General features: G+C 39.5%; 54 protein-coding genes and 2 pseudogenes (2 of these 56 running past the window's edge). 29 read left to right on the top strand and 27 right to left on the bottom strand.

The genetic code is table 11. The annotated features are described in order from the left end of the window. The 20 genes and pseudogenes from yabQ to rpmH form a co-directional block, all read right to left on the bottom strand. Positions 1-37, bottom strand: a pseudogene (yabQ, locus tag ACMQ5W_RS07880) (spore cortex biosynthesis protein YabQ) (its annotated part extends 221 nt beyond the left edge of the window); the annotation flags it as partial. Continuing rightward, positions 34-288 (bottom strand): YabP/YqfC family sporulation protein, encoded by a 255-nt coding sequence (locus ACMQ5W_RS07875; RefSeq protein WP_148490419.1) that lies wholly within the window; start codon positions 286-288, stop codon positions 34-36. The pseudogene yabQ and the gene ACMQ5W_RS07875, both read right to left, overlap by 4 nt. Positions 289-513: 225 nt before the next feature. Then, complete coding sequence (locus ACMQ5W_RS07870; protein ID WP_148490420.1) at positions 514-2,094, bottom strand: M23 family metallopeptidase; 1,581 nt, start codon at positions 2,092-2,094, stop codon at positions 514-516. Next, positions 2,061-3,341 carry a DnaD domain protein gene (locus ACMQ5W_RS07865; RefSeq protein WP_419024691.1) on the bottom strand — a complete coding sequence of 427 codons (1,281 nt, stop codon included), beginning with the start codon at positions 3,339-3,341 and terminating at the stop codon, positions 2,061-2,063. Before ACMQ5W_RS07865 ends, ACMQ5W_RS07870 begins: the two co-directional genes overlap by 34 nt. Before the next feature lie 10 nt (positions 3,342-3,351). Next, positions 3,352-3,543, bottom strand: coding sequence for a DUF1858 domain-containing protein (locus tag ACMQ5W_RS07860; RefSeq protein WP_148490422.1), 192 nt, complete (start codon positions 3,541-3,543; stop codon positions 3,352-3,354). A 14-nt stretch (positions 3,544-3,557) separates the two neighbouring features. Then, positions 3,558-4,874, bottom strand: coding sequence for a replicative DNA helicase (dnaB, locus tag ACMQ5W_RS07855; RefSeq protein ID WP_148490423.1), 1,317 nt, complete (start codon positions 4,872-4,874; stop codon positions 3,558-3,560). Between the two features lie 16 nt (positions 4,875-4,890). After that, positions 4,891-5,334, bottom strand: a complete 444-nt coding sequence (gene rplI / locus ACMQ5W_RS07850) for a 50S ribosomal protein L9 (RefSeq protein ID WP_419024690.1) — start codon at positions 5,332-5,334, stop codon at positions 4,891-4,893. Between the two features lie 15 nt (positions 5,335-5,349). After that, complete coding sequence (locus ACMQ5W_RS07845; RefSeq protein WP_419024689.1) at positions 5,350-7,101, bottom strand: DHH family phosphoesterase; 1,752 nt, start codon at positions 7,099-7,101, stop codon at positions 5,350-5,352. A 130-nt stretch (positions 7,102-7,231) separates the two neighbouring features. Continuing rightward, positions 7,232-7,759, bottom strand: a complete 528-nt coding sequence (locus ACMQ5W_RS07840) for a SprT-like domain-containing protein (RefSeq protein WP_419024688.1) — start codon at positions 7,757-7,759, stop codon at positions 7,232-7,234. A gap of 103 nt (positions 7,760-7,862) precedes the next feature. Further along, positions 7,863-8,762 carry a ParB/RepB/Spo0J family partition protein gene (locus ACMQ5W_RS07835; RefSeq protein WP_148490427.1) on the bottom strand — a complete coding sequence of 300 codons (900 nt, stop codon included), beginning with the start codon at positions 8,760-8,762 and terminating at the stop codon, positions 7,863-7,865. Next, entirely contained in the window at positions 8,762-9,535 is a 774-nt protein-coding gene (locus ACMQ5W_RS07830) for a ParA family protein (protein WP_148490428.1), read from the bottom strand. The genes ACMQ5W_RS07835 and ACMQ5W_RS07830 overlap by 1 nt, the downstream gene beginning before the upstream one ends. Positions 9,536-9,624: 89 nt before the next feature. Next, complete coding sequence (locus ACMQ5W_RS07825) at positions 9,625-10,419, bottom strand: ParB/RepB/Spo0J family partition protein (protein ID WP_148490429.1); 795 nt, start codon at positions 10,417-10,419, stop codon at positions 9,625-9,627. A 91-nt stretch (positions 10,420-10,510) separates the two neighbouring features. Then, positions 10,511-11,215: a 16S rRNA (guanine(527)-N(7))-methyltransferase RsmG gene (gene rsmG, locus ACMQ5W_RS07820; RefSeq protein WP_419024687.1), complete on the bottom strand. Its 705-nt coding sequence runs from the start codon at positions 11,213-11,215 to the stop codon at positions 10,511-10,513. Between the two features lies 1 nt (position 11,216). After that, entirely contained in the window at positions 11,217-13,094 is a 1,878-nt protein-coding gene (gene mnmG / locus ACMQ5W_RS07815; RefSeq protein ID WP_419024686.1) for a tRNA uridine-5-carboxymethylaminomethyl(34) synthesis enzyme MnmG, read from the bottom strand. A gap of 13 nt (positions 13,095-13,107) precedes the next feature. Further along, complete coding sequence (gene mnmE / locus ACMQ5W_RS07810; protein ID WP_419024765.1) at positions 13,108-14,484, bottom strand: tRNA uridine-5-carboxymethylaminomethyl(34) synthesis GTPase MnmE; 1,377 nt, start codon at positions 14,482-14,484, stop codon at positions 13,108-13,110. A gap of 51 nt (positions 14,485-14,535) precedes the next feature. Further along, positions 14,536-15,321, bottom strand: a complete 786-nt coding sequence (gene jag / locus ACMQ5W_RS07805; RefSeq protein WP_419024685.1) for an RNA-binding cell elongation regulator Jag/EloR — start codon at positions 15,319-15,321, stop codon at positions 14,536-14,538. A 24-nt stretch (positions 15,322-15,345) separates the two neighbouring features. After that, positions 15,346-16,041: a YidC/Oxa1 family membrane protein insertase gene (locus ACMQ5W_RS07800; protein ID WP_148490434.1), complete on the bottom strand. Its 696-nt coding sequence runs from the start codon at positions 16,039-16,041 to the stop codon at positions 15,346-15,348. Positions 16,042-16,054: 13 nt separating this feature from the next. After that, the gene (gene yidD, locus ACMQ5W_RS07795; protein WP_148490435.1) at positions 16,055-16,285 is read right to left on the bottom strand and encodes a membrane protein insertion efficiency factor YidD; all 231 of its coding nucleotides are present in this window, start codon (positions 16,283-16,285) and stop codon (positions 16,055-16,057) included. Further along, positions 16,285-16,623 (bottom strand): ribonuclease P protein component, encoded by a 339-nt coding sequence (gene rnpA, locus ACMQ5W_RS07790; protein WP_148490436.1) that lies wholly within the window; start codon positions 16,621-16,623, stop codon positions 16,285-16,287. Before rnpA ends, yidD begins: the two co-directional genes overlap by 1 nt. A gap of 6 nt (positions 16,624-16,629) precedes the next feature. Beyond that, on the bottom strand, positions 16,630-16,764 hold the full coding sequence (rpmH, locus tag ACMQ5W_RS07785) for a 50S ribosomal protein L34 (RefSeq protein ID WP_067533743.1): 135 nt from the start codon (positions 16,762-16,764) through the stop codon (positions 16,630-16,632). 282 nt (positions 16,765-17,046) lie between these two features. On the opposite strand from rpmH, the gene dnaA reads away from it, so the two are divergent. The 8 genes from dnaA (at position 17,047) to ACMQ5W_RS07745 (ending at position 27,148) form a co-directional block, all read left to right on the top strand. Next, positions 17,047-18,399 carry a chromosomal replication initiator protein DnaA gene (gene dnaA, locus ACMQ5W_RS07780; protein WP_419024684.1) on the top strand — a complete coding sequence of 451 codons (1,353 nt, stop codon included), beginning with the start codon at positions 17,047-17,049 and terminating at the stop codon, positions 18,397-18,399. Between the two features lie 143 nt (positions 18,400-18,542). Beyond that, complete coding sequence (gene dnaN, locus ACMQ5W_RS07775; RefSeq protein WP_419024683.1) at positions 18,543-19,655, top strand: DNA polymerase III subunit beta; 1,113 nt, start codon at positions 18,543-18,545, stop codon at positions 19,653-19,655. Position 19,656: 1 nt separating this feature from the next. Continuing rightward, on the top strand, positions 19,657-20,763 hold the full coding sequence (gene recF, locus ACMQ5W_RS07770; protein WP_148490439.1) for a DNA replication/repair protein RecF: 1,107 nt from the start codon (positions 19,657-19,659) through the stop codon (positions 20,761-20,763). 184 nt (positions 20,764-20,947) lie between these two features. Beyond that, positions 20,948-22,879, top strand: a complete 1,932-nt coding sequence (gyrB, locus tag ACMQ5W_RS07765; protein ID WP_148490440.1) for a DNA topoisomerase (ATP-hydrolyzing) subunit B — start codon at positions 20,948-20,950, stop codon at positions 22,877-22,879. A 17-nt stretch (positions 22,880-22,896) separates the two neighbouring features. Then, positions 22,897-25,407: a DNA gyrase subunit A gene (gene gyrA / locus ACMQ5W_RS07760; protein ID WP_419024682.1), complete on the top strand. Its 2,511-nt coding sequence runs from the start codon at positions 22,897-22,899 to the stop codon at positions 25,405-25,407. 168 nt (positions 25,408-25,575) lie between these two features. Further along, the gene (locus ACMQ5W_RS07755) at positions 25,576-25,974 is read left to right on the top strand and encodes an ATP-binding protein (RefSeq protein WP_148490442.1); all 399 of its coding nucleotides are present in this window, start codon (positions 25,576-25,578) and stop codon (positions 25,972-25,974) included. Beyond that, positions 25,971-26,705 carry a SigB/SigF/SigG family RNA polymerase sigma factor gene (locus ACMQ5W_RS07750; protein ID WP_148490443.1) on the top strand — a complete coding sequence of 245 codons (735 nt, stop codon included), beginning with the start codon at positions 25,971-25,973 and terminating at the stop codon, positions 26,703-26,705. The genes ACMQ5W_RS07755 and ACMQ5W_RS07750 overlap by 4 nt, the downstream gene beginning before the upstream one ends. After that, positions 26,705-27,148, top strand: coding sequence for a C-GCAxxG-C-C family protein (locus ACMQ5W_RS07745; RefSeq protein ID WP_419024681.1), 444 nt, complete (start codon positions 26,705-26,707; stop codon positions 27,146-27,148). Before ACMQ5W_RS07750 ends, ACMQ5W_RS07745 begins: the two co-directional genes overlap by 1 nt. Here the strand turns inward: ACMQ5W_RS07745 and ACMQ5W_RS07740 are convergent. Together ACMQ5W_RS07740 and ACMQ5W_RS07735 are read right to left on the bottom strand one after the other, a co-directional pair. Further along, on the bottom strand, positions 27,138-28,490 hold the full coding sequence (locus ACMQ5W_RS07740) for a sensor histidine kinase (RefSeq protein ID WP_419024680.1): 1,353 nt from the start codon (positions 28,488-28,490) through the stop codon (positions 27,138-27,140). The two genes, ACMQ5W_RS07745 and ACMQ5W_RS07740, sit on opposite strands and share 11 nt — an antisense overlap. 3 nt (positions 28,491-28,493) lie before the next feature. Next, positions 28,494-29,174 carry a response regulator transcription factor gene (locus ACMQ5W_RS07735; RefSeq protein WP_419024679.1) on the bottom strand — a complete coding sequence of 227 codons (681 nt, stop codon included), beginning with the start codon at positions 29,172-29,174 and terminating at the stop codon, positions 28,494-28,496. A 178-nt stretch (positions 29,175-29,352) separates the two neighbouring features. Between ACMQ5W_RS07735 and ACMQ5W_RS07730 the strand changes: the two genes are divergently transcribed. The 16 genes and pseudogenes from ACMQ5W_RS07730 (at position 29,353) to ACMQ5W_RS07655 (ending at position 50,600) form a co-directional block, all read left to right on the top strand. Then, a complete protein-coding gene (locus ACMQ5W_RS07730; RefSeq protein ID WP_419024678.1) occupies positions 29,353-31,380 on the top strand; it encodes an alpha/beta hydrolase family protein in 2,028 nt (675 codons plus the stop codon). Continuing rightward, positions 31,377-32,669 (top strand): MFS transporter, encoded by a 1,293-nt coding sequence (locus ACMQ5W_RS07725; protein ID WP_148490447.1) that lies wholly within the window; start codon positions 31,377-31,379, stop codon positions 32,667-32,669. Before ACMQ5W_RS07730 ends, ACMQ5W_RS07725 begins: the two co-directional genes overlap by 4 nt. A gap of 94 nt (positions 32,670-32,763) precedes the next feature. Beyond that, on the top strand, positions 32,764-34,245 hold the full coding sequence (locus ACMQ5W_RS07720; RefSeq protein ID WP_419024677.1) for a PLP-dependent aminotransferase family protein: 1,482 nt from the start codon (positions 32,764-32,766) through the stop codon (positions 34,243-34,245). Continuing rightward, positions 34,238-35,527 carry an amidohydrolase gene (locus ACMQ5W_RS07715; protein WP_419024676.1) on the top strand — a complete coding sequence of 430 codons (1,290 nt, stop codon included), beginning with the start codon at positions 34,238-34,240 and terminating at the stop codon, positions 35,525-35,527. The genes ACMQ5W_RS07720 and ACMQ5W_RS07715 overlap by 8 nt, the downstream gene beginning before the upstream one ends. A gap of 132 nt (positions 35,528-35,659) precedes the next feature. Continuing rightward, positions 35,660-36,358: pseudogene (locus ACMQ5W_RS07710) on the top strand (PepSY domain-containing protein); the annotation flags it as partial. A 195-nt stretch (positions 36,359-36,553) separates the two neighbouring features. Next, positions 36,554-36,802: a PepSY domain-containing protein gene (locus ACMQ5W_RS07705; RefSeq protein ID WP_419024764.1), complete on the top strand. Its 249-nt coding sequence runs from the start codon at positions 36,554-36,556 to the stop codon at positions 36,800-36,802. Positions 36,803-37,043: 241 nt separating this feature from the next. Further along, positions 37,044-38,411 carry a sigma-54-dependent transcriptional regulator gene (locus ACMQ5W_RS07700; protein WP_419024675.1) on the top strand — a complete coding sequence of 456 codons (1,368 nt, stop codon included), beginning with the start codon at positions 37,044-37,046 and terminating at the stop codon, positions 38,409-38,411. A 141-nt stretch (positions 38,412-38,552) separates the two neighbouring features. After that, complete coding sequence (locus tag ACMQ5W_RS07695; protein WP_419024674.1) at positions 38,553-39,737, top strand: M20 metallopeptidase family protein; 1,185 nt, start codon at positions 38,553-38,555, stop codon at positions 39,735-39,737. 79 nt (positions 39,738-39,816) lie between these two features. Continuing rightward, positions 39,817-41,976, top strand: a complete 2,160-nt coding sequence (locus tag ACMQ5W_RS07690; protein ID WP_419024673.1) for an ATP-dependent helicase — start codon at positions 39,817-39,819, stop codon at positions 41,974-41,976. A gap of 14 nt (positions 41,977-41,990) precedes the next feature. Next, the gene (locus ACMQ5W_RS07685; RefSeq protein ID WP_419024672.1) at positions 41,991-42,632 is read left to right on the top strand and encodes a hypothetical protein; all 642 of its coding nucleotides are present in this window, start codon (positions 41,991-41,993) and stop codon (positions 42,630-42,632) included. A 67-nt stretch (positions 42,633-42,699) separates the two neighbouring features. Beyond that, positions 42,700-43,374, top strand: coding sequence for a response regulator transcription factor (locus ACMQ5W_RS07680; protein WP_419024671.1), 675 nt, complete (start codon positions 42,700-42,702; stop codon positions 43,372-43,374). After that, positions 43,362-44,648, top strand: a complete 1,287-nt coding sequence (locus ACMQ5W_RS07675) for an ATP-binding protein (RefSeq protein WP_419024670.1) — start codon at positions 43,362-43,364, stop codon at positions 44,646-44,648. Before ACMQ5W_RS07680 ends, ACMQ5W_RS07675 begins: the two co-directional genes overlap by 13 nt. A 76-nt stretch (positions 44,649-44,724) precedes the next feature. After that, on the top strand, positions 44,725-46,098 hold the full coding sequence (locus ACMQ5W_RS07670; protein WP_419024669.1) for a hypothetical protein: 1,374 nt from the start codon (positions 44,725-44,727) through the stop codon (positions 46,096-46,098). Positions 46,099-46,109: 11 nt separating this feature from the next. Beyond that, entirely contained in the window at positions 46,110-46,838 is a 729-nt protein-coding gene (locus ACMQ5W_RS07665; RefSeq protein WP_419024668.1) for an ABC transporter ATP-binding protein, read from the top strand. After that, the gene (locus tag ACMQ5W_RS07660) at positions 46,831-49,218 is read left to right on the top strand and encodes a hypothetical protein (protein ID WP_419024667.1); all 2,388 of its coding nucleotides are present in this window, start codon (positions 46,831-46,833) and stop codon (positions 49,216-49,218) included. Before ACMQ5W_RS07665 ends, ACMQ5W_RS07660 begins: the two co-directional genes overlap by 8 nt. 113 nt (positions 49,219-49,331) lie before the next feature. Continuing rightward, the gene (locus ACMQ5W_RS07655; protein ID WP_419024666.1) at positions 49,332-50,600 is read left to right on the top strand and encodes a S41 family peptidase; all 1,269 of its coding nucleotides are present in this window, start codon (positions 49,332-49,334) and stop codon (positions 50,598-50,600) included. Positions 50,601-50,635: 35 nt separating this feature from the next. Here ACMQ5W_RS07655 and ACMQ5W_RS07650 read toward each other — a convergent pair whose 3' ends face one another. From ACMQ5W_RS07650 to ACMQ5W_RS07640, 3 genes are read right to left on the bottom strand one after another with little or no spacing between them, the layout of a single operon-like run. Beyond that, on the bottom strand, positions 50,636-51,028 hold the full coding sequence (locus ACMQ5W_RS07650) for an FMN-binding protein (protein WP_148490461.1): 393 nt from the start codon (positions 51,026-51,028) through the stop codon (positions 50,636-50,638). Between the two features lie 12 nt (positions 51,029-51,040). After that, the gene (locus tag ACMQ5W_RS07645) at positions 51,041-51,550 is read right to left on the bottom strand and encodes a flavodoxin domain-containing protein (RefSeq protein ID WP_148490462.1); all 510 of its coding nucleotides are present in this window, start codon (positions 51,548-51,550) and stop codon (positions 51,041-51,043) included. Continuing rightward, positions 51,543-52,112 (bottom strand): TetR/AcrR family transcriptional regulator, encoded by a 570-nt coding sequence (locus ACMQ5W_RS07640; protein ID WP_419024665.1) that lies wholly within the window; start codon positions 52,110-52,112, stop codon positions 51,543-51,545. The genes ACMQ5W_RS07645 and ACMQ5W_RS07640 overlap by 8 nt, the downstream gene beginning before the upstream one ends. Positions 52,113-52,400: 288 nt before the next feature. Between ACMQ5W_RS07640 and ACMQ5W_RS07635 the strand changes: the two genes are divergently transcribed. After that, entirely contained in the window at positions 52,401-52,901 is a 501-nt protein-coding gene (locus ACMQ5W_RS07635; protein ID WP_419024664.1) for a hypothetical protein, read from the top strand. Positions 52,902-53,043: 142 nt separating this feature from the next. After that, complete coding sequence (locus ACMQ5W_RS07630) at positions 53,044-53,997, top strand: Rpn family recombination-promoting nuclease/putative transposase (protein WP_419024663.1); 954 nt, start codon at positions 53,044-53,046, stop codon at positions 53,995-53,997. 121 nt (positions 53,998-54,118) lie between these two features. On the opposite strand, the gene ACMQ5W_RS07625 is transcribed toward ACMQ5W_RS07630, so the two are convergent. Together ACMQ5W_RS07625 and ACMQ5W_RS07620 are read right to left on the bottom strand one after the other, a co-directional pair. Continuing rightward, complete coding sequence (locus ACMQ5W_RS07625; protein WP_419024662.1) at positions 54,119-55,405, bottom strand: sensor histidine kinase; 1,287 nt, start codon at positions 55,403-55,405, stop codon at positions 54,119-54,121. After that, the gene (locus ACMQ5W_RS07620; RefSeq protein ID WP_419024661.1) at positions 55,402-56,127 is read right to left on the bottom strand and encodes a LytR/AlgR family response regulator transcription factor; all 726 of its coding nucleotides are present in this window, start codon (positions 56,125-56,127) and stop codon (positions 55,402-55,404) included. Before ACMQ5W_RS07620 ends, ACMQ5W_RS07625 begins: the two co-directional genes overlap by 4 nt. A gap of 165 nt (positions 56,128-56,292) precedes the next feature. Between ACMQ5W_RS07620 and ACMQ5W_RS07615 the strand changes: the two genes are divergently transcribed. From ACMQ5W_RS07615 to ACMQ5W_RS07605, 3 genes are all read left to right on the top strand, one after another. Next, positions 56,293-56,439 carry a cyclic lactone autoinducer peptide gene (locus tag ACMQ5W_RS07615; RefSeq protein WP_419024660.1) on the top strand — a complete coding sequence of 49 codons (147 nt, stop codon included), beginning with the start codon at positions 56,293-56,295 and terminating at the stop codon, positions 56,437-56,439. Between the two features lies 1 nt (position 56,440). After that, positions 56,441-57,013, top strand: coding sequence for an accessory gene regulator B family protein (locus tag ACMQ5W_RS07610; RefSeq protein WP_419024659.1), 573 nt, complete (start codon positions 56,441-56,443; stop codon positions 57,011-57,013). Positions 57,014-57,082: 69 nt separating this feature from the next. Continuing rightward, positions 57,083-57,671, top strand: the 5' portion of a protein-coding gene (locus tag ACMQ5W_RS07605; protein WP_419024658.1) for a hypothetical protein. The gene runs 335 nt beyond the window's last position; 589 of the gene's 924 nt are visible here — the first part of the coding sequence; it begins with the start codon at positions 57,083-57,085; its stop codon lies beyond the right edge, outside the window.

Below are 57,671 nucleotides of genomic sequence, written 5' to 3'. Positions count from 1 at the left end.
AGAGCTGGAAAAGCTCTCTCTGTATCAGAGCTGTCATTTTCTAAACCTGTCGATCAGCTTCGTCTTAGCTTTTTTCTTCGTATATGTCAGCGCCTCAATTTCTCCCTCGGCAACTAATTTTCCCTCCTCCAGATCCAAAACTTCGATATGAAGATTCTTTCCTGAGATGACCAAACCCTCGTCTGTCAAATTTGCCAGGATCGTCTCTTCATCGAAGCCTTCAACGGAAGTGACTTCTGTAATGGTAATTTTCTTTTTATTTTCCATTTGGATATAATGATTTTCCATAACGTACCTCCCATATAAACATTTCTGCTTATGAAAGTATATGCTGGTAAATCTAAATTCTTCCTACAAAGAAGCATGTAGACAGGCTAAAAATAGCCTGTCTTACAAATCGCTTTCGATTTTTATGCTGAATGTTATACGATGCGTTCCATGCCAGCCATAGGCTGGGGAACGCCAGCATAAATTCTGTCACACAGATCGATTAACATCTCGCTGGACAGAATGTCATACATAATCAAACGGATTTCTCGGTGAACCGTTGATTCTCACTTCAAAATGACAATGGGAACCAAAACTGTTTCCGGTATTTCCTACTTCACCAATTTTCTGTCCCTGGTATACCTTCTGCCCTACACTGACATTGACAGCACTGCAGTGTCCATATCTCGTAATCATCCCGCTGCCGTGGTCAATATCGATGCACAGCCCATATCCGCTGTACCAGCCGGCCCGAACTACCGTTCCGCCGTCTGCTGCTCTGATGGTCGTTCCTGTCGCACACGCCAAGTCCACACCTTCGTGCATTCTTCCCCATCTCCAGCCAAATGGCGAGGTCATGGTATAACCGGACACTGGAATAATCAGATGTCCTGTCGGCGCTGTCTTTGGTACTGCTTTTGTTCCTTTGATGACGATCTTCTTCACTGCTTTTTTGATCGTCTTAGATTCCAAAACGTCCTTGTCGACGACTTCTCCGTTAACCTTGGTGATTCTCGCCGTTACAACTCGTTTTCCATTAGAACCCTTTTGCGTTACTTTAGAATCCCCTTTATACATAGAACTGGATTTTTTATAGACAGTCTTATACTTCACTTTCTCAGCATACGTAGATTTTTCTACCGTCACTACCGTCAACGCCGATGTCGCCTTATTGATGATGATCTTATCACCTGGCACTAGGCTGTTCTCCTTCAAATCAGGATTATTTTCCTTCAGGGCATCAAAATCCGTATCAAATTTCTCAAATATCTCCCAGTAGGTATCTCCAGGTTTCACTTCATAAGCAATCTCCTTCGATCCACCCTTCATAATTGTCTTTGCCGCCTTATTCACACTGCTGATATAGGCTAGCTTTGTATTCACCTTTTTGATTTCTACTTTTTCTTTAAAACCGACTTTTTCATATTCCGTATTTTCTTCGTTGTCTTCCACATATTTTTGCTGCACTTCTTTCAGCGTCTGTTGTGCAGCTTTCTTGCTTTCACAGGTTACAAAATGCTGTCCGTCGATATAGATGCCATAAGCCTCTGCCTCCATATCTGACATGTAGGTCAGCCTTTGCAATACGGTGTCTACCTCGTCAACATCCTTATCCAAGATGACGACATTCTTAAAGGTGATATCATTATCTTTGTCAATCTGTATCTTTGAGCCATACTCCTTTGTCAATTCATCACTGACCAGATCTAAAATCTTTATGACATCTTCTTGATTTTTGACGTATCCCAATGCCTTACCGTTATATGAATATTCAAACCCTGTGGCGTGATTAAAAAGCGCCACTACGGCTACGGCTACCAGAATGGCACCTGCAAAATGTCCCAGGATACTTTTCTTTTTCCCTGCCAGTTTTTTACGATTTTTATGAATGTTGCTGGCGATCATATATTGAACGATCAAAGCCAGCCTGTCCACCCTCGTCTGTAAATTATCGTGTATTGTAATGATGGCTGCTGCGCCGCTGACAATATGCTGCCACAATGTTTTCATTCCCTGATCAAAGCTTATCTGCATTCGGTCATGCCAGCTGATCAGGCCTGCCGCCGCATCGACTATTTTGTTTCTAAACTTTTTTTCTTTACCCATATTTCCGCCTCTTCTGTACGCTGCTTAATGCATGAACATCTCTCGCCTAAATCTGTGATGCCGGTATCATTGCATTTTTCACAGGCGTACTTTATATCGGTGTAGTCCATCTCAAAATTATTTTCTGTCAGGATGACTGCCCGCTCTGCAGCCAATTCATCCATCACAGAGTTGATTCGTTTACTTTCATTCTCCGATGAACCCATGATCAACGCTTTAGAAAGCTGAGAACTCATTTTTTTGATTTCTTCATCAATTTCCCTGATTCTTGGAATCTTTTCATAGATTTCCTGTTTCTTCTCTTCTGCTTCTCTTTCAGCTTTTTCCCGCAAATAATCGTAATATTGATTTAAGACGCCCTGTGTCACCACGACCTTCTTATTGACGTCGATTCCTTTGCTGTCTGCTTCATTTCTCCAGTTTTCTAAAACTTTGTTTACATAGTTAAAATTTGGACTCGATATGCCTGCTGTTTTATTACATGCCTCAAGCACCCGCTCCATCGTATATCCCATCTGGTCAAACCAGGTGTCCATCATCTCTCTCTCTGCTTCCGTGGCATTGCGTGTAAATCCCAATGCTTTCAGCACTCTTCTATATTTGTAATACTTTTCATCCAGTTCCTGCAAGCGCTCATTCACCTGATCAACGGTGGCTAATCCTTCGCTGGCCCACTCCTTCACCACTTTCTCTATGTATTTCAAGCTTGTCTTATTTTTATCTGTGCAATATTTTATAGCAAAGAGAACGACCTCCGGCGTTGCATTATAGTCCCCCAGCCATTCAAGAATCTGACTGATTTCTGTCGAACTGAGGCCTCTGCCGAAAATCTGTTCAATCTCGTTGAACATGATCTTTACCGCTTTGTTGCCAAAGACGTTGTCTCTTTCTTCTTTTTTCGTCTCGCCCTTGGCTGGACCTGTATTCTTTCCATACAACAACTCCTTGAGGTTGGTAAATTCCACGACAAAATCCACGTTACCTTCACTATCCAGATAACGCTTCTTAATTGCTCCCATTTTTTCCCAATAATCCCAAGCTTCAAGAATTTTTTTCTCTGTCAGACCCAGCTGTTTCGCCATAGTCTCATTGTTCATGTCCAGCCCATGCTCTGCGTACATGCTGGCATAGAGGAATACCTTTACAAAATCACCTGGCGCCGCCGGCATATATTCGTTGATAAAAATATTCTCTACCTTTGAATCCAACAGATAAAAGTCCTTCATCTTCTCTTTGATAAAATTCATAGATGTTTCCTTATACTTCTTTATTCAAGTCTTCCAGCAGCGCGTCAATATCAATATCATGACCGTCTGCTGCTTCTCTCAGTGTCTCCTGTACTGCACCGGGGCAACCGGAACAGGGCAGTCCATGATTTTCAAATATGATTTCCAGTCTGTCATCCAAATCCAAAATCTCACATACCTTCATCTCTTCTGTAATTTTCATTATAACCACCCTTCTTATGCTTTATCACTGAACTTGGTGTATCTGGCAACCCAAGTTAAGTCAAAAGTCTCTGTCGAACCACTTCTATGTTTCGCCAAATTGACTTCACATACGCCCGGCTTTTCTGAATCTTCAGGGTTATAGTAATCATCTCGATACAAGAACATAACCATATCGGCATCCTGCTCTATAGAACCGGATTCTCGAAGGTCAGATAGAACCGGCCTGTGATTAGGCCTTTGCTCTGGTGCTCTGGAAAGCTGAGACAGAACGATGACCGGGCAATCCATCTCTCTAGCCAACAGTTTTAAATATCTGGACAGTGTACTGATTTCTTGCTGTCTGCTGTCTGACTTACCATCTGCTTTCATCAGCTGAAGATAGTCGATAATGACTAAATCTAAGCCCTTTTCTGCTTTCAGGCGACGACATTTGTTTTTCATCTCCAAGATGCTGACACCTGGTGTATCATCTATATGTATGTTTGTCTTTGAAAGAGAGTCCAGTGCCATATTGATTCTCTCCCAATCATTTCTTTCAATATTACCCGTTTTTAATTTCTGCATTTCCACTCTTGACTCCATGGCGAGAAGCCGCTGTCCGAGTTGTGCTTTTGCCATTTCCAAGCTGAAAATTAAAACAGTGGCCCCTGATTTGATGGCCGCATTTTGGGCTATATTCAATACAAAAGCAGTCTTACCCATGGCTGGTCTGGCTGCAACAATAATTAAATCCGATTTTTGGAATCCCGATGTCAACTCGTCAAGCCGTTTAAATCCTGTCGCCAGTCCAATGACTTGTCCCTGCGTCTGGATTGCTTTATCTATCATAGCTACGTTCTCAAGCAATACTTCTTTGATGGGCGCATAATCACTGCCCTGCCTCTGCTGAGCAATCTCAAAGATGCCCTTTTCTGCATAGTCAAGGATTTCTGATGGGGCTAATTCTTCTTCGTAGCTTTTCTCTCTGATATCTTCTGCTGTTTTAATCAACTGCCGCATAGAAGCTTTTTCTGAAACGATTTTTGCATATTCAGCCGCATTGGCAGTCGACGGCGCCTCCGAGGACAGTGTGGCAACATAGGCTCTGCCTCCGACCATCTCCAGAGATTTTCTTTTTTTCAGTTCTTCACAGACTGTAACGATGTCAACGGATACATTGTTCCGAAAGAGGTCCATCATAACAGTAAAAACTTCTTTATGTGCAGCATCATAAAAGTCGTCTGGTCTCACTACATCAATAACGTCTGCCAATGCATCCTTACTGAGCATGGCCGCACCTAAAACTGACTTTTCTGCTTCCGTATTATGTGGTGGAATCTTTTCAACCATCTTTGACTCCTCTAGCCTAATCCGTGATTTCCACACTCAGCTTCCCTACAACTTCAGGGTAAAGCTTTACATCTACAGTGAACTTGCCGATGTTTTTAATCGGACTGCCGATTTGAATTTTTTTCTTATCGAGAGTAATGCCGGTCTGCTCTTTAGCAGCCTCGGCGATGTCTTTTGAGGTGATGGAACCGAATAGTTTGCCGCCTTCACCTGACTTCGTTTTAATGACTACTTTTACATTTTCTAATTCGGCCGCCAATTTCTCTGCAGCTGCTTTATCGTCGGCTTTTTTCTGTGCCTGTAATTCTTTCTGCTTTTCTAAATTTCTGATATTGCCGTCGGTAGCTTCTGTAGCATAACCCTTTGGCAGCAACATATTACGCGCATATCCATCGCTGACTTTTACGACTTCTCCTGCTTTTCCAGTACCTTTTACATCTCTATTTAAAATTACAATCATTCTATTACCTCCTAATTAGTTCCGCACTAACTCTAACACTTTTTCTATCACTTCTTCAGGACTGCAGTCTACTTGCGCCCCAGCTGTCGTCAGATGTCCGCCGCCGCCCAGTTTTTCCATGATGACTTGTACATTAATTTCACCAAGAGATCGGGCGCTGATTACAGTTTTGCCCTTTTCCGTTCGCCCTGCAACAAAAGATGCCTTGACATCTTTGATGTTCAAAAGTTCATCGGCAACCTGTGAATTAATCACCTGAGCATCTTCGTTCCATCCTTCACAAACTGATGTTGCGATTCCGTTACCACAAAATTCTGCAGCAGCGATACACTTCGCTCTTACTTTGAAGGTTTCCATATCTGTCTGGAAGAATCGTTTCACTTCTGTAGTGTCCGCTCCTGCCCTGCGCAGCCAAGCTGCTGCCTCAAAAGTTCTCACGCCAGTCTTTACAGCGAATCGATTCGTATCTATAGTAATGCCGCCAAGCAATGCCTCTGCTTCCAGTTTGATCAGAGTCTTCTTTGGTGCGGCGTATTGTAAAATTTCACTTACCAATTCTGAAGCGGAGGACGCATAAGACTCGATGTAGGACAACACGGGGTTCGCTACACAGTCCTCTGCCCTTCTATGGTGATCGATAACCACAATCCTATCAGTCAACTGCAGTAAGTTGGCATTTTCAGCATAGCTTGGTCTGTGTGTATCAACCATAATGACCAAGGTGTCCTTGTCGGTAAGGCTTTCTGCTTTTTTATGATTAATGAAATTATAGTTTTCGCTTTCCTTTGCCTGTTTATATATAGCTTGCAAGGAATCGTTAATATCATTTAGTACAATATACGCATCTCGTCCATACATAACGCACATGCGATAAATTCCAAGAGAAGCTCCAAAACAATCCATATCAGGATGGGCATGGCCCATAATGATGACACGATTTGATTGATCAATCAACTGCTTCAGCGCATGGGCGACAACTCTTGATTTGCCTTTATTGCCCTTTTCTACAGTCTGCATCTTTCCGCCGTAGTATTCAATCTTGCTCATCCTTTTAATGACGGCTTGATCTCCTCCACGGCCTAAAGCCAGGTCCAAAGCAGCTGTAGCGTACTCTTCTGTTGTTACGAGATTTTTTCCGCCGATGCCGATTCCAATACTGAGACTCATCGGAAAATCTGCTTCTGTCTCAATCTGTCTTACATCATCTAAAATAGAAAATTTACTCTCTACCATTCCGTCTACATAAGCGTTTTGAAAGTACATGATATATTGGGTATCTTTCATCTTGTTGATGGACGCGTTGATCTTTGCAGCCCATTTTCGGATTGTCTTATCTACCTCAGCAGATATCGTCATACTCTTTTCAGGCGATGTACTGGCAATCAATTCGTCATAATTGTCGATATTGATTTTGCCTACACAGGTCTTCTCATCGTTGTATCGATCTTTTAGATTTTCGTAGTTGGTCACATCGTAGAAAAAGACAAGCAGATTTGCCGCCTCATGCTCCCCCACTTTGTTAATCAACAGCCTGAATTGTTTTCCATTTCTCTCTAGCATGTAATATTTGCCGCTGTCGAACTCCTCATATAAATCTGATACTTTGATTCCTGTAAGAGCAAAAAAATCCGCATCTTCTATTCCATCATAAATGAACACCTCACTGATGTGGTCATTGGCTCTGACAACTTTGCCATTTTTATTGACAATACACATCGGAAGTGGGATATATGATGATATTAACTTTCCAAATAATGTTTCTGACATAATCTATTCCTCTTAATTAAACAGCTATTCATAGCAATCATATATAATATACCACGAAAGCTGCAGACTTAAGTGTAGTTTTTGTGATAATACAGTGCAGTCTATTACTATAGTATACCATATTTTCGTCCTAATTCCAAAAGCTTTTCGCTTTCACTGTGAGCTGTCCCCCACATTTGCTGCATCTATAGTTTTCCGGCTGCATTACGACTTTGCTTTTCTTCATTCTATAACCAGTATTCCCGCATTGATTACATCTTATTTCATACCGGTATTGCTTGACTCCTTTTTCTGCTGAATCGGGGATGTCCGCAGTTGTTTTAATGCAGTAGCCATAAATATCATTTACTTTAGCCGCTAGCGCCTTCCATTTCTGTCCATGATTTAAACAGCCTTTGCAGGTATGCAGCAGTTCGTGATGAATAATTTCTTTAATCTGTCGGTCGTTTTTTTCTTTCAACATTGTGGAGATTTCGATCTCATATTTTACTTTACCTCTATAGACCGATTTTTTACAGCAGCCTAACCGTCGCTTTGCCCTGCTGTTTTCTTTTATCCCTGCAATTGCTTCAGATGGATAAATGTCAATTTTATTTAACTCTGCAATTGCATCTTTCATCAGTCGCTGTAATCTTATTTCGTATGTGCTCATTATCATTTCATTTTCTTTTAATAAAATTCCGAAAACATTATTTCGTGAGACAAGGAATGCCTCTTGTCAGAGGCATTCGCAAATTTCTATGTTTCATGTGAAACAACATCTATAGTTCCACTGATTTCAATAGTTCGATCAAACGGTTCAGTTCATCGACACTATAGTATTCCAGTTGAATGGTACCTTTTTTACCTTTTTGGTTAATAGAGACTTTCGTTCCATATAGATTTTTCAATTCACTCTCTACATGTAAGGTGTCCGGACTTTTTATTTTCTTTGCGGCTTTCTTTTTAGGCTTGCCTGCAGCCGCGGCTAACTCCTCTACTTTTCTTACAGAAAGACCTTCTTCAATAATTTTCCTACAGAGGTCTGCCTGCAGTTTTTTATCTTCAATATTTATTAAAGCTCTTGCATGACCTGTAGTCATCTTTCCTTCCGTAACGAAATTTTGAATTTCCTTAGGTAATTTTAAGAGACGGAGCGCATTCGTGATATATGGTCTGCTTTTACTGACGCTTTTCGATACTTCTTCTTGTGTCAACCCATAGGTCTTAATCATCTGATTGAGTCCTTCGGCCTCCTCGATGGGATTCAGATCTTCTCTCTGCATATTTTCAATAATTGCAATAAGCATGTTTTCTTCATCTGTAAAATCCCGAATCAGGCAGGGAACTTCTTTTAATTCAGCTTTTCTTGCTGCCCTCCATCTTCTCTCCCCCGCTACGATTTCATAGCCGCTCTTATTTTTTCTAACGACTAACGGCTGTATGATGCCATGTTCAAGAATGGAGGCAGACAACTCCGTTATCTTTTCTTCGTCAAAAACTTTTCTGGGCTGATTTTCATTTGGTTTAATATTATTGATATCAATATATACGACAGAATTTTCTTCTATCTGTTTTTCTTCAATCACTTCTTTTTCAGGTTCTACCACTGGAGCCTGATCTGCAAACAAAGCATCTAGACCTCTACCCAATCCCCTGTTCTTTGCTTTTGCAGCTGCCATTATTTATATTCCTCCCATTCAAGAAATTCCTCGGCAAAATCTCTGTAGGCTTCCGCACCCTTTGATTTAGGGTCGTATTCTGTGATAGCCATACCAAAACTAGGCGCTTCAGCCAGTCTGATATTTCTAGGAATAACGGTGGAATACACCTTTGATCCGAAGTATTTTTTTACCTCTTGTACAACTTGCACCGACAAATTGGTTCTGCCGTCGAACATGCTCAATATGACGCCTTCTATTTCTAATTCCTTATTCAAATTTTTCTTTACCAGTTCAATTGTGCTGACAAGCTGGCTTACCCCTTCCAATGCGTAAAACTCGCACTGAATTGGAATCAGTACACTCTCTACAGCGGTCAGAGAGTTGATTGTCAGAAGTCCTAAAGATGGAGGACAATCGATAAAGATGTAATCGTAATCATCTTTTACCTTCTGAATGGATTTTCTCAGTCTGGCCTCTCTGCCTTCTATTTCTACCATTTCAATTTCAGCACCTGCCAGATCGACACTCGCCGGTATAATATCTAAATTTTCTATGCCTGTATGCATTACTGCTTTTTTTGTATCAAAATTATCCTCAATCAGCAAGTCATACACCGTAAAAGGAAGGTCTTTTTTTGAAATTCCTATTCCACTGGTCGTATTCCCTTGGGGATCGATATCAAGCATTAATATCTTTTTATTCTTCATCGCCAGGCTGGCACCTAAATTGATGTTTGTTGTCGTTTTTCCTACTCCGCCTTTTTGATTGAATATTGCTATTGCCTTTCCCAATGTCTTTCCTCCTGCTAAATTTTTTGCTACAATCATTATATATTATTACGACACATTTTACCACAGTTTTGACAAAAATAAAGGATGTTTCACGTGAAACATCCTTTATTTTTTGGAATAACAATTTTTACTTCCATGTACTCGCCCTTATCTTCTTCATAAATTTTGGTATTTTCTTCCATTTCATGAATTTGAGCGAAAGCTTTTTTAATTGTGTTCATGTAAATCTTATAGCTTATGTAGTTGATTTTGTGGCTTCTTCTGACCTCTGCCTCTTCTCTGGATAAAAACTCTTCTACTAACTTCTCCGTCTGTTTGACGTTAAGATTATTTACGATGACTCTTTGCAGCACCTTTTCTCTGATATTTGCATCCTCAATTTTAAGCAATGCTCTCGCATGGCGTTCTGTCAACTTTGCCTCTATCAGTTTCTCTTGAATGTCCGGCGGTAATGTCAAAATTCGCAGCTTATTAGATATGGTCGATTGTCGTTTTCCAATTTTTGCAGCTAATTCCCCCTGGGTCAACCCGAATTCATCAATTAATCTCTTATAAGCATAGGCTTCTTCTATAAAGCTGAGATTTTCTCGTTGTACATTTTCGACCACTGAAATCAGTGCTGCGTCTTTATCGCCAAAATCTTTAATCAGCGCCGGGATTTTTGAAAGGCCAGCCAATTTTGCAGCTCTGAGCCTTCTCTCCCCTGCAATCAGAAAATAATAGCCGCTTTTATCTTTTTTGACAATAATCGGTTGTAAAACACCATATTCCGCAATAGAATTTTTCAAATCCATCAGTTCCTCTTCTGCAAAAAACTTTCGCGGTTGATCTGGATTTGCACACACTGAGTCTATCGGCAACTCAATACTTTTCCTCTGTAACATATCATCCCCCCTGCACCTTTTCTTATTTACAGAATAACACTTTTCCCGGGCAATTGAACACAAAAAAAACTACAAAAAAACCCATAAATATTCAATTTATGGGCTCTTTCGCTGGAGTTCCTGCTTTTCTGGGATATTTCGCAGGTGTCTCCTTTATTTTTTCTATTACGATGATATTGTGATCAAAATCTGCAAGATTTACGGCTTCAATTCTCTTGACTTTGCCGCCAAGGATTTTCAAAGCTTTTTTCGCTTCCTCTGCTTCTTTTTTCGCATCAGGACCTTTATAGGCGAGCAAGTAACCGCCGACTCTAACAAATGGAAGGCAATATTCAGCTAAAACTGCCATATTCGCTACTGCTCTGGAGATACAGACATCAAATTTTTCCCGATATTTCTTATTTTTTGCCAATTCCTCTGCCCTGCCATGAACTGTAGTCACATTCTCTATACCGATAGATTCCGTCAATTGATCGATTACTTTTAATCTCTTATTTAAAGAATCAGCCAAAACAAATTCCTTATCCGGACTGAGAATCGCCAAAGGCACCCCTGGAAAACCAGCTCCTGTTCCTACATCCACTACAGATTCAGCGTTGACATACTCTGAGAAATGATAACAAAGTACCGAATCGATAAAGTGCTTTGTAATAAACTCCTCTCGCTCTTTAATGGCAGTTAAATTTATTTTTTTATTCCAATTTAATATTCCCTCCATGTATTTTTCATACTGTTTTAAAATCTCTTCATCATTGGGAATATGCAGTTCTTCAAAGGCATTTTTTAATCTTTCCATTTTATTTCTTTCTTCTCATCTTTTCCAAATACACTAACAAAACATTAATATCTGCAGGAGATACACCAGATATTCTTGAAGCCTGTCCAACAGATCTGGGCTTCATCTGATTCAGTTTTTGCGCTGCTTCAATTCGCAACCCGTCAATAGATTCATAATCCAAATTATCATCCAGACGTTTACTTTCCAATTTTTTAAATCTTTCAATTTGATGAAGCTGCTTGGTAATATATCCTTCATACTTAATCTGTACTTCTAATTGATTTTTTTCATGAGAAGAGAGATTTGGTCTATCCTGATCAATGCAGATTAAATTATCATAAGTCACTTCCGGCCGCTTTAACAATTCTGCCAGGGATGCTTTATTCTGCAGAGGAGAACTATTCATATCCGCAAGAAATTGATTTGCGTCTTTTGGATTCACATAAGTAGACTCCATTCTCATTCTTTCTTTTTCAACAATTTCTTTTTTCTGTATATATCTTTGATATCGTTCTTCTGTTGCCAACCCCAACCTGTAAGATTTTTCCGTCAAACGCAAATCTGCGTTGTCTTGCCTGAGAACCAGTCTATATTCCGCTCTGCTGGTCATAATTCTGTAAGGTTCATTAGTACCTTTTGTGACCAGATCGTCGATGAGAACGCCAATATAAGCCTCACTTCTATCCAATACAAATGGATTTTTACCATTAATTAACAGTGACGCGTTAATTCCGGCCATTAACCCTTGTGCAGCCGCTTCTTCATATCCAGAACTTCCATTAAACTGTCCTGCGCAAAATAAATTATTAACATACTTATTTTCTAAACTAGGCTTTAAATCTAATGGATCTATGCAATCATATTCTATTGCATATGCAGGTCTTGTTATTATTATATTTTCCAATCCAGGTATAGTATGATAAAATTGTTCTTGTACATCTTCAGGTAAACTTGAAGACATACCTTGTATATACATTTCCTCTGTATCTAATCCTTCAGGTTCAATAAATGTCTGATGTCTTTCTTTATCTGCAAATCTATTTACTTTATCCTCTATTGATGGACAATACCTAGGTCCTATTCCTTCTATTTGTCCACCAAACAATGCAGATCTATGAAAGTTATTTCTAATAACAGTATGTGTATTTTCATTTGTATAAGTTAACCAACATGATATTTGTTCTTTTTCCAGATGGTCATTCAAAAAGGAAAACGGGACAATTTGTTCATCTCCTTTTTGTTCAGCCATCTTTGTATAATCAAAAGAAGAGGCCAGAGCTCTAGCCGGGGTTCCCGTCTTAAACCTTCGCAGTTTCAGGCCGTGTTCCTTTAATTTTTCAGCTAAATCCACGGAGGGCGCTAAGCCGTTAGGTCCACTGGAATAACAGCTGTCACCGATAAAGATTTTTCCTCTTAAAAAAGTACCTGTCGCAAGAATCACAGCCTTCGCTCTGTAATAAGTGTGCGTTTTTGTAATTACACCACATACGGTTCCATTTTCCACGATTAAATCGACCACTTCTGCCTGTTTCATGACTAAATTGGCCTGTTTTTCAATCGTCTTTTTCATCTCTGTGTGATACTTCTCTTTATCAGCCTGTGCTCGCAGTGAATGTACTGCCGGTCCCTTTGCAGTGTTGAGCATTCTGCTCTGAATAAAAGTCTTATCAATATTGACTCCCATTTCTCCGCCCAGTGCATCAATCTCTCTCACTAAGTGTCCTTTGCCAGTACCTCCAATTGATGGATTGCACGGCATCATTGCAATCGCTTCTAAATTAATCGAAAACAGTGCTGTCTGATTACCCATTCGCGCTGCTGCCAGTGCCGCCTCACAGCCGGCATGTCCAGCACCAACGACGATGATATCATATTCTCCCATTAAAATTTTTTCCATGATTGTACCAACCTTATTTTCCCAAACAAAACCTTGCAAAAACTTCGTTTATAATATCATCTTGCACGGTTTCTCCGATGATTTCTCCTAAATTCTCATAACTGCTATTCACATCAATTTCAATAAATTCTAATGCTTCCTTTTTCTTTGTCATCTCAATCGCATCACAGATAGCACGTTCCGCTGTTTCTAAAATATTTTTATGTCTTACATTGGTAACCATAATGCGATCACTTTGAGAAACCTTGCCACCATAAACCATCTCTACAATTTTTTCTTCAAGCAAATCAATTCCCTGCTGCCTTTCCATAGAAGTCTCTATCAATGAAGCTTCTGGCAGCATTTTTTCTATCTCTTTTCTCGAAACCACTGGCTCTAAATCAACTTTATTTAAAACGACAATTGCTTTTTTTTGATCAATAAATTCAACAATCTCTCGATCTTCCTGCCCCAGCTCTCTGCTGGAATCAATGATAAAAATAACAAGATCCGCTTGATTAAAGGATTCTTTGGACTTTTCTATACCGATCTTCTCTATCATGTCATCGGTTTCCCTGATGCCTGCAGTATCAGTCAATCTCACTGGGATGCCTTTGATACTGAGATGTTCCTCAATCGTATCTCTCGTGGTACCGGGTATCTCTGTTACAATAGCTCTCGCTTCGTTGAGCAGGCTGTTCATCAAAGAAGATTTTCCTACATTTGGTTTTCCTATAATTGCAACATTTAACCCCTCCTGAATAATACGCCCCGTATCTGCACTTGTGAGGAGTTTTCTTATGTCATCATTGACAGAAATCAAGTCCTTTTCTAGGGTATCATAAGTGATTTCTTCAATATCTTCATCGGGATAATCTATATTTACAGTGATATTTACCAGAATATCAACCAATTTCTTTCTAATTTCTTTAATTTTCTTGGAAAAATTGCCTTCCAGCTGATTCATGGCGACGTCAAAGGTTTTATCAGTCTTCGCCTTGATGACATCGATTACAGCTTCGGCCTGAGACAGATCAAGCCGTCCATTTAGAAAAGCCCTCTTTGTAAATTCTCCAGGCTCAGCCATTCTAGCGCCATATTTAAGCACTAATTCCAAGGTTCTGCGCAGTGGAACCATACCTCCATGACAATTGATTTCAACCACGTCTTCAACCGTATAAGTTTTTGGTTCCTTCATATAGACAGAAAGAACTTCATCTATGACTTGTCCGGAGGATGGATCAACAATTGTTCCATATGACATCTTTCTATTTTCAATACTAGATGGATTTGCTGGCACAAAAATCTTCGTCAAAACATTTTGCGCATTTTCTCCACTAATTCTGATGATTCCAATTCCACCTTCTCCTGGAGGTGTTGCAATTGCTGCAATTGTATCTTCCATAATAATTCTCCTGCTAACAAGAATGAAAATAAGCCCGCAAATTTTGCGGGCCACGTTTTACTTCAGCTCAATAATTACCCTTCTGTACGGATCCTGACCCTCGCTTCTAGTCGTTACGCGCGGGTTGTTCTGAAGAGTTGCATGAATTACCTTACGTTCATAAGGATTCATCGGTTCAAGCCTTACGCTTCTCTTTGTCTTTACCACCTTATCGGCAAGTCTATTTGCCAATTTTTCAAGGGTTTTTTCTCTTTTTGATCTATAATTTTCAGCATCTACAACGACTCTAATGTAGTTTTCCTGATCTTTATTTACTACGAGACTCGTCAAATACTGAATCGCATCCAAAGTTTGTCCTCTTTTACCTATAATAGTACCGGAATCTTTACCCTGGATGTTTACAAACACATTATCATGATCAGCCTTAGCAGAGATATCAATATCAAGACCCATCTGCTCTGTCACTTCTTTTAGAAATGCAAGCGCCGCATGATCTTCAACTGCAGGCATTTCTACAGTTTCTTTTGCTACTGTTACAGCTGGCGCTGCAGGCTTTTTAGGCTCAGGTTTCTTTTCCGGTTTCTCAGACTTTTCTTTTTTCTGTGTCTTTACAGGTTCAGTCTTTGCCTTAGGTGCTTCTTTTACTTCTTCTACTTTTACTTTTTCAACCGGTTTTTTCTTTTCAACTCTGACTAGCGCTAATTTTGATCCAATTCCGAAAAAACCTCTCGATGGTTCCTCGAGAACTGTAACATCAACTTCATCTATCGTTAACTTCAGTTCATCCAATGCCAGATTCACAGCGGTATCTACATCGGTTCCCCATTTTTCAGAAACATCCATATTAATTTTTTCCTCCAATAGCTCTTACTTTTTCTTCTTTTTTGCTGGCTTATTCTTCTCTTTCAGAGCTTTTCTGATTTGATTAAAACGCAAATTAAAGAAAATCTGCATGAACTGGCCTATGAACCAATAGATTGCCAAACCGGATGGATATGTTCTTGCAAGCCATACAATCATGATCGGGAGGAAATATTGCATCATCTTCATCATGAAGTTTCCAGACTGTGCATTCGGATTTGTCTGTTGACTCAACCAGCTAGAGAAGAACGTTGCAACTCCTGCCAAAATAGGTAAAACCCATAAGTCCGGCTGACTCAAATCTTGAATCCATAAAAACCCTTCGTGAATTGCAAAGTACATCGTTTCGGAAGAAACATATGTCATCGGATTTCTTAGTAATCCAAACAAACCCATGATAACGATCATCTGCACAATCATCGGCAGACATCCTCCCATCGGGTTATATCCTTCTTCCTTATACAGTTCAGCCATCTTTTCGTTAAGCTTTTCTTTATCGTTTGCGTATTTCCTTTGAAGTTCCTGCATTCTCGGCTGCATATCAGACATACCGGCTGTAGACATGATTGACTTTTTGTAAACTGGATACAACGCAAATTTTACAATTACAGTCAAAATCACCAGCGTAATACCGTAGTTTCCTACTATGCTGTACAGCTGAGTCATCAGCCAACCCAAAGGTTTAGCTATTATTCCAAACATTAATTTTCCTCCGTCATTTCAAAGGATCATAACCGCCAGGGTTCCCTGGGTGACACTTCAAAATTCGTTTTATTCCTAAGTAACTACCTTTGAACACTCCATACTTTTGCAGAGCCTGAATAAAGTAAGTGGAGCAGGTAGGATAAAACCTACAGGTAGGTGGAAATAAGGGTGAAATACAGCGTTGATATACCTTAATCAGGAAAATCATTATATTCTTCAAGAATTTACTGATATATTTCATTATTTCTTAGTTACCCCGGTTCTTCTAAGAGCGGATTCCAAAGATCGTTTGACCTCTGCGCACTTAGCATTGGCAATAGTATTTCTGGCAATGAAAATAAAATCATAGCCTTGTGGAAGTTTCATCTCCGTAAGTCTGTAACTCTCTTTCATCAATCTTCTCGCTCTATTCCGTTTGACACTATTGCCGACTTTTTTGCTCGCTAAAAAAGCCATTCTGTTATAGGGAAGATTGTTTTTTCTGAAAAACAGAACAACGAACCTGTCACCTATGGATTTTCCCCTATTGTATATAGTGGTAAAATCTTTTTTTCGTCTTAGTACATTTTTTCTAAGCATCACAAATTAAGCAGATAATCTTTTTCTGCCTTTTGTTCTTCTTCTCTTAAGAACGTTTCTGCCATTCTTAGAGCTCATTCTTTTTCTAAAGCCGTGCTCTTTCATTCTCTGTCTTTTCTTTGGCTGATAAGTCTGTTTCATTATCTTTTACCTCCTCAATGTAAATTTGCTGCATAATCTAAATTTCAATCTATGCACACATGTCTTACCATTATACTTTTAATGACTTTGCTTGTCAACATTTTTGTCTTTTTTTGTTCTAAATTTAAGACAAAAAAACATTTATGAAAGATATGCACAAAGTTATCCACATTACATGGATAACTTTGAGGAAAATTTATTTTTCAGCCTTTTAAATTAATACTTGTATATGGATAACTTATTATGTACAATGTGATTATAACAAAAAGATGAAGGTGAAGTATGAAAAACATTCAAGAGATTTGGAATCAAGTTTTAAAAATAATTGAAGAAAATACGACCTCAATTAGTTATAATACCTGGTTTAAGCCGATTAAAGTTAATAGTATAGATAATAATGTGAAAATTGCCTACTTGGAATCTGAAGAAGACTTCATCATAAAAGTTTTAAAAGACAGATATCTACAGTTGATCGAGTCCAGCTTTAAAACTGTAACAGGAGAGGATTATCGCGTTGTCATCAAAAACAGTGAGGATTATGATCAGGTAAAAGAAGAACAATCTGAATCCAATCAACCGGTGTTAATGGACCCCAAACTTCGTAAGCAAAAAATATTTAATCCCAGATATACTTTTGACAATTTTGTCGTCGGAAACAGTAACAAATATGCGCATGCTGCATCCCTTGCTGTTGCCGAATCTCCTTCAGAAGCCTACAACCCTCTCTTTATTTACGGTGGTTCCGGTTTAGGAAAAACACACCTGATGAACGCAATTGGGATTTACTTATTAGAAAACAATGAAAATCTCAACGTATTATATGTATCATCTGAGATGTTCACCAATGAGTTTATTAAAGCACTGGGAGAGAATAAGACCAGAGAATTTAAAAATAAATACAGAAAAGTCGACGTTCTCTTGATAGACGATATTCAGTTCTTAGAAGGTAAAGACACCATGCAGGAAGAATTCTTCCACACCTTTAATTCACTTTATGATCTCAATAAACAGATTGTTATTTCAAGTGACAGAGCGCCTAATAAGCTAGTAAAACTGGAAGAGAGACTCAGATCCAGGTTTATGTGGAACCTGATTGCCGACCTGCAGCCCGCAGATTACGAAACAAGAGTAGCAATTTTAATGAAAAAAGCAGAAAATGCCAATATAGAAATCGACGACGACTTGTATGAGGTCATCTGCTTAATTGCTGAAAAAATTAAGGACAACATCAGAGAATTAGAAGGCGCTTTTAACAGAATCGTCAGCTTCTCCACTTTGATGGACGAGAAAATAGACAAGGTCTTTGCAAAACGAATTCTCAAAGACATCATTCAAAACAGTGGAACTTCAGCAACTCCTGAGAAAATAAAGACCATCGTCAGCCGGTATTTTAATATTAAAGTATCAGATATGGAAAGTTCCAAACGTACCAACAGTATTGCTTTTCCTAGACAAATTGCCATGTTTCTCTGCAGAGACATGACAGATTATTCTCTTCCTAAGATAGGGAACCTCTTTGGCGGAAGGCATTATACGACGGTCATGCACGCTTGTGAAAAGATCCAAGCAGAGATACATAACAATGATTCAGTAAAAGAAGTAATAGAAAACCTAAAGAAGGAAATTTCTGAATAAAAATCAAAAGTTATCCACATAAAATCAACAGTAACTTTTAATGAAATAGCAAGGGGTTCAAAAGTTATCCACAGATTCAACAGCCCCTACTACTATTACTACTAAATTCTTATAAGAAAAAGATGGCATTTTGGAGGTTAAAAATGAAATTTGAATGCAACCAGCAACTATTAACGAAAGCCTTAAATATAGTTTCAAAAGCTGTTACATCGAGAACCACGATTCCTATTTTAAAAGGAATTCTTCTTGAAGTCTCAGAAGACGGAAAATTGAAGATGTCAGCATCTGATTTAGACATCACCATAGAGGAAACTGTAGAGATCGAGTCAGGTATCAGTGGATCTATTGTCGTACAATCAAAATTATTTGGCGATATTATAAGAAAGCTTCCAAACGCGACTATCTCTGTAGAATTGGTCGACACAAATGTGGTCATCAAATGTATGAATTCTGAATTCAGTATCATCGGTCTGTCAGCTGATGAATTTCCTAGCATCAAAAATATAGAAGAAAACCAAGAGTATATTACCTTTGATAAGACCATTTTAAAAGAAATGATCAGAAAGACTTCTTTTGCTGCCAGCGTGGATGAATCAAAGGGTGTCATTACAGGTATTTTGATTGAACTTCTAAATGATGCGATCAACATGGTCGCTATCGATGGATATAGAATGGCTATCACTCGAGAAGCGATGGTAAATCTCGAAGAGAAAAATGTCATCATATCTGCCAAAATTATGAACGAAATCAGTAAAATCTTGAGTGAAGCTTCTGAAGAAGAAAACGTAAATCTTCTATTAAATGATAAAAAAGCGATTTTCATCATTGGTAACGTCAAAGTCGTTTTGAGACTTTTGGACGGCGAATTTATCAAATATAAAGATGTACTTCCAAAAGATAACAAAATCAAGGTTAAGGTCAATAGAAATGATCTGATGGAAAGTATTGAAAGAGCATCCCTTCTTTCAAAAGAAGGAAAGAACAATCTGATTAAATTTGCTATCAAAGATACGATTGTAACAATTACTTCTAAATCAGAAGAAGGTAACGTCAGAGAAGAAGTGATCATCAATAAAGAAGGCGAAGATCTGGATATTGGTTTCAATGCAAAATATGTTTTAGATGTATTAAAATCTATAGACGATGAAGATATCTATATGTTCTTTAATACCAGCATCACGCCGTGCCTGGTAGAGCCGGTCAATGGTGACTCCTTTGAGTATCTGATACTGCCAGTTAGAATTACAAATAATTAATATGTATATCAAAGATATCGAACTGACAAATTTTCGAAATTATGACGATCTGAAAACAGACTTTAGCCAGAACGTCAATTTAATATTGGGTAATAATGCTCAGGGGAAGACGAATCTGCTAGAAGGCATCTATCTGACTTCCATAGGAAGGTCTTTCCGAACGAATAAAGATAGTGAGCTGGTTCATTTTCAGAAAAATGCAGCGAGAATCAAAGTTAATGCTGAGAAATCCTATTTTGATACTTCTGTAGAGATCATAATCAAAAAGGATGCAAAAAAATCAATCAAAAAGGACGGCGCTACGATTAAAAAGACCTCTGAGCTGCTTGAAAATATTTTAATTGTTATCTTCTCTCCGGAAGACTTAAAGATTGTGAAGGACGAACCAGAAAAAAGAAGAAAATTTATCGATCGAGAACTCTGTCAGATACAGCCTCTTTACTATGACAGTCTCAGCAATTACAAAAAAACGCTAGTGCAGAGGAACACCTATCTAAAAGAAGAATCCATCGACAGCAGTATTTTAGATCTTTGGGATGTACAGTTGGCCAGATATGGAGCGAGAATCATCAATATCAGAGAACAATTTGTGAAGAAAATCAGCGGTTACAGTGGAAAGATTCATACCAGTATTACCAACGGAAAAGAAAGTCTGTTTTTGGAATATAACCCTAATATAGATTTAAAAGACGATTTAGAAGAACAGGAAGGTTACTTCTACGATGAAATTAAAAAAGCATTTAAAAATGATCTGAAGCAGAGGACCACAACCAAAGGACCTCATAAAGATGACATTTCTTTTTATGTCAACGGAATCAATATGCGCAGCTTTGGCTCTCAGGGTCAGCAGCGTACCTGTGCCCTATCTCTCAAATTAGCAGAACTGAATCTGATTAAAGAAGAAACAGAAGAAGATGCAATTCTATTACTCGACGATGTTATGAGCGAGCTGGATATTGAGAGACAGAAGTACCTGATTAAAACCCTGAAAGAAAATCAGCTTTTTATCACGACGACGGATATTGATAAAAATTTGATGGACTCCTTTCCAGATGCAAAAAAAATCTACATTGAAGGCGGCAGAATAAAGGAACATAAAACCTATTAAAAATTACGACATATATCGACGTTTTTTAATAGGTTTTTTAGTGCTTATTTTTTGATTTTACGGATTTTAAAGCAGGTGAAAGGGAAAAAACACAAAATGTACGTATTTTCTTGTCAAATCGGATATTTTGTTGTATACTAATACAGTATGTAAAAATGAAAATAGATACGAAGGTGGGTGTAAAATGAGTACAGAAGAAAAAAATAATAATCAGTATGATGCCGCCCAAATACAAGTACTGGAAGGTCTGGAAGCAGTAAGAAAAAGACCTGGTATGTATATAGGAAGTACAGGTCCGAGAGGATTGCATCATTTAGTTTATGAAGTTGTAGATAACAGTGTCGACGAAGCGTTGGCTGGTTATTGTAAAAAAATAGATGTTACAATTCAAAAAGATAATTCCATCATGGTAGAAGACGACGGAAGAGGTATGCCAGTCGATAACCACCCGAAACTAGGTATACCAGCTGTCGAAGTTATTCATACCGTTCTCCATGCGGGAGGAAAATTCGGCGGAGGAGGATATAAGGTATCTGGAGGTCTGCACGGTGTAGGCGCATCTGTCGTAAATGCCCTCTCCACGAAGATGGAAGTAGAAATTAAAAGAAACGGCAAAATTTATAAGCAGGAGTATCAGCGTGGTAAGACTGTAATGCCTCTGACAGAAGTGGGAGAATCAAAAAAGACTGGTTCCAAGAGTATTTTCTGGCCTGATCCGGAAATATTCCAGGAGTCTGTGGAATTTGATTATGAAACCCTTCAGCATAGATTGAGAGAGATGGCATTTCTGAACAAAGGAATCAAAATTACTCTCACTGATGAAAGAGACGGGAAAAAGAAAAAAGACGTCTTCCATTTTGAAGGAGGATTGAAGGAATTTGTAAAGTTCCTAAATAACAATAAAGACCCTCTCCACGAAGAAGCGATTTATTTTGAAATCAACAAAAAAGATATGGAACTTGAAGTTGCCATGCAGTATACAGATCGGTATAATGAGTTGATCTTATCCTATGCCAACAATATCAGTACCACTGAAGGCGGTACCCATATGGCTGGTTTCAAGTCTGCACTCACCAGAGTATTTAATGATTATGCAAAAAAAAGCAAAATATTGAAAGAAAATGACGATTCTCTTGCAGGTGAAGATGTAAGGGAAGGTTTGACTGCCGTTATTTCTGTAAAATTGACAGAACCTCAGTTTGAAGGACAGACGAAGACAAAGCTGGGAAATACAGAAATGAGAGGTTTTGTTGAAACTTCAACAAGTGAAAATCTGATGGCTTTCTTAGAGGAACATCCTAATGAGGCCAGAGTGATCGTAGATAAATGTCTGAAAGCATCGAGGGCCAGAGAAGCTGCCAGAAAAGCAAGAGAACTGACGAGAAGAAAAAGCGCACTGGACAGCATCGCCCTGCCGGGCAAATTGGCTGACTGCTCCGAAAAAGATCCTGCCAAGTCAGAAATCTTCCTGGTAGAGGGTGACTCCGCTGGTGGAAGTGCAAAGAGTGGCAGAGACAGAATGAGACAGGCTATTTTGCCGCTGCGAGGAAAGATCCTTAACGTTGAAAAAGCTAGATTGGATAGAATTCTTAACTCGGATGAAATCAAAAATATGATTACTGCTTTCGGCTGCGGAATCGGCAATGAATTTGATGAGACGAAACTGAGATATCACAAGATTATCATCATGACCGATGCTGACGTCGATGGCGCCCACATCAGAACCTTGCTTTTGACCTTTTTCTTCAGGTACATGACACCGCTGATCGAGGGTGGTTATGTATACGCAGCCAAACCTCCTCTCTTCATGACAAAAAGAAACAAAGAAGTCTATTATACCTATAAGGAAGAAGAACAGGATAGGCTCTTGGAAAATCTGAAAAATGACGGCAAAGCTGGAAAAGTAGATATTCAGAGATATAAGGGTCTGGGCGAGATGGACGCAGAACAGCTCTGGGAGACTACTATGGATTATAATAACAGAACATTGATTCAGATTACATTAGATGATGCAGCAGCTGCAGATGAGATTTTTACCATCTTGATGGGAGATAAAGTTCCACCGAGAAAGAAATTCATCGAAGATCATGCAGAAGATGCTGAAATCGACATTTAAGGAAGGAGGGCGAGAAATTGAGTACATTATTAGAAGATACGAAATTAGAACAACACGAGATATCTAAGGAAATGCAGAAGTCTTATATCGACTATTCCATGAGCGTTATCGTCGGACGTGCCCTTCCTGATGTCAGAGACGGCATGAAGCCGGTTCATAGGAGAATTCTATACGGCATGCACCAACTAGGCGTGACACCGGAAAAACCACATAAAAAATCCGCGCGTATTGTCGGTGAAGTCATGGGTAAATATCACCCTCACGGAGATAGTTCCATTTACGATGCCATGGTCAGAATGGCACAGGATTTTTCAACTAGATATATGCTGGTAGACGGACACGGCAACTTCGGTTCCGTCGATGGAGACGGCGCGGCAGCTATGCGTTATACGGAAGCGAAGATGACGCCGTTTTCACTGCAGATGATCCGAGATATCGAAAAAGATACGATAGATTTTAAAGATAATTTTGACGGAGAAGAAAAAGAACCGGTGGTTCTGCCGAGCAGATACCCAAACCTCTTGGTAAACGGATCCAATGGTATCGCCGTCGGAATGGCGACGTCTATTCCGCCTCACAATTTAGGTGAGGTTATTGATGCGACAGTCAAGTTAATTGACGATGAAGAAGCCACTGTCGAAGACCTGATGAAAATAGTCAAAGGTCCAGACTTCCCGACTGGCGCAACGATTTTAGGCAAAAACGGAATCAGAGAGGCTTATAGAACGGGAATCGGCAAAGTCAAAGTCAGATCCTGTTGTGAGATTGAAGAAACCGACAGAGGCAGATCGCAGATCATCGTTACTGAGATTCCTTATCAGGTGAACAAAGCCAGACTCATCGAAAAGATGGCGGAGTTGGTAAAAGATAAAAGAGTGGAAGGTATTTCAGCGATTCGTGATGAATCCAGCCGTAAAGGAATGCGTATCGTCATCGAGCTTAAGAGAGATGCCAACCCGCAGATTACTCTGAATCGATTGTACAAGCATACCCAGCTGCAGGACAGTTACAGCATGATCATGATTGCGCTGGTTAACGACAAGCCAAAGGTACTCAATCTATACGAAATTCTGGACGAATATCTGAAGTTCCAGAAAGAAGTCGTTACCAGAAGAACCCAGTTCGACTTGAAAAAAGCCGAAGCGAGAGCGCATATCTTAGAAGGTCTGCTGATTGCCCTCGATAATATCGATGAAATCATCAAGATTATCAGAAGTGCATATAATGACGCAAAAGAAAAGCTGATGGAACGATTTGGCCTTTCAGAAATTCAGGCTCAGGCAATCCTCGATATGAGACTTGCCAGACTGCAGGGATTGGAACGAGAGAAAATCGACAAGGAATATGCCGAATTGATGGAAAAGATTGCTTACTACAATTCCCTTCTTGCTGATGAAAAGCTTTTGATGGGCGTCATCAAAGATGAACTTCTCGAAATCAGAGAAAAATATGCTGACAGCAGGAGAACCAAATTAGTGGCAGATGTAGATGAATTTGACGATGAGGATCTTGTTGAAGAAGAAAAAGTAGCGATTACTTTGACGCATCTGGGATACATCAAAAGAGTACCAGCTGATACCTATAAAGCACAGAAGCGTGGCGGTAAAGGAATTACAGGTATCACTACAAGAGAAAATGATTTTGTAAAAGATCTGATCATGACATCTACTCACGATCATCTGATGTTCTTTACAAATACAGGTAAAGCTCATAAAATCAAGGCTTTTGAGGTTCCAGAGGCCACGAGGACTGCCAAAGGAACACCGGCAGTCAACTTCCTCAATCTGATGCAGAGAGAGAGAATTACAGCGATTATTCCAGTGCAGGAATTTTCTGATGATAGATATCTCATTGCCGTAACAAAAGACGGTATCATCAAGAAGACACCGCTTTCCCAATTTGATACGCAGAGAAAGACAGGTCTGATTGCAATCAATCTGAAAGAGGATGACCAGTTGATCGGAATTAAAGAAACTTCTGGCACCAACAATGTCATCATCGTAACGAAGCATGGAAAGTGTATCTGTTTCTCTGAAGAAGATGTGAGAAGCATGGGCAGAATTGCCGGCGGCGTCAGAGCCATCAAGCTTGAGAAAGATGATGAAGTCGTTGCCATGGAACTGGTTGAACCGGATCAGGAACTTTTTGTCGTAACTGAAAATGGTTATGGTAAGAGAACTTCCGTCAAGGATTATAAGATTCAAGTCAGAGGCGGCAAAGGTCTTCTGACTTATGATAAGACCAAATTCAAGAAGACTGGCGCTTTGATTGGAGCTATGGTCGTTGACGAAGATGATGAAATTTTGATGATTAACTCAGAAGGTATTATTATAAGAATCAGAGCCGGTGAAGTTTCTAAGCTTGGCAGAGCGACTCAGGGCGTCAAGATTATGAAGGTAGGCGATGATACGAAAATCGTTGCCATGGCCAAAGTCATCAAAGAAGAAGATGACGACGATGAAGACGAAGTGGAAGAAAAGAAAGCCAAGAAACCAGAAAAAAACAGCGATGAACAATTGACCTTGTAATAAAAGAAAAAATGGCGTATTTTTGATAATGCGCCATTTTTAATTGTAAAATATGAGGTATATATAGATATAGTAAATAAAAATGCTTGCAATTTGCATGAAGGAAAGCTATTCTATATAGAGAATGCGAAGCAGGCAGATCAGTTTGTTTTGAAGGAGAGAATTTAAATGGATAATTTGAGATTTACAATACCGGGAAAACCGGAGTATTTGACTATGGTGAGATTGGCTATTGCTTCTATTGCAACGACTGCTGGTTTTGATCTGGACGCGTCTGAGGATATCAAGAATGCTGTTTCAGAAGCATGTAAAAATGTTTCGTGTCATGGATTTGATGGATTTTCAGACAAATACGAAGTAGAATGTAATGTCGATAAATCAAAAATAGAAATTATTGTGAAAGACGATTGCGATGCCCACACTTTGGAGAAGCTTTCGAAACCTTGTCAGAACTGCCCAAAAGAAGGCGATATCGGTATTTATATCATTCAGTCTTTGATGAATGAAGTGGAATTTGGCAAAGGAAAAGACGGACATAAGTCCATTAGAATGGTGAAGAATTTATGATGGAACAAGAATTGTTTATCAAGTATAAAAACAATCCAAGTATAGAGACTAGAAACGAAATCGTGGAAAAACATCTTTATATGGTAGACATTCTGATTAGAAAATATCTCGGCAAAGGTGTAGAATACGACGATCTTTATCAAGTTGGTGCTTTGGCACTGGTTTCAGCTGTCGAGCGATTCGATCCAGACAAGGGATTCGAATTTAGTTCTTTTGCTACCCCGACAATTCTTGGAGAAATCAAGAAATATTTCAGGGATAAGCAATGGAGCCTTAAGGTACCAAGAAGATTGAAAGAAATTGCCGCGAAAGTACAGGAGAGCAAGGATGCTCTCTATACAGAATATCACAGAAAACCATCTGTCGAGGAAATTTCAGAAGCCACAGGTTTCAGTGAAGAGCAGATTATCGAGGCCATGGAAGGTTCCCAGGCCTACGGTACCTACTCTTTGGACAAGACGTTTGACGATATGGGTGAGGATGGAGAGAGCTCTTTTCTTGAGAAGTATACGGGGTTTGACGAAAAGGGCTACGAAAGAATTGAAACATCAGAGATTATAAACAAGGTCATGGATGGATTCAGCGATCAGTATCGTTATATCTTTAAGGAAAGATTTATCTATAACAGGTCGCAGGCTGAAATTGCGAAAAATCTCGGTGTCTCCCAGATGACGGTATCCAGAGCAGAACGAAACATCATCAATCAGTTTAGAGAAGAGCTGCATCGTTAATGAGTAAGAAATTAAAAGCGGCGTCCCTTTTTCGAGAAGGATATAATTGTGCGCAATCTGTGGTACTAGCCTTCGCTGAAGAAATGAATATGGACGAGAAAACTGCGGCGAAGCTGAGTTCTTCTTTTGGAGGCGGTATGGGAAGACTGCGGGAAGTTTGCGGCGCTGTCAGTGGTATGTTCCTCGTTGCAGGAATGATCAAGGGCTATGAATATCCTGATGATGATGAGAGCAAAGCAGAACATTATCGACTGATTCAGAGTTTGGCAGAGGAATTCAAAGCAAAAAATAAGACGATTATATGTCGGGAGCTTTTGGATTTGCAAGAAGGTCCTGATTATTTTATACCCGAAAAAAGGACGGAAAGCTATTACGCTGCCCGCCCCTGTGAAAAGTTTGTTGCTGATGCTGCTGAACTGATAGAATCTTATGTTATAAAGTAATGGTAAATTTACTCCCCTTCCCTATTTCACTTTCAACAGAAACCTTTCCGTTGTGAGCTTCTGCAATCCACTTTACCATAGCAAGGCCAAGACCAAAACTGTTTTCTTCTGATTTTCTAGCTTTATCTACTTTATAGAAGCGATGGAAGATATTTTCCTGGTCTTCTTTTTTTATGCCAATACCGTTGTCTTTTACGATAATTCTAATATGTTCTTCTTTCGACAATGATAATTCTACTTTTGGATTGTCACAGGTATGGCTATATTTAATGGCGTTGGTCAGTAAATTGATAATCATTCTCATAATTAAGGTCTCATCGGCGGTGATTTCTATATTGCTTTCTATATTGCTCGTCAAAAAAACGCCCTTTTCTTCCGCCGACAAGCTAAGTTCATCGATGATGCTGCTACATAAAAGTGATAGATTGAAATTTTCCTTGTCCAATGCTTTTTCTTTGTCTATTGTTCTCGAAACTTGAAGAAGCTGCTGAATCAGAGACATGGTCCTCATACACTGTTTTTGGATGGTTTCTATGGATTCGATATATTCTGCCGTCTGACGGTTTTCCTGCAGGGTATATTCGCACTCTGTCAAGATGACAGAAATCGGCGTTTTCAATTCATGGGAAACGTCAGAAGAAAATTCTTTTTCTGCCTGAAAAGCATTTTCTAATCTTTCAATCATCTGATTCAACGTTTCAGTTAGATAATAGAGTTCATCCTTATTTTCTCCCTGTGGTAGACGTTTGGAAAGATCATTACCACTGTTGATAGAATTGGCTGCATTGGTGATTTTAGCGACGGGTGCAAATGCCCTCTTCGTAATTCGTCTGCCTGCAATGATTGCGACTGCTAGAATTGCGGGCAATATGATAATCATGATTCGCATGATGGACTTGAGCGTGGCAGCAGCATTATCCATATCGTAAATGCCTCTGACCCAGATGCCCTGCCCATTATCATAGGTATTGTATAAATCGTAAACCAGCCAGGTGCTCTCCTCCGCTTCTATTTCCTCATAGTCTCCTTGTGTCAAAGGGGTGGAGGAAGGAAAGTCTCTTGGAACAGCGCCTTTGATCAGTTTTCCATCTTCGCCGTATACTAGCAGGGTTACACCACGATAGTAAGAATCAAAATCGTTATCAATCTCAATAATATTATTTTCATATTCAATTTCATCAAAAGAATTCTGTACCGCTTTCATTACGGTATCTTTTGATACGATGGTTGTCTGTCTGCTGGCAGTGAATAGAAAAACGCCAAAAACCAGAACGGTGATCAGTATCAAAACCAGAGAATAATATAAGGTGACCCTTTTTCTTATAGAACTGTTTTTCATCATAGCTTACTCTTCACTCTTTATGACATAACCTAATCCACGCACTGTTTGGATTAATTTCTGGTCAAACTTCGCATCAATTTTGTTTCGCAGCGTACGGATGTAGACATCTATAATATTGCTGCCGCCTTCATAATCGTAATTCCAGATGTGTTGTTGAATTTTTTCCCTGGAAAGTACGATTTCTTTATTGTGCATTAGATATTCCAGTATTGCATATTCTTTGGCAGTAAGCGTAATTTCATTACCGTCTCTAATTGCTACTTTTTTATCTGTATCCAAGGTCAGCGGCCCTACATTTAAGAAATTATCTACCCTTTCTACCCCGCTTCTTCTGATCAAAACCCTGACTCTGGCTGATAACTCTTCCAGTGAAAAAGGTTTCGTCAGATAATCGTCTGCGCCGCTGTCAAGGCCGGTTACTTTGTCTTCAACGGTGTTTTTTGCCGTTAAAAGAAGAACCGGCGTTTTTAATTTTTTTGATCTTATTTTTTTTAGAATCGTAATTCCATCAATTCCCGGAAGCATGATATCCAAGATAATGGCGTCGTATTCTGTTCCATCTATATAATCAATGGCATCACTTCCATCATAACAAGTATCTATGGTATAACCTTCTGCTTTCAAATGTTTTGCTACAGTCTGGCAAAGTCTCTTTTCGTCTTCTACGATTAATAATTTCATCATCCCACCTCTTTTCTATTATTATCTTAATCATATAGTAAAAAAATTAAATTACAATGAAAATTTATAGAAATTATGAAAAATTGGTACAGGAAACAATTCAAAATTGGTACTTTATAGTTTATTTACTATGCGTTAATGTCTATATAACAAAGAATTTTCTGAATATGGAGGGAACGATATGGCGAAAAGATTAATAGAGTCCGATCATTTTAAAAACTTTATCAATCTAGGAGGATTAAAAAAGCGAAACTCTAAAATTCTCTATACCAAGACAGAAAGCAGCGTTGATAAAAATGACTACTTTACCGATTTATGTATTTTAGATACACAAACTAAAAAGTTTAAAACGCTGACTAATGGAATCGAAGTGGACTTATATAAATGGTATGAGGATGATAAAGTAATTTTTACAGCAATTACTGAGGAATCTGATAAAAATCTTCGGCAAAAACAAATTCCAATTACTGTGTTTTACAGTATGGATGTTGAGACCGGTATAATTGAGAAACTTTTTAATGTAAGTAAAAAAATTATTGAATTCGAGAGAATTTCTGCAGACAAATTTTTTTTCCTCTGCAGTGATACCCTTTGTGATGATCAGTATTTGAAACTTGCTGAAGGAAATTGGGAGAAATTCTCTCAAATCAAAAAGGAAGAGGAAGATTACTTTGTTGCTGAAGAAGTTCCTTTTTGGACCAACTCAGCAGGCTATTGCAATGGGAAAAGGGGAAGGATTTTTCTATATGAGAAGGAATCATTAACACAGATTACACCGGATGACCTACATGTAACTCTGATGAAAGTATATGAAGATGAATATTTGCTTTATTGCGGACTACAGTCTGGAGGCATACAGAGCACTGCAGGAAAGTTATATCGCTACGATATACAAGAAAAAAATACTGTGCCCCTTGATATTACTGAAGAATATATCTATACCTTGATTGAGACAGTTTCTTCTACTGAATTCATTACTTGTAGAAGCGATAGAAAAATCCACGGGGAGTATCAGGATGAATACATAGATTTGATCAATATGAAGGACGGGAGCTGCTTGAGAAAAAATTCATTTGGAGATTATCACATTTACGATAACGTGGTGTGTGACGTGAGTTATCTGAGTAACTGGCTGAACAAGGTCACAAGATGCAGGAACGGTATTTATTTCATTGCTACAGAAATGGAATCATCTAAAGTCTTCTTTTGGGAAGATGAAGCCGCGCTTCCTGTTGCAATCACGAAGGCAAAGGGAAAAGTGATAGACTACGAAATTGTAGGTAATGAAATTTACGTCATTGCTATGAGAGGTTTGGGAGGTACTGAACTTTATAGACAGAGTTTGGAGGACAAAAAAGAAGAGAAGATTACATCCTATAACGCAAACTTGGAAGAGATATATCAGTATGCCCCAGTGGAAAGACTGAATTATACAAATAAAAACCAGATTGAAATTCAAGGGTGGTACTTAAAGCCTGTTCATTTTGAGGAAGGTAAAAAATACCCGGCAATTTTGTTTATACACGGAGGTCCTCAATGTGCCTTTGGTGAAATTTTTAATCACGATATGCAGTTGATGGCGGCGAAGGGTTACGGTGTGCTCTTCTGCAATCCTACGGGTTCTGAAGGAAGAGGCGGTGACTTTGCGGACATCAGAAAGAAATATGGAACGATTGATTATGAGGATTTGATTGGTTTTACCCAATATGCAACAGAGCATCTTCCTTGGATTGATAAGAATCGTCTGGGTGTTACAGGCGGATCTTACGGCGGTATTATGACCAACTGGATTATTGGACATACAAATATGTTCTGTGCGGCTGTTTCTGATAGAGGCGTGTGCAATAACATCAGTGATTTTGGTCTTTCTGATATAGGAGTATCTTTTGGACCGGATACTTTTGAAGCGACACCATGGGAAAATTTTGATTATCTATGGGAAACATCAGCTTTAAAATACGCCCCATACATTAAGACTCCTGTTTTGTTGATCCACGGCATGGAAGATTATCGATGCCCATATGACAGTGCACTGCAGATGCATACGGCATTGACTTATTTTGGAATTCCATCAAAAGTTTTCGCCTTTAAAGGAGAGAACCATGAATTGTGCAGATCTGGACAGCCAAAACACAGAGTCAGGAGGCTGGAAGAAATGGCAAGTTGGTTTGATATATACACTCTGAATGAAGAAAGGATAAAAAAATGAAAAAAACTGATAGAGAAAGAATTGCAAATGCTTCATTGAAAATGAAGTACGTCTGGGTGGCAGTGCTGACAATGACAACTATCGTTTATCTTCTGCCATATACATACAATGATTTTTACAACCACTTTTTGGAGGCCTTTCATATCACTGATGGACAGGCTGGAAAGGTACTCACCTTTTTCGGTCTGACTGCAACGCCAGGTTACTTTATCGGCGGCTGGCTGGCAGATAAGTTTAATCCGAAACGTTTGGTTGTGATATCCACTTTAGGAACTGGTCTGTGCGGATTCTGGCTATCCTTTTGCGAATCATATAGCATGTTGATGGTGATTTATTTCTTATTCGGGATTACAACCACCTGTATGCACTGGGGCGCTTTTCTGAAGATGATCAAGAGCTGGGGAACACCGGAAGAACAGGGAAGATTATTTGGTGTCGAGAATTCTATGTTCGGCGCAGTCGGATTGATAAGCACTTACGTAATTCTAGGTCTCATCACATTCCTATTTAAAGACGCTGGTTTCAGAGGCGGCGTGCAGGTCTATTCAGCAGTAACCCTGATTACGGGAATTGCTACGTGGCTTTACATTCCGTATGATAATGAAGCTAAGGTGGATATGGGAGAGGACAAGATTGACTTCAGAGTAATCGGCAAAGTCATGAAAATGCCGGTTGCCTGGTATTTAGGAGCTTTTACCTGGGGTTATTTTATGGTTCGTTCGACGGTTCCATATCTGAATCCTTTGATGACAGATGTTTACGGAATAGGCATCGCCCTTGCGGCATTCATCACCACGACGCTCAGAAGTGGGATGAACATGATTTTCGGACCGATTGGCGGTTATTTTATAGATAAGGCTGGAAGATCTACACCTGTTGTACTCTTCGGAGGCATTGCGACACTCTGTTTTACTATTCTCATTGTCTTTATACCTAAACGGCCCGACTTATTTATGCTGTTCCTATGTGTAGCTATTTTAGTAACCGTTTCTTCTTATCTGAATTCCAGTGCGCTATATACGCCGGTGACAGAAGCAAGAGTTCCTTTGAAATATGTTGGTACAGTTTTAGGGTTTGCCTCTACACTGGGGTATTCTACAGATGCCTGGATTTATAATGTATGTGGCAGATGGATTGATAATTATGGGGATGTGGCATATAACTACATTTTCATACTGCAGGCTTTTGGTGCAGTGGTTATGATTGCAAGTGGACTTCTTTTAGCAAAATTATATAAAAAAGCGCAGGTTAAAGAAACCAATTCCTTGGGCGCAGCAGAAGAAGCATGATGTACTAGAAGTTGTTAATTTATAACGCTATTCTGATATAACGGAAGAATATACTTCTTCCGTTATATCAATAATAAAGCGAGGTAAATAAACCATGAATTTAAAAATTAACAAACAGAGTGTAGTACCATTATATAAGCAGATTGAAAACGGTATTAAGAATTTAATTAAACATGAGGAATTGGTCAATGGTTATAAACTGCCACCAGAGCGAAAATTGGCTGCAGAACTAGGTGTCCACAGAAATACGGTTATTTTGGCGTATAACAGATTGATAGCGGAAGGCTTTATTGTGTCATCCAGGACTTCACCGAGAGGATATTTTGTAATGAGAAATAGAAATAAAACAATGGGAAATATGTTTTTTCCTTTGGAGAAGATGATTCGTTATCATTTCACGACTAAGGAAAAAGTGTTTTCTCAGATTTTTGATGAATCTTACTCTCGAGAGATTCTTTCTCTTGGAGGCATTGTCATGGATCATGAATTAGAGTTAGTTCCCAGAATGGTGAATATCTTTGAAAATATGAAGGATGGCCATTGGTATCAAAATATATGTGCTACACAAGAAAATGAAACAGAGCGATTAAAAGATAATATCTGTTGTATCCTGAAGAAAAGGAATATGTATATTGATAAAAGAAATATACAAATTGTACCGGAAACAACACAAGCCTTAAGTTATATAATTGATCTGTATTTACAAGAAGGAGACTGTATTGTCTTAGAGGAACCTGTAATTCCTGACACAATCAATCTTTTTCGTAATAAGGGAATTAAAACCATAGGTGTATCTCTAGAGGAAGACGGTCCCAATCTAAAAGAATTAGAACTTTTGATTATGGAAAAAGGTCCTAAGTTCCTATACATTATGCCTAATTTTCAAAATCCTACTGCAAAAGTAATGTCACTTCATAAACGCCTTGACTTGCTTGAAATCAGTTACAAATATGGAATACCTATTATTGAGGATGATTCCCTGCATGATTTTAATTACTCTGACAAGGACATACCAACTCTCTATTCTTTGGATCGGTATAAATCTGTTATTTACATAGATACATTTACTCTGACATTTTTGCCAGGCACCCAGACAGCATTTGTTATAGGTCCCTATGAACCAATTGCTATGATTGGAGAGTATATCAAGATGAGTCAAGTTATGTTGACGAATATCGGTCAGTATATGCTCAATGAGTTTATAGAAAGCGGAGATTATGAAGAGTATTTGATTAATCTGAGGGATTACTATAGAAGAAAAAGAGATTATTTAATAGAAGAACTAAATAAAGGTGAAAATAAAAGTTTTTCATTACATTGTCCAGAAGGCGGACTTTTTGTTTGGTGTGATCTTGACGATAAAATCAATGAGAAGAAATTATTTGACATCTGTCGGGAAATGGGTCTGTTAATTATGCCCGGCTACATTTTTTATCCTGATGGCTATCAAGGGAGCGGTCATATTCGGCTCTGCTTTTCTAAGTTAAATGAAAAGGATATAAAAAAAGCAGTTGCCATTTTGAATGAGGCAATTAAAATTGTTTTAGAACAAAATGAAGGAGAAGATAATGAATAAATTTATAGAGTATAGAAGAGAGTTTCACAAGTTTCCTGAAACAGGATGGAGAGAAATTAGAACCAGTGCAAGAATCGCAGAGATTCTGGAAAAAATGGGTTACCAACATATCCTCATGGGACCAGAGGTTGTAGAAATAAGCAGTGTTGCTCCATTTATACGGATGACAGCCAAAGAGACAGAAGACGTCATGAAGCGGGCAAAATCACAGGGAGCGTCAACTGAATATGTAGAAAGAACAAAGGAGTTTCCTGGCGTTATTGCTATTCTTGATACAGGCATTCCTGGACCGACAACAGCCTTTCGCTTTGATATAGATTGTCTGCCTTATGAGGAGTTTGACGCTGATGGATATCCGCCAAAAGAATTAGGTTTTCTTTCGCAAAATTCTAATTGTGTCCATGCATGTGGTCATGATGGCCATACAGCTATAGGTCTTGGAGCAGCAGAAGTTTTACTTACGAATAAAGAAAAATTGTGTGGAAGAATAAAATTTATTTTTCAGCCGGCAGAGGAGACTTTTTACGGTGCACAATCCATTGTGGATAAAGGACATCTCGATGATGTAGACTATTTTATCGCATTGCATATCGCTTTAACAGCGGAAGGAATACCGTTACCTTCCCATTCCATTGCCTGCGGTTGTAAGGACTTTCTAAGCGATAGGCAGCTAGATGTTACTTTTCTAGGAAAGGCGGCTCATCCATGTGGTGCATCTCAGGAGGGCAAAAATGCATTGCTAGCTGCGTGTTCAGCGGCATTAAACCTTCATTGCATTGCACCCCACGAAGAAGGGCTTTGTAGAATTAATGTGGGAACCCTTCACGCTGGAGTTGCAATTAATACGATTCCGCCACAGGCAGAATTATCCGTGGAATTCAGAGGTGAAAGTACCACCATTGCAAAATACGCAGAGAATAGAGTCTTTGATGTGCTCAATGGCACAGCAAAGGCTTATGATATGGCTTATGAATATTTGGACTACGGAGAGGTTCCGGCAGGAAAAAGCGACGATGCTTTGATGGAAATCATGAAAGAGTCTGCCAAGAATATTCCGTGGTTTGAAAAAATATATTATGAAGGTAATGTAGGCGGAACAGATGATGCAACGATTATGATGAGCAGGGTGCAGGCAAATGGCGGAATTGCGGTCTATACAGGAATCGGCGCTGATACGACACAGCCTTTACATAATCCGCAGTTTAATTTTGATGAGGATGCCATCGCAGCTTCTATTGAACTCTGCAAAGCCATAATCTTGAAAATTCATCATAGGCAATAAAAATATATGAATATTAAAAAAATGTTTCTTTTCGAATTTTTTCATTTTAATTTCATTTTGAGTGTTTATTATATGGATACACTCAAAGAATAATACTTGAAAGATAAATAAATGAAATAGGAGGAAAGAACAATGTCAAAATTTATTAACAAAAGGAACGGCATCATTGCTGCCATCGCTGTTGTTCTGATTATCGCAGCGATTATCCTCTCCACAACTTTCACGCAGGCTATGACCCTGGATGAGGCAAAAGAAATCGCAAAAAAATATGTTCCAGCCACAGCGACTTTTGTAACAAGTGAAGAAGAGGAAAACAAATTTGAAGTGATGTTCCACGATGATAAAAATGAAGAAGGCTTCGAAGTGGAAATCAACAAAGAAACAAAACAGGTTAAGAAAGTAGAGTCACAGCTTGATAACGACTTAGGCAGCAAAACGGTAAAACTCACTGAAAGTGAAGTGAAAAATATTGTAAAAAAGGCCTTTGACGGAATTACCAGCATCTCTGTCAATTTGACAAAAGACAACGGCCTTTATGAGTATGAGGTGAATTTCAAATCAAATGATTTTTATGGAAACGCGGATGTAAATCCTGAAACTGGTGCGATTCTTGAAAGCACAATAAAATATGGAACTGCGGTAACAATTCCAACTGATGACCAGAACAAAGGAGATCTTCTCACTTATAAGGAAGCAGAAGATGCAGCTATCAAAAAAGCTGGTGGTGGATTTGTAAAAGATATCGACCTTGAAAGAAAAAATGGCAACTATTATTATGAAATCGAATTAGTCAAAGACAATATGGAATATGACTATATCGTTGATGCCAAAACTGGAAAAGTTTCTTTGGAGCATGAGCACGAAAGTTACTTTGATTATGATGACGATGACGATTGGGATGACGATGATCACTACAATCCAGGAACAACAGGCGGCAACAGCGGTAATACGGGATCTGGCGGCAACAGTAATACAGGGAATGCAAGCTCAAACTCTGGCAATACTTCCAATAGTAACAGTGGATTAATCTCTGCAGAAAAAGCCAAGAGTATTGTACTGGCAAAGATTCCGGGTGCGACAATTACTAAGATTCACTTAGAAAAAGATGATGGCATCTATATCTACGAGGGTGAAGCCAGACTTGGAAATTATGAATACGAATTCGAAATCAATGCATCGTCTGGTGTCATCATAGGTTGGGATAAAGATCGCATCGACTATGATGATGACGATGATTACGATGACGACGATTATGATGATGACTGGGATGACTAAGAATGATACGAAAAAGACGGCAAGTGCCGTCTTTTTTAATTCATAGGGAATTAGTCTATAAGCGAATTTTCACATTTTTTTTACTTAAAAATGCTGGTATTTGACAGATGAAAATTGTAATATAAAGATAATACATTAAAAGAAAAATATTTAATTTATTATGGTAACTTGCAGTGTAATTTTATAGTAAAGATTACAAACAATGTTGTGTTTATCTGTTGAAGAAAGGAGAAATCTCTAAATGAAAGAGAAAATTTTAATTATTGATGATGAGGAAGACGTCTGTACCTCGATAGCCTTTGCTCTGGAAACTTTTTATGAAGTTCATATTGTCGATAATGCACCAGATGGGTTATATTATTTTCAAAAAGATCATTTTTCAGTATGTCTAATGGATATAAGATTAGAAAAAATGAATGGTGTTGCTCTTTTAGACGAGATAAAAAAAATTGATGAAAAAGCCATTGTCATTTTAATGACAGCCTGTGCACTTGTCAATTCTTCTATAGAAGCAATTCATAAAGGTGCCTATACATATCTGATAAAACCACTCGATATACAAGAACTATTTTTTGTCATTAAAAAAGCCCTAAATTATCGCTATTTAAATCAAAGAGTAGAGTATATAAACAAAAACTTAGAAGAAAAATATGTATATTACGGGATTATAGGTAAAAGCAGACAAATGAAAGCCGTTTTTCAGATGATAGAAAAAGTAAAAAATCTGGATACCAGTGTATTAATAACAGGCAAGAGCGGCACCGGTAAAGAACTAGCAGCAAGGGCACTTCATAATTCCGGCAGAAGAAAAGAATATCACTTTGCAGATGTGAATTGTGCAGCTATTCCGGAAACTTTATTGGAAGAAGAACTCTTTGGCCATAAAAGAGGCGCGTTTACAGGTGCGATTGCCAATAAAGAAGGGAAGTTTGAATATGCCAATAATGGAACTGTTTTTCTTGATGAAATTGGCGATATGCCACTGACATTACAAGCAAAATTGCTCAGAGTTTTGCAACAACGTGAGATTACACCTATTGGTAGCAATATGGTCAAAAAATTGAATATCAGGGTGATTGCTGCAACAAATAAAGATTTAAAAAAGATGGTCGAAGAAGGAACTTTTCGAAGTGATCTTTACTTTAGATTAAAAGTTATTGAAATAAAACTACCGGAACTGAAAGCAAGAAGAGAAGATATCCCTCTTCTGTGCAGCCATTTTATCAGTTTATATAATAAGAAACAGAAAAAAAATGTGAGTTGTATTTCGGAAGAAGCAGAAAGGCTTTTGCTGAATTATCATTTCCCAGGTAATATCCGAGAGTTATCAAATGTTTTGGAGTATGCTATGATTATGTCTGATGGAGAAATAATAAAAGCGGGGGATCTGCCAGAGGAAGTGAGCGCAGTAATAAAAACAGGAGATATATTAAACAGCAATTATATGAAAAATTTTTCTGGACTGACGTTAAGAGAAGCAGAAAAACGAATCATTCTGCAGGCTCTGGAAGATAATCAATGGAATCGAAGGAAAACTGCAGAAAGGTTGGGAATCAGTGATAAGGGATTACGAAATAAAATTATAAAATATGAATTGATTAAAAAATAAAACAAGTCGGTAAAAAATGCTAAGTCGGTAATTTTTACCGACTTATTCTATGCTTCTGACAGCAAAATGCAGACTGCAGATACTTTATTCTTGGCATTATTTTTGCATTGTATTATAGAAAAAAAGAAAGGTTGTGAAGTAATGCAGAGAGTAAGAGAAAGGTTTTCACAGTTGGCAGAGGATTATAATGAAGATGCAGTTAAGATACGCCGTTATCTTCATCAACACCCAGAAATTTCTGGCAATGAAAAAAAGACGACCAATTATATTCATAAACAGTTGATGAAAAACAGCATCGATACCATTACCGAACCGTTTCAAACAGGCTTAGTGGCGAGAGTCAAAGGAACCGGCAGGGGTAAGCATATTTGTATCCGTGTAGGAATAGATGCTCTGCCTGTGAAAGAAACAAGTGAATTTCCATTTGCAGCAAAAAATGAAAATGCCTGCCACTGCTGCGGCCATGACCTTCAAGTGGCGGCAGCCATAACATGTGCAAGAATCTTACAAGAAACAAAGGATTCATGGCATGGCAGTGTAGGTTTTATTTTTCAACCGTCAGTAGAGACAGGAGAAGGTGCAAAATATATGATTGCTCATCAGGCCTTAGAGTTTTTGCAGCCGGATGTGATGTTAGGATTCCATTGCTGGCCTGAGATGAAAGCCGGCAGTGTAGGTGTACGTCGAGGTCCGATGATGGCAGCTGCAGATTTTATTAAAATTAGAATTGAAGGCAAAAGTGGTCCGGCAGCGCACCCCCACCAATGTGTTGATCCAATATTAATTGCCTCCTATGTGGTTCAACAGCTGCAGCATATTGTTTCGCGTGAATGCAGTCCTACAGAATCAGCTGTAATTACTATTGGTAAAATAGTGGGAGGTACTTCTGATGATTCTGTTGCAGCGTCTGTCGAAATGGAGGGCAGCATACACGCCCTTCTTGAAAAAGATCGTATCTACATGCAGAAGGCTATTTGCCGTATTGTACAAAATACTTCTGCAGCTATGGGCGGTTCAGGGAGAGTCACGGTCTTAAAAGGCGTAGATCCGTTGCTTTGCGATGAGACCATATCGGCCTATGTAGAAGAAGCTGCCGCTTGTGTGGCAATGGGACCGATAGATCAGCTGCAGAAACCTTCCATGGAAATGGAGGACTTTGCCTATTACTTGCGAGATATTCCAGGAGCCTATTTTAGAGTCGGCACTGCTAATGAGCTGGCCTCGTCAAAGCTGCCTCTGCACAATCCGTCCATTTTGTTTGATGAGAGAGCGATTTCCGTTGCCTGCAAAGTTCTTCTTCAATTTACAGCTCTCTATAGCACTTGATTTATATTTCAGATACAGTATAATGATTTCATGACCTAGCGGTACTGCCGAGAGGTAAAATCATCAAGGGGGTGAAGCGGTGGAAGATTTTATACAGGGGTTGAACGCAGCGCAGCAGGAGGCGGTTACTTCAACGGAAGGATTTATCCGCGTAATAGCTGGCGCAGGCTCCGGCAAGACAAGAGCTCTTTCTCAGAGATTTGCCTATTTGGTCAATGAAATCGGCATTTTGCCTGGAAATATTCTCTGTGTTACGTTTACAAACAAGTCGGCTAACGAGATGCGTCAGCGCATACACAATTTGACAGGTGATAATGATACTGGATACATCAACACCTTTCATGGCTTCTGCGTGTCTATTCTGCAAGAGGACAGTCATGCCGTGCAATATCCAAAGAGCTTCCTGGTTTTGGACAACTCCGATATTGATGCGATGCTGAAAATAATCTATGAAGAAAGAAATCTGACACTGCGAAATATGACCTTCAGCAAGGCCCGGGACATGATTGAAATTCGCAAGATTTTTAAGGAACCAGAATATTATATGGATATGATTACCATGTCCTTAGACACTCTGCGTAAGAAATATGAAGAAGCGATGGAACCGTCAGATATTATTTTCTATGGTTATCTTTATCAAGAAAAAAAGTGTTTTGGTTTAGACTATAATGATCTGATTAAATTTTCTCTCTATATCTTTGAGGAGAATGCAGAGATTTGTCTAAAATGGCAGAAACGTCTGGAATATATCATGATTGATGAGTTCCAAGATATCGACGACTTACAATACAAATTGATGGAGGTCCTGTGCGGCTATCATAAGAATTTATTCATTGTAGGTGATCCAGATCAGACTATTTACACTTGGCGCGGAGCCAATGTGAAATACTTGTTGGACTTTGACAAGGAATTTCCTGATGTCAGAACGATTATGATGATGCAGAACTACAGATCCACGCCGCAGATTCTCTCCGCCGCTAATTCCCTGATCGAGAAAAATAAAAACCGTATTAAAAAAGAACTTCTGCCTGTGCTTGATGAAGGAGCGCCAGTTTTCTGCCATCACGCTGATAACTCCAGGTCAGAAGCCACTTTTATCGCAGATAAAATGAAAGAACTGTTTGAAGCAGGTACTCACTATCGTGATATAACCATTCTCTATCGCGCACATTATATAACGAGAACTATCGAAGAAGTTCTTTTGAAAGAAAAAATTCCCTATACTATCTACAGTGGTGTCCAGTTCTTTGGACGTATGGAAATTAAGGATGCCCTCTCCTATTTACGTATGATTGCCTACAAAGATGACCTGTCTTTTCTGCGCATCGTCAATGTGCCAAAGAGGAATATCGGGCAGAGACGTGTGACATTTTTACAACAGTATGCGGCCGAAAAACAATGCACCCTCTATGATGCATTAATAAAGAATTTGGAAGACGAAATTTTTAAAGGAACAAGGGCTGCCTCTTTTGTTGCACTGATAGAGTCCTTTGCAGCAGATTATACAGAAAGGCCGATTTCTGAGGTTCTGTCTGCCATTCTCAATGAGAGCGGATATGAGAAGATGCTCCGCACCGAAGGAAGTCAGGAGCGTCTCGACAATTTGGCGGAACTGAAACAGTCTGTCTTTGAATATGAAACCTCCTGTGGTGAGGAAAGTACATTAGAACATTATTTGGCTCATATCGCGTTGTTCAGCAACAGCGATGCAGAAGATCGCAGTGATAAGGTCAAGCTTATGACGGTGCATACCGCGAAAGGATTGGAATTTCCCTATGTTTTTCTATGTGCTATGAATGAGGGAATTTTTCCATCGAAGAAGACCAATACCCTGCAGGCCATGGAAGAAGAGCGTCGCTTAGCTTTTGTCGCTATGACGCGGGCGGAGCGTGCCCTGTATCTTACGGAGGCTGAGGGACGCAACTTTGATGGCTCTCCGCGTTATCCTTCCCGCTTTCTTTTGGACATCGACCCAGGGCTGCTGTCCTATACCAGAAAGCCAGAGCAGTCTTTGATAACCAAAGCGCAGGATTATATTGCATTTAACAGCAGATATCTCTTTGCTGACTCACAGCGTCAGCTTCTTGCCAGTGGACAGAGAGTTGAGCACAAAATTTTTGGTGTGGGTACAATTGTGGAAGTAGATATAGGAAAAGCTGCTTACGTGATTCAATTCGATCATATTGAGACGCCGCGCACCATCACCTTCCGGGCAAAATTAGAAACCATCGAGGGGTAAGGGAGAGAGGAACTATGATTATTTATTTGGGAAATAAGGCAGCGGATCGTGACAGCCTGGATTTTTTGACGGATATGTTGACGGACGGTTACTCTTTTGGAGGGATTTCCTGGGGCTGGGCAAAGCTCAAATATACGGGACATCACGACCACAGCAGCAAAATCGGCGTCATGTCAAAGGACGACTATGAAAAAATGACGGAGAATGAAAAAGCTGACTTTAAATATATAGACGAGTACGGCGGCAATGTTTTTTACAAGACTAAAAAAAGTATCGGCGATAATAATTTTTATCGAAACCGGAGAGAAGAAAAGGAGCGAAACCCTTCTAACTATATTATCGGAGGACTGGCTGCCGTTGCTGTCCTCGTAATTGTCGCAAAGGTGATTCTGTCTTTAGATACCCAAAGCATGCTCACGACTTTAGGGGAAATTTTTTTACAGCCTATCGTTTTTTTCTCGGTGTTTCTGCCAGCACTCATTTGGCTTTTGGCCTGGATTGTACATAAGCTGAAGCTCAAAACCTACGAAGCAGAGGACAGCAGGGAAAGTCAAAAAAAGGCCAGGAAAAGCAAGCTGATCTACAATACGGTGATGCAATTTGCCAGCGTTCTGATTCAGCTGGGTATTGCCCTGGCACCGCTGATACACATATAAAATGACAATTCCTTTGACCAAATCTTGACTTTTTCCGGTTATACTATCTAAAAGTGGAGGGATGGCAATGAAACAGAAATTATTGATTATAGATGATGAGACAATTTTGACGGAACTGCTCTTTGATCATTTTAGCGCCTGTGGTTATCTGGTCTATACTGCCAATAACGGGCAGACGGCGATTTCGCAGCTCCAGGTGCAGCCAGATTTGATTTTGCTCGATATCAACATGCCAGACCTGGACGGCATGACTTTGTGTAAACAAATCCGCAAATCTGTAGTCTGTCCGATTCTTTTTTTGACTGCCAGAATCACGGAACAGGATAAGATAAATGGTTTTGCCAGCGGCGGTGATGATTATATCACGAAACCTTTCAGCCTGCAGGAACTGACGGCGCGGGTTGAGGCACATCTTCGCCGCGATGCCAGAAATCGTATGGCACCAAAACTGCTTTCTTCCCAGGGGCTGCTTGTTAACCTGTCAGAACGAACTGTCACCTATGAAGGGAAAGAAATTCCTTTTTCAAAGAGAGAATTCGATATCATTGAATTTCTTCTTTCAAACGGTAACCATGTCTTTGACAAAGAACACATCTATGAAGAAGTATGGGGATTTAATGCAGAAGGCGACAGCGCTGTAGTAAAAGAACACGTGCGGAAAATACGCACAAAGCTTTACGAAGCATCGGGAAAAGAGTATATTGAAACAGTTTGGGGGATGGGATATAAATGGAACAGATAAAGAGAAAAAAAGCGGAGTCTTTAAAGAGTTCTTTTACTTACGCGATGCTTTTTACTGTTTTTATGATTATCCTCCTCTCCTTTTTGTCTATTTGGGGCTGCACAGCTTTGCAAAAGTGGGTTATGCCAGATAAAAATCAGGCCTATCTGCACTTGACGACAACTTATTTTGACGGAACCCAGACTACTTCTACCCAGCTTGTCACCTTTGGGAAAGAAGACAACATTCCTCTTATTGAAGCATTTGAGGGAAATAATAAAATCAAACCTTCAATCAAAGAAATTTCTAAATATTCCATAGATAAAATTGAGAATAGTTTTGATTCTTTGTCACCAAAGAGAAAAGCGGCCTATTCCCTGCTCTCTGCGGCTATGGTGGGACTGCCAGCCATCTATTCTGTCGCCGGAGTTTTGCTCTGTGCGCTCTGGTTCTATCGAAAAAAATTGCAAAAACCTATTGAGATTTTGTCAGAGGCTACGGAGAACATTGCAAAAGAAAGTCTGGATTTTACTGTCGTCTACGACGGCAAAGATGAGATGGGAGATTTATGTGATTCTTTCGAAATGATGAGACAGACCTTGTATGCAAATAATCAAAAGGTATGGAACATGCTGGAGGAACGACGAATGTTGCAGGCCTCGGTTGCCCACGACCTTCGAAATCCCATTTCTATCATTGAGGGGTATACAGAGTATCTGCAGCAGAATATCCCAAAGGGCATCTTATCGCAGGAAAAGCTTCTGCACACTGTTGAGAATTTGTCCACTGCGGCAAAGAGGCTGGAGCACTATACCAATTCTATTCAAGATATTCAGAGTTTAGAGGACTTGGAAATCCATCCTGAAGAGCGGGATTTGCCCAACTTTCTCATAGAAATGACAGAAGATTTTATCCATATGGCAGAGCAGATGGAAGTGGAAGTACACATCTCCATTCCTGCCTGCCAGAAAAGAATAGACGGACAAATACTTTATCGCATATTAGAGAACTTGTTCACCAACGCCCTGCGTTTTGCCAAAAGAAAGATAGACATCAGTTTTTCCTTGGAAGAATCCATGCTGTGTATTTTGGTGGAAGACGATGGCAAGGGCTTTGCAGAAAAAGTGATCAAAAATCAAGAGCGATATACCCTTTCAATAAACGGTACAGACAGGCATATGGGTATGGGTCTGATTATCAGTCGGATTCTGTGCAAGAAACACGGCGGCACTTTAAAACTCTCCAATAGACCGGAAGGCGGTGCCAAAGCAGAAGTCAGAGTATCCGTGAAATAAATATAAGGTCTTGACAGTTTTTTGACCTTCCTCTCTTATAATCTCCTTATCAAATACAGGTAAGGAGATTATTTTTATGAAAAAATTGATTGTAGCACTCACAATGCTGACCATGTTTTTTTCTTTTGCAGGCTGTTCGGAAAAGAGTAATCAGACGGACGGTGAGGGGGACAATGCGAAAGATGTTGATTTATCAATTGTTAACGAGAGAGGACTCAACTGCTCGAATGAAAAAGGCTATTACTATATTGGAGAGGACAGTATACCGTTGAAAAATGCTAGCGTCGGATATCGTATGATGTATATGGATTACGAGACGAAAAAAGAAATCTATCTCTGCAATCGCCCCGGCTGTGAACACGATTCAGAGAACTGTCCGGCAGTTTTCAGTGACCAAGAAATTTTACCCGGCAGCAGCCTGTTTTACTATGACGGTTATCTATATCTCTTTGCACACGATCAAGATCAGTCAGGAGGATGGTCCATCGATCACAATGGGTCCTCAGATGCTATGGATGGAGATAACACGGCCTTTGTTAGTACGCCGGCATCGCTATACCGAATGAATCCTGACGGAACAGATCGGAAAAAAGTCTATACCTTCGACGAGGCATTATCTCTGGAGGACTTGGTAATGGCTTCTGGTGATTCTCTCTACTTTATTACAAAAAAAGTCTCTAGCAAAGAGGTTGATGACCAAACCACCTATTTTGCCTCTTCGGAAAGAGAATTGGTCAGACTGGGTCTGCGTGATTGGAGGATACGCGAGGTGTGTGAATTGCATACAGACGCTTCTATCATAGGAGCCTTTGGCAATCATCTTGTCATGCAACGGACTATCTTTGATCATGAACTTTCTGACAAAGAGATGATGGACGACAATCAATATATAGATGCATATCAGAAATCCTACGCCTCTTTTGCTGTTTTAAATATTACAGACGGTAAAACAGAAGAAGTTGCCAAAGCAAAAAATAAAAAAATCAATACCTATGAAGTAGCAGGTGACTGTCTCTATCTATCCACAGAGGGAGAAAATAAGATTGAACAGATTAATTTGCAAACGAAGAAAAAAAGAACCTTGGCTGAAACGGCAGACAGCTGTATTGATGAGGCCTATGACGATGTTCTTCGCTGTTCTTCCTGGAGCGCTGAAGATGGCGAAAAAACGGATTTTACTATGTGCTTTGTAAATCTGCAGGATGGAAGTATTGAAAAATCGGGATTAAAAATGACTTCCATGGAGGGAGATATACAAATACGAGCGGAACTTGCAGATCAGTTCCTTGTTCTCTATGACTATGACGCTAAAAAAGATCCGATGTATGAAGGTCAGTATAACCTCAATGGTGCTAAATACGCTTTGATTAGTAAAAAGGATTTGTACACAGGTAAGTCAAATTATCAGACCATCGACCTGATCAGTTCTGGTATGGGCATATTTGAATGAGGGGTGAAAATATGTTAGAACTAAAATCAGTTTCCAAAAAATATGGTGATAAATTTGTCTTGCAGGATATTTCCCTTTCTCTTTCAGAAGGAATCTATGGGATTTTAGGTCCCAATGGAGCAGGTAAATCTACCTTGATGAACATCATCACAGAAAATCTATCACCGGATACCGGCGAAGTTCTCTGGAATGGCAAGCAGATTAAGGAACTGGGTGCGGCCTATCGGGCAATTCTGGGTTATGCACCACAGCAGCAGGGTCTCTATGACACTTTCACTGGCCGCCGATTTCTCAGCTATATGGGTGCTTTGAAGGAAATTCCCAAAGAAAAAATAAAGGGCGAAATAGAGGAAGCTGCGAATTCCGTCAACTTGCTGGAGAAGATGGACCGCCCTATCGGCACGTATTCTGGCGGCATGAAGCAGCGCCTTTTAATTGCCCAGGCAATCATGGGAGACCCAAAGCTGTTAATTCTCGATGAGCCGACAGCTGGGCTCGATCCAAAGGAACGTGTGAATATCAGAGAAAAAATTAAAGCGCTTTCTGAAGGGAAAATCATTTTGATGGCAACACACGTAGTTTCAGATATTCAGTCCATTGCCAAGGAGATCATCATGCTCAAGTCAGGTCAAATCGCAGCAAAGGACAGTGTAGATGCCTTATGCGCCAAGTTTGAAGGGGCATCTGACCTGGAAACGGTATATATGACCGTATTTGGAGAGGAGGCACACCATGATTAGGCTCCTGCATTTTGAACTGGATAAGATATGGAGAAAACCCAGCTTTCTACTATCCGTGGCAGTTCTAATCATCCTCAACGTGTTTCTTCTCTGGTACACGAACCTGCCGGATAGTGAAACCCCTCCTCTATCCTCATATAAGGCAGTGCAGCGGGATATGGAAAAACTGACAGAGCCAGAAAAAAAGAAGTTTATAGAGCTTCTTTGCGATGATGTCAAAGGTGCCAATGTGGTTAATAATGTCCTCAACTACCGCAACTTTGCTGACAAAAACATGGGCAAAGCCATGGAGAAAAAAGCAAAGGCTGAAAATCCGGGTATTTTTGAGAAGTATTACGAGAAATTCATCTCAGGAAATTACTTGAAATATACAGATTCTCTGCAGCAGGAAACCGCATTAATTACTGAAATATATGACGAAGCCCGAAGGGTATTTCATTATGGCAATTATTTGGCGGATATAGAAAAAAGAAAAAATACCCTGCAAGGAATTTCCGTCTTTTCCTCTGAGGGCGGAAAAAGTTTTTCAGCCCGTAATTTAAAAAAAGAAGCGGCAGATTATGAAGCACTTTCTTCTATCCGCACGGAATTCTCCCCATCAAAGGGAATCACCTCTGCGGATTCGCCTGAAATGACGGATTTGCTATTATTGCTATCGGTGTTTCTCTTTGCTTCAGCGTTGATTTATGAAGAAAAAGAAAAAAAGTTGTTTTTGATTACCAGGTCTACTCCCGCAGGGAGAACAAAGAGCATCGCGGCAAAACTGGCCGCTTTAGCAATCCACTGTTTTACTGTTACAACGTTATTCTATGGAGTAAATCTGGCATTTTTCGCGACAACAACAGGTGTGGGCAGTTTATTCCGCAGTTTACAGTCGATATCCAGCTACATGGGCAGCAATCTGCAGATATCAGTATTGACTTATTTGGCATTAGGGTTGATTACGAAGACGATCGTATTCTTTGTGATTGGTGCAGTTTTGGTATCTGTGGCGATTTTAGCAAAGCAAAGCTTTTTGCCTTATCTGGCAGGAACTGTATTAATGGGAAGCAGTATGCTGCTGTATCTTTTGGTGCCAGCCAGTGCAGCAGTTAACTGGCTGAAATATTTAAATCCCATAGGACTGCTGCATACTGAGGAATTATATGGTGCTTACTTGAACTTTAACTTATTTGGTCATCCTGTATCGCGCCTTCACCTGTCCTGGTTTATTTTGATCTTATATAGTCTTTGCGCTGCCGTTTTTGCAGTCAGAGCATTTGTGCAAAGTCAAAATCTGGAAGTCAGCAGAATAGAGCTGCCAGCTTTTTCTCATTTTAAGCCCCATGTAAACCTTTACCGCCACGAGGGATATAAGATTTTGATTATGAACCGGGCACTGGTGGTATTACTGGCCTTCACACTGCTATTCGGATATCAGCATCTGACAAAAACTTATACGCTGACGCCGACAGAAACCTATTATCAAAACATGATGATGGATCTGGCGGGAGAATTGACGCCTGAGAAAACTTCTCTCATTGAGAAGGAAAACAATCGCTATGAGAACGCATTCGAAAAAATAAGCCAAATCGAGGAGATGGTGTCTAAGGGAGAAGTTAGTAAGCAGGAAGGAGAAAATATGAAATCTCCTTACTACAGCGAGACAGCCTTTTATCCAGCATTTCAGAAAGTGCTCAATCAGTATGACTACGTGAAAGAGACAGGAGGAAAGTTCGTATATGATACGGGTTATGTTCTTCTTCTGGGTCTGGCAGACAACAACAGGCTGCAGGATTTCATTCTTTTGACAGCTTGTATCATCTTTTCCTTCAGCGCCGTGTTTTCGATGGAATATAGGGAAAAATCGTGGTATCTTTTGGGGTCCACGGTGGCGGGAAGGAAAAAAGTCTATCGGAGTAAAGTAATTCTCTGTATGGTAACTATATTGCCGGTATTTCTCCTAGGCTGGCTTTGCCAGGTGCTGCAAGTCGTGCAGAGCTGTCCTCTAAATCAAATGACTGCATCGTCTATGGCTCTGCCCCAATGCAGGGAGATTGGCGTAGATGTGCCAATCATCGTATTCATTTTGTTGATGGTGTTGCTGCAGTTGTTGACGTTAGTCTGCGTGTTGTTGGTCACATTGGTTCTCTCTCAATGGCTAAAGAACCATCTGCTGGCGCTGTTCACGTCGGTTCTGCTGCTGATTGTGCCGGTAGTGCTAAATGCAATGGGGCTTTCCTTTGCTAAATGGGCATCGCTGTTCCCGCTCTTCGATGGAACAGCAAGTTGTCTTGAAGATCAAGGAATAAATGTCTGCCTGGGATATCTGATTGCGACAGCCGTCCTAATCATAGGATGTAGTCTGGCGCTGAAAAAAGCCGCAACGAGATTAAACTAAAATACTTGTGAAAATCTAACGCATTGACACCTACCCTGCATTGGATTAAACTATAACAGATGCAGGGGACTTCACTCCGCTTTAAAATATATTGTAAACAGGGAGATTATAAGGTGAAAAAGAATTTCAAGACAGGTTTGATTGCGGGGCTTCTGGTCGGGGTCCTTGCGACAGCAGGAATTGGCAGCGCTGCGTTTTTTGCTACAGACGGCTTTACCAATTTGACTATGGAAAAAAATCGGTTAGATTTAAGGTCTATTAACGAAAATATACGGGATTTAGAGACGATGATTGATGAAGAGTATCTCAACAAAAAAGACAATGAACAGTTGGAACAGTATATATATAAAGGCCTGCTAGCAGGCTTAGGGGATCCATATTCTGAATATTATACGGCATCGGAATACAAGAGGTTAAAAACGGAGACAACAGGAAATTACTGTGGTATCGGTGTGAGAATAATCCAAGAGAGTAAGACGATGAAGACGACGGTAGCAGAGGTATTTGAAGACAGTCCTGCACTGGAGGCAGGCATGGAGGTAGATGATATTATCAAAGCTGTGAATGATGTAGATGTTTCAACGATGGACATGGATGAAATCGTCAACAATCATATTCTCGGCAAAGAAGGTACGAAGATTGAGATGCAGGTTTACAGACCATCGATTAAAAAAACGCTCTCTTTTGATATAGAACGACGTCAAGTAGAAGCCCAATATGTAAAAAGTGAAATGCTGCAAAATAAAATCGGCTATATCAGTATCTCCTCTTTTGCCGTAGCAACGACAAATCAATTTAATTCTGCTATAAAAAATCTCAGGAGACAGGGAGCAGAAAGCTTGATAATAGACTTGAGAAATAATCCAGGCGGCGTACTGAACAGCGCTGTTGATATGTTGGCAAGTCTCTTGCCCGACGGTGTACTGGTCTATACCAAAGATAAAAATGGCAAAGGCGATCATTATGAATCCAAAGATGGGCAGATTTACTATAAAAACGACAATGGCTATAAAGACAAGGCCTATCCGAAGAAAGACAGTGGGAAGCTGGAACTGCCTATGGCAGTTCTGATTAACGGAGATTCTGCCAGTGCTTCAGAAGTCTTCGCACAAGCTATGAAGGATTATCAGTGGGCGACTATCATCGGAACCCAGAGTTACGGAAAAGGCATTGTCCAGAATTTGATTCCGCTGACGGACGGAACGGCGGTGAAATTGACAGTGTCCAGTTATTATACAAAGAATGGCAGTGTGATTCAAGGTAAAGGTGTCACACCGGATATCAAAGTGGAACAGAAAGGGAAATGGAAAAATTCTACGCTGTTGCCGCCTCACGACGAGGACGCACAGCTGCAGCGTGCTATAAAGGAATTAAATCAATAAACAAAACAGCGGGAGTTCATCAGACTCCCGCTGTTCTAGCTTTTTATCAATTGCCGGCGAAAGAGCGCGTCATTGACTGCTCCTTTTATTACTTGGCTGGATATGGTAGCACCGCTGATTGCATCCACTTCATAAGTATTTTTCTTTATCATAGTGGCGACAATTTTTTCTGCCTTTTGCCCCAGTCCGTTGTCATGTTTCTTAATCGTAATATTTTGAATCTCGTGGTCTTTAATAGAGACTTCAACGGCTGCTTTCACTAAAGTCGTTTTTTCCTCACCGTAATAAGTACCATCCTCGATCTGTGACAAATCGATAGTGGAGAATTGTAAACGGTCGATTTCATTTTTCTGCTTGATAAATAAAAACCCGAAGAAGAGCAAAACTACGGCGAATATGATACCGCAATATTTTAATATTTTTTTCATTGCCGTTTACCTCTATTCTAAACCCACATAATCTATCAGAGGCTTTAGATCTTCCCTGGATGTATGGTCAAAGGAAGCACGAAGGACTTGATAAGTTTCTGGATTACTTTTCTTCAATATCTTGCAGAACATTTTCATCATTAATTTATGTTTAAAACCCATTTTCTCATAAGATAAACCGCTGTGGAAGTAAAAAAACTCCACTTGGGCAGCTTCTGTCTCCGTCAGGTTTTTTGCAATAGTTTCTTTTGTCTCTGGTGCATCCGGCGGCATAGCCCCAGTGGCGTAAACAATGACTTTTTTTCCTTGGAGTTCTGGCAGCTTCGATTTGAACCAAGTAATACCATTGATAGAACCAGCGTAGATACCGCCCCCATAAATGACAGTCTCATAATCGGAGAAATCAATGTCATTACGATTTTCGAAAGATTTGATATCACATTGCAGTTCTTCACTAAGCCATCCGGCGTACTTCTCAGCAAAGCCCGTGGAACTTTTATAGATGATTACTGTTTTATTCATTTGTATCCCCTTTCAATTGTGAAAGAAATGCATCATAAGCCATGTCTAACTGTTTTAAAACATCTTCCTCTTCTACGTCGATGTTTGATGATGTTGCCATAGAGGAAATTCCCATGGTGTAGATGATCATGTGTAGATGAAGGGCTTTTGCCTTTTCCATACTGAGACCTAAGGAGTCTGCAATAAATTCTCTGATCTGTGGACTACTTTCTCTATGATATATATCGCTCAGTGAGCAGACGTCGGGTTGTTCTCGCAAGAAATAGAGTTTAAACAAGTTTGGTTCATCTTTAGCGAACTTTAAGTAAGATCGGCCTGTGCTGCGAAAATAGTCTTCCTTGTCAATACGGGCAGCGATAAATTCTCTGATGAACTTAGCTGTTCTTTCAATCAGGTCTCGCTTGACTCCGTCCATATTTGCACAATAACTGTAAATTGGCTGGACAGAGCAATTTAGCTTTGCAGCAATATTTTTCACTAGCAAGGCCTCAAGACCCTCGTTTCTAACGATGTCAAAAGCGGCATCGATAATCATTTCTTTTTTTATTTTTTGTTTTGGCATAAGGCCCTCCTATATAATCTATTTATATAAAAGCTTTATATAAATAGATTATATAACGTTTCGGCAAAATGTCAAGAAAAGTTTTACACACCTGTGGACGAACCTGTGGATAGATTTTTTTCATAAGTGTATAATACTTTCCTCTCAAGTTCTGTTGTACGAGTAATACTAAAGTATGCATTTACCTATAGCCTATTTACAAGGATTATGACAAAGATTAAAGTAAAGCTACAGTAACAAATAGCCAAGTACAGGGTATCGAGGATAAAAGAAAGGGGATTTTTAATTATGTTGAAAATTTTTGTTGGCATCGTACTGCTATGTTTCTCTGTTGGTGATTATGTGCAATTTGCGGCACCTTTTGCAGGCGCGGTCATCATCGCTTATGAATTGGTTCAGATGAGAAAGATGGATGAAAGTTTTAATACAGCTATTGTAAGCGCAGTCGCTTTTGCAGTTTATCAGCTAATCAGTGTGGGGCTTTCTTTTCTGCCGATTTACGAAACAGGTAACTTCAGCGGTTATTTATACGCAGGTAAAACCATTTTAATTACCATTCTTCTGCTGACACTGTACGCAGCCTTTAAAAGAGGGTATGGCCGCAGGGTCTTTGGAATTTTCGGCCTGATTGCGATGAATGTCGGGACAGCCGCAGTAATATTGCTGGCGCCTGTAATCAATTTAGGATACGACGAAATCACAATCGGTATGGCAGCATTGGTATATGCCTTCATTTTGGGTTACGTGGGTTCAGATATGAGAATGATGTATCTTTCCGAAGAGATATAAGAAGTTTCTGCGGTCTTTTCTTTCATAAGTTAAAATAGAGACAAGGGAATGTCCAAAAGCGCGGCATTCCCTTGTCTTATTTAATTCATATTGACGTTGTTTACATTTTATGGTAATATATAAGAAAAACGAAAGGAAATATATGGAAAATATGGATTACGATGACAGTCTTAAACTGACTAATGATCTGGTTTTCTATCTGGTATACGGAGCTGGAACGGAAGCTTCTAACGCGGCCTTAACTGCCCTTCTGAATGTGGTACTTGGTAGAGAGAAGGATCCTATTATAAATGTAAAGGTCTTGAATACAGTTCATAAGGGATTCCAGCCAGGGGACAAGTGCACAGTGATGGATGTCAAGGCGGAATCTTCTCAAGGTGAAAATTTTGACGTAGAAATGCAATGTGGCAACTTAAAGTTCTTTGGAAACAGAACTTTGGCATATGGAGCAAAAATGGTGAATTCTTCGTTGGCAAAGGGAGATGACTATGATAAAATGAAGAAAAGCATCATCATATCTTTTATTGATGACTGGATGTTTCCAGAGATACCAGAACTGCATACTGAATTTCAGTTGAGAGAAAAGGACTGGGGCTTTTCTTTAACAGATAGGCTGGTAATACATTTTCTTGAGCTTGGGAAGATAAATGATCGGAAACCTCCAGAGGAGATGACATCTCTGGAAAGATTTTGTACATATCTCAAATATACCGGAGATGACACGAAAAAAGACTATGTAGATAAACTGTTTGAAACGGGAGAGGAGGCTATCGCCATGTCGGAACGTGTTTACAGAGATATAACAGAAGATGAGAGTCTGCAGGATCTGCTGAGAAGGCAGGAATTAGCAGAGCATGATAATGCGACCAGAATGATGATTATGAAAACAGAAGCGATAAAACAGGGTCTAGAGGAAGGTCGTCAAGAAGGGTTTGAACAAGGAATTGAACAAGGGCTTGAAGTAGGTATTGCGGCGTTAATTCAGGATAATCTTGAAGACGGGAAAGTGAGAGAACAGATCGTCGATAAGCTACAGCGGCGTTTTGACCTAGATCAAGAAAAGGCAGAATACTATTTTGAAAAGTATAGTAAATAAAAAAGAGAGAGCATAAATTCTTCTTATTAGAAATTGTGTTCTCTCTTTTGTTTGTGAACAGTTTGACTTAAAGTTTTACACACCTGTGGATAGAGATGTGGATAAAATTTAGCTGTAATTCTTACAGATATAATAAGACTACGACTGTGAAAGTACCGCTTTCGTGGGTAATATCCAGGGAACCTCGGTATTTTGCTGCAACGGCACGGACATTTTTTAGCCCGATGCCGTGATAATGGGGATTTGATTTTTGGGTAACAGGCAGCCCTTTCTCTATCAGTAAATCCCCATTGTAGGTGTTTTGAACTTTTATGAGAAAGCAGCCTTTCTCATAAGCTAGATGGATTTCTAACTGCTTTTCTGCGGCGTTTATCCTTTTCAATGCTTCCAGCGCATTGTCCAAGAGGTTCCCAAGGATGATGGTAAGATCAAAGTCGTCTATTGGCAAATCAATAGGAATGACGGCAGTATATTGCAGCTGCACACCGCATTTTTTTATGTTGCGCAGCTTATAGTTGATGATGCTGTCCAATAGGAAATGTCCGGTATGGGAGATTTCTTCTTTTTTCTCAAGCTGCCCGATGGTATCCGTGATGTATTTTTCCGCTTTTTGATATTCCCCTGTTTCAATCCTTGCTTTGATGGAGGCGAGATGATTTCTCATGTCGTGGCGAACGGACTTTGTCGCTTCCTGAGAATCCTGCACGAGAGAAAGCTGCTCATGGAAGTATTTGTTCTGCTGCGTGATCAAATCCTTTTCACCCTCAACTGCTACGAGTTTTGCAATTTTGTTATACATATAGAATACGAGAATATTGATCAACAAAATGATGATGTTGTTAAGAACCATCAGCCACGCCGTACCTACACGATTCGGGTCAAATAGCGACGAGGTGAATAATAGCAGGTAGATCGTACTGACGGGCACGAAAATAATAGCGAGCCAATAAGAGACGGGAATTTCTTTGCCCTTTTTTAAATCCTTTAAATTCTCCAGCAGTAATACGATGGCAAAGGTGCAGATGCTGATGACAGTAATACCGATGCTGGAGTTGTATTTGAGCGGGGTGAGGAGCTGGATGGTGTAATAGCCAGAAAGAAAAGTAATGATATCCTCTATCACAATCATTGTTATATAAATAAGAACAGTTGATAACATTTGCTTTTTTACCTTCCCTTGATACAAAAAAGTCAGAGCAAATGTACAGCCGAGACTCAGCAGGATATATACGAGAGGCGGCGTATCAAAGAAGGCTGTCAGACTGATAAGGACGGCATATCCTGCGTAGCAGCAGCCCTCGATAACCTTTGTCGTCCTTTTTTGGGCATAAAAAATTCGTAAAAAGCGATATATGACATAAGCCATAAATACATTGTTTATAATGTAGATAATATTGTAGAGTGTCATTTTTGTGTACCTCGATTATAAGCTCTTTTCTTTACTCTTTCTTCATATTCACTGCGATATGTTTTGCCTATTTTCACCACCATATCATTGTTCATCGTGACGAAGTCTCGGTCATATTTGACAACTTTATCAAAGTTAACGATGAAGGATTTGTGTATTTGCAAAAATTGCTGTGGAAGCTGTTCTTTAATCTCTGACAGTTTTCCATAGAATTCGAAGGAGCCCTGACTCGTAGTGAGATTGATTTTGCGTCCGTTGCTTTCAAAATACAGAATTTCATGGCACTTGACTCTATGGGTTTCCGCCCCTATTTTGAAATAAAAAAAACTGCTGTCTCTTCCCCATTTGTCCAGTGCCTGTCTGACCTTTGCGATGATATCGTCTTCTTTTAGCGGCTTTATCAGAAAGTCCAGAGGATGTTTGTTGAAAAGCTCCATCGCATATTCTGGCTCACCTGAGATATAGACGATTTCGGTATCAGGGTCGTTCAGTTTATTTCTAATCAGATCGCCCACTTGAATGCCATCCATATCTTCTAACTCAATATCCAGGAAGAGAAGATGGAAAGAATCTTCCGTCTGTATATAGTTGCAGAGGTCTTCGCCACTGTAGAAGACTTCGATATCCAGCTGGATTTTATTCTGTTTGCCATATTCCCAGATAAGCTGATCCAGCCAGTTACAGAGCTCTCTGTTGTCGTCACAGATTCCGATTTTGAACATTTTAAGACTCCTATATTCATAAAAATAATTACATTTTATCATACTGCCTTAGAAATGTGAATTTTTATTTTTTTATGACAATTTTCTGGCCAGTTATGACAATGTAATAATTTTCCTTAATAGAAAGGGGTACAATGAATATACGATTAAGAAAGAGGTGATTTGATGGATAATTTACAGAAAAAAGCATTAGAAAAATTCGCAGCGACGGCATTATTCTTGACAAAGGTAAATGTGAATGCTACTTGCAGATGCCTTACATATCAGCCCATAATGCCAAAGGAATCTGATAAGCTGAAGAGGAAGGATTGACATGTCAGAGAGAATTGCCAGCAAGTTGATAGACTTAGAGATTGTCGATGAGGAAGACAGGGAGTTATATGTATTTGGAGTTAGGGAGTTTTTTTCACTGCTGTGTTCTTTTTCTTTGATACTGGTAATCGGGGTTTTGATGAATCTGGTATTGGAGTCAACCGTGTTTACCTGTGCATACCTGCCTGTTCGGATTTATGCGGGTGGATATCACGCACCCACGCAGGGGCGATGTTATGTGTTATCTTTAGCAATGGTGGTTATCGCATTGCTAGTGATTGGACATGCAGATATTCCGGGAGATGTCTCAATGATGGTGATTGTGATCTCAAGTATTTTCATCTATGTATTATCACCATCGGAGCATAAGAATAAGCCTTTATCAGAAACAGAAAGGAGGGTTTACAAACAGAGAGTAGGAAAGATTTTGATTGTACTTGATGCGATTTCGTGTATCGTAATGGCAATGACATTTGAGAAGATCGTATTGAGTGTTGCAGTTGCATTGCTAATGCTACTGGAGATGATGATTTTGACGTTAAAAAAAGAATATTTTTTTGTCAAAAGAGGTTAAGTTTTAAACTGTTATTGAAAAGATAATCTTAATTTATAAGGAATTAGGATAGTACGAGGAGGTTATGTTATGAAGAAGTCGATAGCTTTATTGCTTACGATAGTTATGGTTTTTATTTTTACGCCATCAGCATTTGCTAGCGAAGATGATAGTCCATTAACTTCAGGCAAATCAGAAATTATAAAAGGAGCAGCTGAGATCCTTGATAGCACATCAAATACACAGACCATAACCGTTTCTGAAAAAGAAATAGTGTCAAAAATGATTAAAGATGGCTCTATGACTAGAGAGACTTTAAATGAGCGACTTGAGGATTTGTCGAACCAAAGTAAAAAGGATTTACAGCAAAATGGATACAATAATCAACAAATAGAGGTTATTAGAAACTATGAAAAAGGGGAGGATGCCTTTGACTATGTATTTAATTCCAACGCAAGAGCTGGAGCAACATTAACGTTCCGCTACGGATTAGCTGGAACTAACACCAGAAAGAGCGTTTTACTAGCATACGAGATGATCTGGTCATCTTGCCCACTTACTACTTTTACAGATAGTTTTGGGGTTGGCTGGGTTGCTGCTAATAAAAACTCGCTTCCTTTAGCTACGAAAACGGACAGTGCCACGGGAGCCGTTGAATATTATACTGTTGATGGAAAAT

Origin of the sequence: Emergencia sp. (genome assembly GCF_048465375.1) — a bacterium.
Lineage (GTDB): Bacteria > Bacillota > Clostridia > Peptostreptococcales > Anaerovoracaceae > Senimuribacter.
This window is presented reverse-complemented; position numbering and strand designations above follow the sequence as displayed.

What these genes read in the sequence shown, in the direction of transcription:
- ACMQ5W_RS07825 (WP_148490429.1), bottom strand. Translation starts at nt 10,419, where the DNA reads ATGTTACAGAGGAAAAGTATTGAGTTGCCGATAGACTCAGTGTGTGCA.
- ACMQ5W_RS07680 (WP_419024671.1), top strand. Translation starts at nt 42,700, where the DNA reads ATGAAACAGAAATTATTGATTATAGATGATGAGACAATTTTGACGGAA.
- dnaA (WP_419024684.1), top strand. Translation starts at nt 17,047, where the DNA reads ATGAAAAACATTCAAGAGATTTGGAATCAAGTTTTAAAAATAATTGAA.
- ACMQ5W_RS07640 (WP_419024665.1), bottom strand. Translation starts at nt 52,112, where the DNA reads ATGCCAAAACAAAAAATAAAAAAAGAAATGATTATCGATGCCGCTTTT.
- dnaN (WP_419024683.1), top strand. Translation starts at nt 18,543, where the DNA reads ATGAAATTTGAATGCAACCAGCAACTATTAACGAAAGCCTTAAATATA.
- ACMQ5W_RS07750 (WP_148490443.1), top strand. Translation starts at nt 25,971, where the DNA reads ATGATGGAACAAGAATTGTTTATCAAGTATAAAAACAATCCAAGTATA.
- ACMQ5W_RS07755 (WP_148490442.1), top strand. Translation starts at nt 25,576, where the DNA reads ATGGATAATTTGAGATTTACAATACCGGGAAAACCGGAGTATTTGACT.
- ACMQ5W_RS07870 (WP_148490420.1), bottom strand. Translation starts at nt 2,094, where the DNA reads ATGGGTAAAGAAAAAAAGTTTAGAAACAAAATAGTCGATGCGGCGGCA.
- ACMQ5W_RS07675 (WP_419024670.1), top strand. Translation starts at nt 43,362, where the DNA reads ATGGAACAGATAAAGAGAAAAAAAGCGGAGTCTTTAAAGAGTTCTTTT.
- ACMQ5W_RS07745 (WP_419024681.1), top strand. Translation starts at nt 26,705, where the DNA reads ATGAGTAAGAAATTAAAAGCGGCGTCCCTTTTTCGAGAAGGATATAAT.
- rpmH (WP_067533743.1), bottom strand. Translation starts at nt 16,764, where the DNA reads ATGAAACAGACTTATCAGCCAAAGAAAAGACAGAGAATGAAAGAGCAC.
- ACMQ5W_RS07725 (WP_148490447.1), top strand. Translation starts at nt 31,377, where the DNA reads ATGAAAAAAACTGATAGAGAAAGAATTGCAAATGCTTCATTGAAAATG.
- ACMQ5W_RS07620 (WP_419024661.1), bottom strand. Translation starts at nt 56,127, where the DNA reads ATGTTCAAAATCGGAATCTGTGACGACAACAGAGAGCTCTGTAACTGG.
- ACMQ5W_RS07860 (WP_148490422.1), bottom strand. Translation starts at nt 3,543, where the DNA reads ATGAAAATTACAGAAGAGATGAAGGTATGTGAGATTTTGGATTTGGAT.
- jag (WP_419024685.1), bottom strand. Translation starts at nt 15,321, where the DNA reads ATGGATGTTTCTGAAAAATGGGGAACCGATGTAGATACCGCTGTGAAT.
- ACMQ5W_RS07865 (WP_419024691.1), bottom strand. Translation starts at nt 3,341, where the DNA reads ATGAATTTTATCAAAGAGAAGATGAAGGACTTTTATCTGTTGGATTCA.
- ACMQ5W_RS07875 (WP_148490419.1), bottom strand. Translation starts at nt 288, where the DNA reads ATGGAAAATCATTATATCCAAATGGAAAATAAAAAGAAAATTACCATT.
- ACMQ5W_RS07635 (WP_419024664.1), top strand. Translation starts at nt 52,401, where the DNA reads ATGTTGAAAATTTTTGTTGGCATCGTACTGCTATGTTTCTCTGTTGGT.
- ACMQ5W_RS07715 (WP_419024676.1), top strand. Translation starts at nt 34,238, where the DNA reads ATGAATAAATTTATAGAGTATAGAAGAGAGTTTCACAAGTTTCCTGAA.
- ACMQ5W_RS07630 (WP_419024663.1), top strand. Translation starts at nt 53,044, where the DNA reads ATGGAAAATATGGATTACGATGACAGTCTTAAACTGACTAATGATCTG.
- ACMQ5W_RS07720 (WP_419024677.1), top strand. Translation starts at nt 32,764, where the DNA reads ATGAATTTAAAAATTAACAAACAGAGTGTAGTACCATTATATAAGCAG.
- ACMQ5W_RS07685 (WP_419024672.1), top strand. Translation starts at nt 41,991, where the DNA reads ATGATTATTTATTTGGGAAATAAGGCAGCGGATCGTGACAGCCTGGAT.
- rplI (WP_419024690.1), bottom strand. Translation starts at nt 5,334, where the DNA reads ATGATTGTAATTTTAAATAGAGATGTAAAAGGTACTGGAAAAGCAGGA.
- mnmG (WP_419024686.1), bottom strand. Translation starts at nt 13,094, where the DNA reads ATGGAAAAAATTTTAATGGGAGAATATGATATCATCGTCGTTGGTGCT.
- ACMQ5W_RS07625 (WP_419024662.1), bottom strand. Translation starts at nt 55,405, where the DNA reads ATGACACTCTACAATATTATCTACATTATAAACAATGTATTTATGGCT.
- rnpA (WP_148490436.1), bottom strand. Translation starts at nt 16,623, where the DNA reads ATGCTTAGAAAAAATGTACTAAGACGAAAAAAAGATTTTACCACTATA.
- ACMQ5W_RS07845 (WP_419024689.1), bottom strand. Translation starts at nt 7,101, where the DNA reads ATGTCAGAAACATTATTTGGAAAGTTAATATCATCATATATCCCACTT.
- ACMQ5W_RS07615 (WP_419024660.1), top strand. Translation starts at nt 56,293, where the DNA reads ATGGATAATTTACAGAAAAAAGCATTAGAAAAATTCGCAGCGACGGCA.
- ACMQ5W_RS07800 (WP_148490434.1), bottom strand. Translation starts at nt 16,041, where the DNA reads ATGTTTGGAATAATAGCTAAACCTTTGGGTTGGCTGATGACTCAGCTG.
- ACMQ5W_RS07700 (WP_419024675.1), top strand. Translation starts at nt 37,044, where the DNA reads ATGAAAGAGAAAATTTTAATTATTGATGATGAGGAAGACGTCTGTACC.
- ACMQ5W_RS07660 (WP_419024667.1), top strand. Translation starts at nt 46,831, where the DNA reads ATGATTAGGCTCCTGCATTTTGAACTGGATAAGATATGGAGAAAACCC.
- ACMQ5W_RS07695 (WP_419024674.1), top strand. Translation starts at nt 38,553, where the DNA reads ATGCAGAGAGTAAGAGAAAGGTTTTCACAGTTGGCAGAGGATTATAAT.
- ACMQ5W_RS07735 (WP_419024679.1), bottom strand. Translation starts at nt 29,174, where the DNA reads ATGATGAAATTATTAATCGTAGAAGACGAAAAGAGACTTTGCCAGACT.
- ACMQ5W_RS07835 (WP_148490427.1), bottom strand. Translation starts at nt 8,762, where the DNA reads ATGGCAGCTGCAAAAGCAAAGAACAGGGGATTGGGTAGAGGTCTAGAT.
- ACMQ5W_RS07665 (WP_419024668.1), top strand. Translation starts at nt 46,110, where the DNA reads ATGTTAGAACTAAAATCAGTTTCCAAAAAATATGGTGATAAATTTGTC.
- ACMQ5W_RS07740 (WP_419024680.1), bottom strand. Translation starts at nt 28,490, where the DNA reads ATGATGAAAAACAGTTCTATAAGAAAAAGGGTCACCTTATATTATTCT.
- ACMQ5W_RS07730 (WP_419024678.1), top strand. Translation starts at nt 29,353, where the DNA reads ATGGCGAAAAGATTAATAGAGTCCGATCATTTTAAAAACTTTATCAAT.
- recF (WP_148490439.1), top strand. Translation starts at nt 19,657, where the DNA reads ATGTATATCAAAGATATCGAACTGACAAATTTTCGAAATTATGACGAT.
- ACMQ5W_RS07610 (WP_419024659.1), top strand. Translation starts at nt 56,441, where the DNA reads ATGTCAGAGAGAATTGCCAGCAAGTTGATAGACTTAGAGATTGTCGAT.
- yidD (WP_148490435.1), bottom strand. Translation starts at nt 16,285, where the DNA reads ATGAAATATATCAGTAAATTCTTGAAGAATATAATGATTTTCCTGATT.
- dnaB (WP_148490423.1), bottom strand. Translation starts at nt 4,874, where the DNA reads ATGGTTGAAAAGATTCCACCACATAATACGGAAGCAGAAAAGTCAGTT.
- rsmG (WP_419024687.1), bottom strand. Translation starts at nt 11,215, where the DNA reads ATGGAAAGATTAAAAAATGCCTTTGAAGAACTGCATATTCCCAATGAT.
- ACMQ5W_RS07650 (WP_148490461.1), bottom strand. Translation starts at nt 51,028, where the DNA reads ATGAAAAAAATATTAAAATATTGCGGTATCATATTCGCCGTAGTTTTG.
- gyrB (WP_148490440.1), top strand. Translation starts at nt 20,948, where the DNA reads ATGAGTACAGAAGAAAAAAATAATAATCAGTATGATGCCGCCCAAATA.
- ACMQ5W_RS07840 (WP_419024688.1), bottom strand. Translation starts at nt 7,759, where the DNA reads ATGATAATGAGCACATACGAAATAAGATTACAGCGACTGATGAAAGAT.
- ACMQ5W_RS07645 (WP_148490462.1), bottom strand. Translation starts at nt 51,550, where the DNA reads ATGAATAAAACAGTAATCATCTATAAAAGTTCCACGGGCTTTGCTGAG.
- ACMQ5W_RS07670 (WP_419024669.1), top strand. Translation starts at nt 44,725, where the DNA reads ATGAAAAAATTGATTGTAGCACTCACAATGCTGACCATGTTTTTTTCT.